The following is a 55,297-nucleotide window of genomic DNA, read 5'->3' on the forward strand; positions in this document are numbered from 1 at the left end:
AGGATGTCGCCGACGGCTCCGGCGGGGACGACCAGGAGGAAGACGGGCAGGGTGGTGGCCGTCTGCACCAGCGCGATCTGAAGCGGTCCGCCGCCCAGGTCGCCGATGAGCCACTGTGCGCCGACGGTCTGCATCCAGGTGCCGACGTTGGCGACGAGCTGGGCGAGCCAGAGTGCGGTGAACATGCCGCGACGCAGGGGTGCCCACACGGAGGAGCCGGTCTCGGCGGTGCCGGGCGAAGCGGTCACGGGGCGCACTCCTGGCGGTGCGGGAGGACGGACGGGCCGCCTCGCGAGGGGCGGACGGGGTCAGGAAGGTCTTCCCGTCGCGGCGCTGCCCGGCGACGGGCCCCCGGCCGGTCCACCCGGTCGGCGCAGCGTGGGTGAGACGCCCGGCCGGCGGTGTCAGACTGCGGTGGTGGCAGCGAGGCGCAGCGCGGGACTGATGGTGTACCGGCGGCCGGCAGGCGGTGTGGAGGTGCTTCTCGGGCACATGGGCGGGCCGTTCTGGGCTCGTAGGGAGGCCGGGGCGTGGACGGTCCCCAAGGGTGAGTACGAGGCGCCGGAGGAGGCCTGGGAGGCGGCACGCCGGGAGTTCCGTGAGGAGTTGGGGCTGGAGCCGCCGGGGGGCGCGCCGGTGCCGCTGGGCTCGGTGCGGCAGCGCGGCGGCAAGGTGGTGGAGGCCTGGGCGGTCGAAGGGGAGGTGGACCTGGCCGCCTTCGCCCCGGGGACCTTCGAGATGGAGTGGCCCAGGGGGTCGGGCGTGCTGCGCGCCTTCCCCGAGCTGGACCGGGTGTCCTGGCACGGGTGGGATTCGGCGCGTGCGCTGCTGGTGTCCGGTCAGCACGCCTTCCTCGACCGCCTGGCGGAGCACCTGGCGCAGTCGGGGTGAGGTGAGGTGAGGGGCAGGGCCTGCCCGGTGGGCGGACAGTGCCGGCGGGGTGGGCGCTCACCTCATCGGCCCCCCAGCGCAGGACGTCGCACCCGGCCATCGGTTACCTGGAGGGGTATCGTCCGATTTGTGGGCCTTCGCGCCGCTACGTCTGAGGAGACTCGCCATGGACACACCCGCTGCCACCTCGGTGGGGCCGGCGGAGGGCTCCGGGCCTCCCGCCGAGGACGAGGCCCCCATCCACATCCTCTGGATCAACGCGGGGCTGAGCTGTGACGGGGACTCGGTCTCCCTGACCGCGGCGACCCTGCCGAGCATCGAGGAGATCGCGCTCCAGGCGCTCCCCGGGCTTCCGAAGATCGCGATCCACTGGCCGCTGATCGACTTCGAGTCCGGTCCGGTACAGGGGGCCGACACCTTCATCGAGTGGTTCTTCAAGGGTGAGCGCGGCGAGATCGACCCGTTCGTGCTGGTGATCGAGGGTTCGATTCCGAACGAGTCCATCAAGCGGGAGGGCTACTGGTGCGGTTTCGGCGACGACCCCGAGACCGGCCAGCCGATCACGACCAGTGAGTGGATCGACCGCCTGGCGCCCAAGGCCCTGGCCGTGGTGGCGATCGGCACCTGCGCCACCTACGGCGGCATCCACGCCATGGCGGGCAACCCCACCGGTGCGATGGGGGTTCCCGACTACCTCGGCTGGGACTGGAAGTCCAAGGCGGGCATCCCCATCGTGAACGTGCCCGGCTGCCCCATCCAGCCCGACAACTTCGCGGAGACCCTGACCTACCTCCTGCACCAGGCCGCCGGCAACGCGCCGATGATCCCGCTGGACGACAAGCTCCGTCCGACCTGGCTGTTCGGGGCGACCGTCCACGAGGGCTGCGACCGGGCCGGCTACTACGAGCAGGGCCAGTTCGCCGAGACCTATGACTCCCCCAAGTGCCTGGTGAAGATCGGCTGCTGGGGTCCGGTCGTCAAGTGCAACGTCCCCAAGCGCGGCTGGATGGACGGCATCGGCGGCTGCCCGAACGTCGGTGGCATCTGCATCGCCTGCACCATGCCCGGCTTCCCCGACAAGTTCATGCCCTTCATGGACGAGCCCCCCGGCGGCCACGTCTCCACCACGGCGAGCTCCGCCTACGGAGGCGTCATCCGCAGGCTCCGCTCCCTCACGGCCAAAACGGTGGACAAGGAACCCAAGTGGCGCCACACCGGGCGTCAGCTGACCACCGGCTACGCGCCCCCCTGGTGACACCGCCCCCCAGTGCGCCGGACCGGCCCGCCCGGTCCGGCGCTCGCACGCCCGCTCCCGGCCCGCACGCCCGCCGCGGGCCGGACCGCCCCTCCCCCCGCTCGCGAAAGGCATGACGAACACGATGGCGACTTCGACGAAACCCGCAGCCGACGGCAGCGGCCTGGTGGAGATGGCCTGGGACCCGATCACCCGGATCGTGGGCAGCCTCGGCATCCACACCAAGATCGACTTCAAGCAGAAGCGGGTCGCCGAGTGCTACAGCACCTCGTCCGTCTTCCGCGGCTACAGCGTCTTCATGCGGGGCAAGGACCCCCGCGACTCGCACTTCATCACCAGCCGCATCTGCGGCATCTGCGGTGACAACCACGCCACCTGCTCGGTCTACGCCCAGAACATGGCCTACGGCGTCAAGCCCCCGCACCTCGGCGAGTGGATCATCAACCTCGGCGAGGCCGCGGAGTACATGTTCGACCACAACATCTACCAGGAGAACCTGGTGGGCGTGGACTACTGCGAGAAGATGGTCCGCGAGACCAACCCCGGCGTGCTGGAGCTGGCGGAGCGCACCGAGGCACCCCACGCCGGCGACCACGGCTACCGCACCATCGCCGACATCATGCGCTCGCTCAACCCGCTGGAGGGCGAGTTCTACCGCGAGGCGCTGCAGGTCTCGCGGTACACGCGCGAGATGTTCTGCCTGATGGAGGGGCGGCACGTGCACCCCTCCACGCTCTACCCGGGCGGCACCGGCACGATCGCCTCGGTGCAGCTCTTCACCGACTACCTCACCCGGCTGACGCGCTACGTGGAGTTCATGAAACGGGTGGTCCCGCTCCACGACGACCTCTTCGACTTCTTCTACGAGGCGCTGCCGGGTTACGAGGAGGTGGGGCGGCGCCGGGTGCTGCTGGGCTGCTGGGGCGCGCTCAACGACCCGGAGCACTGCGACTTCACCTACGCCAACATGACGGACTGGGGCCGGCGGATGTTCGTCTCCCCCGGCGTCATCGTCGACGGCAAGCTGGTCACCAACGATCTCACCGAGATCAACCTCGGCATCCGCATCCTGCTGGGCAGCTCGTACTACGAGGACTGGGAGGGGCGCGAGCAGTTCGTCACCCACGACCCGCTCGGCAACCCCGTCGACCCCCGCCACCCCTGGAACCAGCACACCATCCCGGCGCCGCAGAAGCGGGACTTCGGCGACAAGTACAGCTGGGTGATGTCCCCGCGCTGGTACGACGGCAAGGACTACCTGCCGCTGGACACCGGCGGCGGGCCCATCGCCCGCCTGTGGTCGACCGCCCTCAACGGCCTGGTGGACGTGGGCTACGTCAAGGCCACCGGTCACAGCGTCGTCATCAACCTGCCCCGGACGCTCACCAAGCCCGAGACGCGCTTCGAGTGGAAGATCCCGAAGTGGTCCAACGCGCTGGAGCGCAACCGGGCCCGCACCTACTTCCAGGCGTACATGGCGGCCATGGCACTGCACTTCGCGGAGCAGGGCCTGGCCGAGGTGCGGGCGGGACGCACCCAGACCTGGGAGAAGTTCGAGGTGCCCGACGAGGCGATCGGCTGCGGCTTCACCGAGGCGGTGCGCGGCGTGCTCAGCCACCACATGGTCATCCGGGACGGGAAGATCGCCAACTACCACCCGTATCCGCCGACCCCGTGGAACGCCAGCACGCGCGACACCTACGGCACCCCCGGGCCGTACGAGGACGCCGTGCAGAACACACCCATCTTCGAGGAGAACCCGCCCGAGAACTTCAAGGGCATCGACATCATGCGGGCGGTGCGCAGCTTCGACCCGTGCCTGCCGTGCGGCGTGCACATGTACGTCGGCGGCGGGAAGACCGTGCAGAAGATGCACGTGCCGACCGGGCTGAGCGGGATGGGCGGATGAGCGCGACGACCGAGGCAGGACACCGCCCGGCCACCGCGGCCGACCCCGAGGCCACGGCCCGCCGGGTCGAGGAGATCCTGGACCGGCTGGCCTCCGGCACCGATCCCGGTGCCGGAGCGGTCGCCGAGGAACTGGTGCGGGTGCTCATGCAGTTCTACGGCGCGGGGCTGGCGCGGCTCGCCGCCGTGCTCGCCTCGCGGGCCGGCGGGGACGGCGCGGGCCTTCGCGAGGCCGTCCTCGCCGACGAGCTGATCACCTCCCTCCTGGTCCTCCACGACCTGCACCCCGAGGACACCGCGACACGGGTGCGCCGGGCTCTGGCCGGCCTCGACCGCGTCGAACTGGTCGCCCTGGACGCCGCGGCGGGCACCCTGCGGCTGCGGGAACGCTCCGGCGGCGGCTGCGGCTGCGGCTCGGGCGGCGACGTCCGGCAGGCGGTCGCGGCGGCCCTGGCCTGCCACGCACCGGAGGTCACCGAGATCGTCCTCGAACCCGCCCAAGCCGAACTGCCGTTGCTCCAGATCGGCAGGCGGCCCGGCAAACCGGCGCCCGCCGGGCCGGTGTCGTGAGCGGCCGGACGGCGACCCGCGGCGGCCAGGGCCTGCGCGGGCTGCGGCGGTTCGTGACCGCGGTGCCGCCCGCGGCCGAGGAGCGGTGCGAGATGTGCGGGGTGGACCTGGCGACCGCCGGCCACCGCCACCTGGTGGACATCCGGCAGCGGTCCCTGGCCTGCGCCTGCACGCCCTGCGCCCTGCTCTTCGAGCAGCCCGGTGCCGCCGGGGGACGCTTCCGGGTGGTGCCCGACCGGGTGCTGCGCGGTGGGCCGCCCGCAGAGGGGGTGTGGGAGCGGTTGCGCATCCCCGTCGGTGTGGCCTTCCTCTTCCGCAACTCCGACCAGGACCGCACGGTGGCGCTCTATCCCAGCCCGGCGGGCGCCACCGAGAGCGACCTCGATCCGGCTACCTGGGAGTCGGCGCTCGTCGGCACGGGCCTCGCGACCGCCGTGCAGCCGGACGTGGAGGCGCTGCTGCTGCGCCGGGCGGGCGAGCGCACCGACTGCTACCTGGTGCCCGTCGACGCCGCCTACGAACTGGTCGGCCGGATGCGGCTGCACTGGCGGGGTTTCGACGGCGGTTCCCGGGCCCACGCCGAACTCGACGCGTACTTCGCCGGCATCGAGCGGCGCGCCCGCGACCTGCGTCCCGGGGGGCGGTCGTGACCGGTCTCTCCCCGCTCTCCTCCGCCCTGACCTTCACCTGCCTGGACGTGCGGGCCGACCCCCGAGCCGCGGGCCCCACCCTGGTGTTCCGGTTGCGGGTCTCGGCCGGGGACGACCGCCGTGTCCACGCGGTGGCACTGCGCTGCCAGTTCCGGGTGGAGCCGGGCCTGCGCGAGTACACCGACGAGGAGGCGGACGGTCTGCGCGACGTCTTCGGCGAGCGCCGGCGGTGGGGGACGACCCTCCAGCCGATGCAGTTCGCCCAGGTCTGCGTGATGGTGCCCGGGTTCTCCGGGGCCACCGAGGTCGACGTCCCGGTGCCCTGCACCTACGACATGGAAGTGGCCTCGGCGCGTTACCTGGAGGCGCTGCGGGGCGGCGAGGTGCCGTTGCTGCTGCTGTTCTCCGGCTCCGCCTTCGTCGGGCCCCGGGGCTTCCAGGTGGAGCCGGTGCCCTGGGACCGGGAGGCGACCTGCCGGCTGCCGGTCGCGGTCTGGCGGGAGATGGTGGAGCAGCACTTCCCCGGCTGCGGGTGGCTGCGGCTGCCGAGGCCGACGATGGACGCGCTGCTCGCCTTCCGTTCCCGCCACGCCCTCCCCACCTGGGAGGCCACCGTCGAGGCACTGCTGGCGCGGTCCGCCGACGGCCACCCCGGGACCGCCCGGGCCCAGGAGGTCCGGCCGCGCCCGGGCCTGGCCCGGCTGCTGCAGGACGAGAGGAGCGCACCGTGACGACGACGACCGGCACGCCCCCCGTCGGGGCCCGTTTCGAGGCCGCGCGGCAGGTCGCCGACGCGGTGCTGCTGGAGGGCTACGTCCTCTACCCCTACCGGGCCTCGGCATCCAAGAACCGGCTGCGCTGGCAGTTCGGCGTACTGGTGCCTCCCGGCTGGGCCACCGGGGGTGAACACAGCCATCAGCGCACCGAGTTGCTGCTGGAGCCACGCGGTGACGCCCAGGTCGAGGCCGAGCTGCGGTTCCTGCGGGCGCGCCGCCGCGGCGTCCAACGCCTGTGTCCCGGCGGCGGCTTCGAGGACTGCGAGCGGATCGAGCTGCCGGACCGGGTGGTGACCGCCTGGGACGAGGGCGTCGTGGAGACCCTCACCTTCACCGTGCCCTCGGCGCACCTGACGCAGGGGCCGGTCGACTTCCCGTTCCACTGCGAGGCGCGGGAGGAGACCGAGGAGGTCGCGGACGCGGCCGGCACGGTGCTGGGGCGGCTGGTCCGCCGCAGCTCACCGGTGACCGGACGGCTGCGTCTGGAGGCCGCCGAACTGCCGGGCCCCTACCGCACGCTGCGCCTGTGCGCACTGGTCGAGAACCTCAGCGACTGGACACCGCGCACGGCCGGGGAGGACCGGGCCGCGGCGCTGCCGCACTCCCTGATCGCCACCCACCTCCTGCTCGGCGTGGACCGGGGCGCCTTCCTGTCGGTGACCGATCCGCCTCAGTGGGCGTCAGGGGCGGTCGCCGAGTGCCGCAACGAGAACACCTGGCCGGTGCTGGCGGGGGCGGACGGCGGCGGCGACGTGGTGCTCTCCTCCCCCATCATCCTCGGCGACCATCCGGCCGTTGCCCCCGAGAGCGCGGGGGAGTTCCACGACGCCACGGAGATCGACGAGATGCTCGCGCTGCGCACCCTGACCCTCACCGACGAGGAGAAACGCGAGGTGCGGGGGACCGACGAGCGCGCCGCGGCCGTGGTGGACCTGGCCGACACCCTGCCGCCGGAGGTGATGGAGCGCCTGCACGGGGCCGTCCGTTCGCTGCGTGAGGTCACCCGGGAGGCGCCCGGGGAGTCCGGCGAGGGGTCCTGGGAGGACGCGCTGCGAGGGGTGGTGCGCCCGGACGCCCCCTGGTGGGACCCGGCCGCCGACCGCTCGGTGGACCCCACGCGCGACCGGGTGGCGGTCGAGGGCGGCCAGGTGGGCGCCGGTGACCGGGTGCGGCTGCGGCCCGGGGCCCGCCGCACCGACGCCCAGGACCTCTTCCTCCACGGCCGCACCGCCACCGTGGAGGCCGTGCTGCACGACGTGGACGGCGGCGTGCACGTGGCCGTCACCGTCGACGGCGACCCCGGCGCCGACCTGCGGCGCCTCCAGGGCCGCTTCCTGTACTTCCAGCCCGACGAGGTGAGCCGCGAGGTGGAGCGGTGACCGGGACGGGCGGGCAGGCGGGGCTGCGCACCCTGGTGGCCGGGGTCGGCAACGTCTTCCTCGGCGACGACGGCTTCGGCGTGGAAGTGGCGCGCCGGCTGCGCGAGGTCCCGCTGCCCGGGCACGTGGAGGTCGTGGACGTCGGGGTGCGCGGCGTCCACCTGGCCTACCAGCTCCTGGACGGCTACGACACGCTCGTCCTGGTGGACGCCACCTGCCGGGGCAGCGCCCCGGGCACCCTCCACCTCCTCGACGTCGACGACGCGGAGGAGGGCCGGCCGGTGGCCGCGGTGCTGGACGGGCACCGGATGACGCCGGACGCGGTCCTGGCCCTGCTCGCCACCCTGTGCAGCGGCACCGGGGCGGCCAGGCCGCGCCGGGTGTGGGTGGTGGGCTGCGAACCCGCGACGGTCGAGGAGGGCATCGGCCTGTCGGCGCCGGTCGCCGCGGCCGTGGAGGGGGCCGTCCGCATGGTCGTCGAGGTGGTGACCGAGACGTCGCCGGCCCCGTCGGGTCCGGCGCACACCGAACGAGAGGAGCACACCCCATGCTGAAGTACGTCCTGTGCGGCGCGGCGGCTGCGGGCGTCGCCGCGGCCGTCGTCCAGATGCTGCCGGACATCAGGCGGTACCTGCGCATCCGCGCCATGTGAGCCGCGGGGCGGCCGGCCCGCTCCGGCCGCCCCCGCCACTGCACCGAACGGCGGACGCCCCGGCCCGCGGCGGCGCGCCGGGCCGTGCGCCGGGGGCCGCTCCCCTGTAATGGGCCGGGCGGCTCAGCCGTTCCGTGAAGACGCGACCGGCCTCAGCCCGGCCGCCGGGTCTCGATCAGCAGAAGGGTGCGGCGGTGCACGAGATGTCGATCGCCGTGGCCGTGGTGGAGCAGGTGGAGGAGGCGGCGGTCGCCGCCGGCGCGGACTCGGTGGCCTCGGTGGCCCTGCGGGTCGGCGAGTTGGCGGGCGTGGTGGCCGACTCGCTCCACTTCTGCTTCGAACTCGCCTGCGCCGGCACCCGGCTGGCGGGTGCGGAACTCACCGTGGAGACGGTGCCCGGGCGGGCGCGCTGCGGACGGGGGCACGAGTGGGCGGTGGGGATGCCGCCGACGCTCGTCTGCCCGCGGTGCGGCGGGTCGGACGTCGAGCTGCTGGCCGGACGCGAGTTGCAGATCGACCGCGTGTGCTGGCGTGAGCCGGTGTTCGCGGACCAGGGCCCGACTTCCTCCGAGGAGAGTTGAGACGATGTGCCGTGCCGTCGACCTCCAGAGCGCCGTACTCGCCAAGAACGACGCCGCCGCCCACCGGTTGCGGGCGGACATGACACGCCGCGGGACCACCGTGGTCAACCTCCTCTCCAGCCCCGGTAGCGGCAAGACAGCCCTTCTGGAGGGGGAGTTGACGCTGGCCCGGGAGCGGGGTGTCGCGGTAGCCGCGCTCACGGCCGACCTGGCGACCGAGAACGACGCGAGGCGGCTGGCCCGCTCCGGGGTGCCGGTCCGGCAGGTGCTGACGGACGGTCTGTGCCACCTGGAGTCGGCCATGCTGCGGGAGCACGTCGAGGGCTGGTTGCCCGCCGGCACCCGGCTGCTGTTCGTCGAGAACGTCGGGAACCTGGTCTGTCCCGCCTCCTACGACCTCGGCGAGTCACTGCGGGTGGCGCTGGCCTCGGTCACCGAGGGCGAGGACAAGCCGTTGAAGTACCCCACCGCGTTCGGGCTGGCGCACCTGGTGGTGGTGACCAAGACCGACCTGGCAGCGGCGGTGGACTTCGACGAGGCCACCTTCCGCGCCAACGTCGAGCGGATCAACCCGGGGGTGGAGGTGCTCATGACCTCGGTCCGGGCCGGGACGGGCGTCGGCGGCATCCTGGACCGGGCGCTGGCCGCGGCCGACGGCGGCCAGGTGCACTCGCCCGTCATGGCGCGGCTGCCCGGCGACCTGGGCCACACCCACCCGCACGAGTCCCACGCACACCACCACCCGCACCCGCCGGCCTCACACACCGCCGCGTCCGACGCCTTCCCGCACCCGGCGGCCCGCGCACCGCACGACCACCACTCCCCCCTCGCGCCGCCGCCCGGTGAGGGCCCCGGTCAGGCGCTGGCGGGCGGAGCCGCCCCCTCCGCGTCGTGACGGAGACGACCACGACCGCCACGACCGACCCGGTCCGGCGGCGCGTCACCGTCCGCGGCGTCGTCCAGGGCGTGGGGTTCCGGCCGTTCGTCCACACCCTGGCGACCTCGCTGGGGCTGGCCGGCCAGGTGGCCAACACCGGCGAGGGCGTGGTGGCCGAGGTCGAGGGCGCCCAGCGGGCCGTCGAGGAGTTCTGCGTCCGCGTGGTCCGCCAGGCGCCCGGCCTCGCCCGCGTGGAGCAGGTGGAGCACTCCCCGTTGCCGCTGGGCGGGGAGCGGGGGTTCACCATCGTCGCCTCGCGGGCCGCGGGCGGCGGGACGCTGGTGCCGCCGGACACCGCCACCTGCGAGGCGTGCCTGCGCGAGCTGCGCGACCCGCATGACCGCCGGTACCGCCACCCCTTCGTCACCTGTACGCACTGCGGGCCGCGGTTCACCATTGTCACGGCGCTGCCCTACGACCGGCCCGCCACCACCATGGCCGCCTTCGCGATGTGCCCGGCCTGCGCCCGCGAGTACGCCGACCCCGCCGACCGGCGCTTCCACGCCCAGCCCGTCTCCTGCCACGACTGCGGGCCCCGGCTGTGGCTGGAGACGACGCCGGCCGCGGGCGCGGGGGATCTCCCCGCGGACCCGGTGGCGGCGGCGCGCACGCTGCTGGGGCGCGGCGCCGTCCTGGCCGTGAAGGGGCTGGGTGGCTACCACCTGGCCTGTGACGCCCTGGACGAGGCCGCGGTACGGCGGCTGCGGCAGCGCAAGGGGCGGGGGGACAAGCCGTTCGCGGTGATGGCCGCGGACCTCGCGGCGGTGGAGCCGTGGCTGGAGGTGGGCGCGGCCGAGCGGTCGCTGCTGACCGGGCCGGTGCGGCCGATCGTGCTGCTGCGCCGCCGCAGGCCGTTCCGGCAGCCGGCCCCCTGGTGCGAGGCGGTGGCGCCGGGGAGCCCCGACCTCGGCGTCATGCTGCCCTACACCCCCCTGCACCACCTGCTGTTCGGCCTGCCGGGCGACGCTCCGGGGCCGCGGGTCCTGGTGATGACCAGTGGCAACCTCTCCGGCGAACCGCTGGTCAGTCAGGACGCGGAGGCGCGGGCCCGGTTGGCGCCGCTGGCCGAGGCCCTGCTCGGCCACGACCGGCCCGTCCACGTGCCGTGCGACGACTCGGTGGTGCGCATCTGGGACGAGGAGCCGCTGGTCCTGCGGCGCGGCCGCGGCTACGCGCCGCTCCCGGTGCGGCTCCCCGTGCCCGTCCGGCCCTCGCTGGCGGTCGGCGGGGACCTGAAGAACGCGTTCGCGCTGGGCGACGGGGAGCGTGCCTGGCTCTCGGCGCACGTCGGCGACATGGACGACCTCGCCACGCAGCGGGCCCTCACCAGGGCCGAGGCGGCCCTGGAGGTGGTCAGCGGGGTCCGCCCGGGGCTGCTGGTGGCCGACCGCCACCCCGGGTACCGGTCGGTGGGCTGGGCGGAGCGGGTGGCTGCGGGGCGGCCGGTGGCCAGGGTGCAGCACCACCATGCGCACATCGCCTCGGTGATGGCCGAGAACGGCCTGGACGGCGGGGCCCCGGTGATCGGGGTGGCGTTCGACGGGACGGGCTACGGCGACGACGGGGCGGTGTGGGGCGGCGAGGTGCTGCTCGCGGACTACGCGGGGTACCGCAGGTTCGCGCACCTGGCCTACGTGCCGCTGGCGGGCGGTGACGTCTCGGTGCGCCGTCCCTACCGGATGGCGCTTGCGCACCTGTGGGCCGCCGGCCTTCCGTGGGACCCGGACCTGCCGTGCGTGGCGGCCTGCCCACCGGACGAACTGGCTGTATTGCGGACCCAGTTGGAGCGCGGGCTGAACGCCGTGCCGACGTCCAGCATGGGGCGGCTGTTCGACGCGGTGGCCTCCTTGGCCGGGGTGCGGCAGGTCGTCGACCACGAGGCGCAGGCCGCCGTCGCGCTGGAGTCGCTCGCCCGGCACCAGGACGGGAGCGGGGCGGGGTACCGGTTCGCCCTGCGGCCGGGCCCGGTGGGCGGCGCGGAACTGGTCGCCGATCCCTCGCCGGTGCTCGCCGCCGTGGTGGCCGACGTCCGGGCCGGGGCACCGCCTCAGGTGGTGGCGGGGCGCTTCCACGCCGGGGTGGCGGCCCTGGTGGGCGAGCTGGCCGGCCGGGCCCGGGACACACACGGCCTGGGCGTGGCGGCGCTGAGCGGCGGGGTCTTCGCCAACGCCGTGCTGGCGCAGGGCTGTGCGCGCCTGCTGCGCGGTGACGGCTTCCACGTGCTCCGCCACCGGCTGGTGCCGCCGAACGACGGCGGTCTGGCCCTGGGCCAGCTGGCGGTGGCAGCCCGCGCCGCCGCGCCGGCCGCCGCCACCTGAGGACCGCGGCGACCGCCGCTCCTTCCACCCGACGTCGAGAAGCGAGGAGTAGGACCATGTGCCTGGCCGTACCGGGCAGAGTCGTGGAGATCGAGGACCGGGACGGGACCCGGATGGCCACCGTCGACTTCGGCGGCGTGGTGAAGGAGGTGTGCCTGGAGTACCTGCCCGACCTCCAGGTCGGCGAGTACGCCATCGTCCACGTCGGTTTCGCCCTCCAGCGTCTGGACGAGGAGTCGGCCCGCCGCACCCTCGCCCTCTTCGAGGAACTCGGCCTGCTCCAGGAGGAGTTCGGCGATCCATGGGAGGCGGCCGCCGCGGAGGCCGGTGCCGCCGTGCCCGCCCCCACCGCACCGGGTGCAGCCCCCGCCACCGCATCGGAGGTCGAGCGATGAAGTACGTCGAGGAGTTCCAGGACCCGCAGCTCGCCGAACGCCTGCTGGCGGACATCCGGGCCACCGTCACCCGCCCCTGGGCGCTGATGGAGGTGTGCGGGGGCCAGACCCACTCCATCATCCGGCACGGCCTGGACCAGTTGCTGCCCGAGGGCCTGGAGCTCATCCACGGCCCGGGCTGCCCGGTGTGCGTGACGCCTCTGGAGGTCATCGACAAGGCCCTGGAGATCGCCGCGCGTCCGGAGGTGATCTTCTGCTCCTTCGGCGACATGCTGCGGGTGCCCGGGAGCCGCAGCGACCTGTTCCGGGTACGCAGCGAGGGCGGGGACGTGCGGGTGGTCTACTCGCCGCTGGACGCGTTGCGCGTGGCGCGGGAGAACCCCGACCGGGAGGTGGTGTTCTTCGGGATCGGGTTCGAGACCACCGCCCCGCCGAACGCCATGACGGTGTACCAGGCGCGCCGGCTGGGCGTGCGCAACTTCAGCCTGCTGGTCTCGCACGTCCGGGTTCCCCCCGCCATCGACGCCATCCAGAACTCGCCCGACTGCCGGGTCCAGGCCTACCTGGCCGCCGGCCACGTGTGCAGTGTGATGGGCACCGAGGAGTACCCGGAGCTGGCCCGCCGCCACCGGGTGCCGATCGTGGTGACGGGTTTCGAGCCGCTGGACATCCTGGAGGGGGTGCGGCGGGCGGTGCGCCAGCTGGAACGGGGCGAGCACACGGTCGACAACGCCTACCCGCGCGCGGTGCGTGCGGAGGGGAACCCGGCGGCCCGCGAGATGCTGCGGGACGTCTTCGAGGTGACCGACCGGGCGTGGCGCGGCATCGGCGTGATCCCGGTCAGCGGCTGGCGGCTCTCCGAGCGCTACCGGGAGTACGACGCGGAGCACCGGTTCTCGGTGACGGGGATCGAGACGCTGGAGCCGGCGGCCTGCCGCAGCGGCGAGGTGCTGCAGGGGCTGCTCAAGCCGCACGAGTGCGAGGCGTTCGGGACCACCTGTACGCCTCGCAACCCGCTGGGCGCCACCATGGTCTCCAGCGAGGGCGCCTGCGCCGCGTACTACCTCTACCGCCGGCTCGCGACGCCGGCCGCAGCCAGGGAGGCGACCCCCGTTGTCTGACGTCACCACCTCACCCGGTGGACTCGCACCACAGCCCCGCGAGGCGCCGGACTTCTCCGGCTGGACCTGCCCGGCGCCGCTGCGTGACCACCCGCGGGTGGTCATGGGCCACGGCGGCGGGGGCGCGCTCTCGGCGGAGCTGGTGCGCCACCTCTTCCTGCCGGCGTTCGGCACCGAGGGCGACCGGCTCTCGGACTCCGCCCGCTTCACCCTGGGCGGCGCCCGGCTGGCCTTCTCCACCGACTCCTTCGTGGTGCGCCCGCTGTTCTTCCCCGGCGGCAGCATCGGGGACCTGGCGGTCAACGGGACCGTCAACGACCTGGCGATGAGCGGGGCGTCCCCGGCCTACCTCAGCTGCGCGGCGGTGCTGGAGGAGGGGGTGGAGATGTCCGTGGTGGCGCGGATCGCCGAGGCGATGGGCGAGGCGGCGCGCCGGGCGGGCGTGTCGGTGGTCACCGGCGACACCAAGGTGGTGGAGGCGGGACACGGCGACGGCGTCTACCTCAACACCGCCGGGGTGGGACTGGTCCCCGACGGTGTCGACCTGCGTCCGGAGCGGGTGGTGCCCGGTGACGTGGTGCTGGTCAGCGGGGCGATCGGGCTCCACGGGGTGGCCATCATGAGTGTCCGCGAGGGCCTGGAGTTCGGTGTGGAGGTGGCCAGCGACTGCGCTCCGCTGGCGGGGCTGGTCCAGGCGATGCTCGCCGTCACCGGCGACCTGCACGTGCTGCGCGACCCCACCCGGGGTGGCGTGGCGGCGGCCCTGAACGAGATCGCGGCGTCCTCGGGCACCGGGGTGGTCCTCCACGAGCGGGCGCTGCCGGTGCCGGACCCGGTCGCCAACGCCTGCGCCGTGCTGGGGCTGGACCCCCTCTACGTCGCGAACGAGGGGAAGCTGGTGGCCTTCGTGCCGCGGCAGCACGCGGAGGCGGTGCTGGCGGCGATGCGTGCCCATCCCCTGGGCGCGGAGGCGGCGGTGGTGGGTGAAGTCGTCGCCGACCATCCGGGCATGGTGGTGGCGCGCACCGGTTTCGGCGGTACCCGCGTCGTCGACCTGCCCCTGGGGGAACAGCTCCCTCGCATCTGCTGAGCGGGGAGCTCAAGGGCTGTGGTGGGCGGGCCCGGTTCGCCGGGCCCGCCCCTGCTGCCGTCAGCCGGCCCGGCGCCCGGTGTCGGAACCGCGCGGGTCGACACCGGTGTAGGACTCCGCGTCCTTGTGGCCGCTGGGGCGCTGGGAGCGGCCGTGGGCGCCCTTGCCGCGGCGGCCTTCCTCCTTGTTGCGCGCGGCCCGTTCCTCACCGCGCCGGGAGTCGCTCCTGACCTCCTCCCCGGGCACGCCGCTGCGCTCCTCCCGTGCGGGTGTGCGCCCGCTGCCGGGCTCGGGGGCGTGCTCGTCGGGGGCGAAGGAGCGTTCGGCGCTCGGGTTGTCCTGCTTCCTGGTGGTGTCGACGTCGGGGGACCAGCCGTGCTGACCGGTGCCCTTGTGCGGGGTCGCGCCCTCGCCGTGCTGGGGGTGGGACCGTGAGCGGTCGTCTTTCGCCATCGGCTTCCCTGCCTGTCGGGGCTCCGCCCGGCCTGCGGCGCCGCGGCACCAGGACGGGCCTGTTCCTCCTCCGAGGGTAGCCAGCCAAACCGCATATCACACAAAAAGGCCATACAGGGATGAGCGTCCCGCCCCGGAGGCCGTCACGGTGCCGCGACCTCGCGTACGCACCATCGTGACGGGGCACCTGGAAGGCGTTCGGCGGTGCCTGCCGTGACCGGTCGGGCCCGCCCGCAGTCCTGCCATCAGGGAAGCCGCGAGTCACGGGAGTGGCGTGTGAACAGCGCACAGTTGCTGAAGGACGGGTTCGAACGCATCAGTGAGGTGGTGCACGACGCGGTGGAGGGGTTGTCGCCGGAGGAGCTCGGCACCCGCCTGGAGGGCCGGTCGAACTCCGTGGCGTGGCTGGTGTGGCACCTGAGCCGGGTCCAGGACGACCACGTCGCCGACGCGGCCGGCACCGAGCAGGTGTGGACCGCCGAGGGCTGGGCGGACCGCTTCGCCCTGCCATTGCCGGAGGGCTCCACCGGCTACGGTCACTCCTCGCAGGACGTGGCGGCCGTACAGGTCGACTCCGCGCAGACCCTCCTCGGTTACTTCGACGCCGTGCACGCCGCGACGCTCGCCTTCGTCGAGGGCCTGGACGACGCGGACCTGGACCGGGTGGTGGACGAGGGCTGGGACCCGCCGGTCACCCTGGGTGTGCGACTGGTCAGCGTGGTCTGCGACGACCTCCAGCACGCGGGTCAGGCGGCGTTCCTGCGCGGGCTGCTGGCCGGGGGCTGACCCTGATCCGGCGGCCTGGCCGGCCGCCGGATTCCCGGCTGCGCGGGGGCAGGCACCGGTGGCATGCTGTGCGGCGTGAGCGACCAGTGGATCCCCTGTGACATCGACCCCGCACTGCACCCCCTGGTGAGCGCGCGGTTGCGGCGGGGCCCGGTAAGGCTCACCGTCGACGGCACCTCCACACTGGGACACCTGGTGGAGTCGGTGGGCGTGCCGCTCACCGAGGTCGGCGTCCTGCTGGCGGACGGCGCCCCGGTCCCCGCCTCCCACCTGCCCTCACCGGCGGAGCACGTGGCGGTGCGTGCGGTGAGCCGCCCGCAGCAGGTCCCGGGGGCGCCGCTGCGCTTCCTGCTCGACGTCCACCTGGGCACGCTCGCACGGCGGTTGCGGCTGCTGGGCGTCGACGCGGCCTACGACAGCGTGGACGCGGGCGACCCGGCGCTGGCGGCGCGTTCGGCGGCCGAACGCCGGGTGCTGCTCTCGCGCGACCGCGGGCTGCTCCAGCGGCGGGAGCCGTGGGCCGGCGCGTACGTCTACAGCCACCGCCCGGAGGAGCAGGTACGCGACGTGCTGGGCCGCTTCCGTCCGCAGCTCCGCCCCTGGACACGGTGCACGGCCTGCAACGGCACCCTGCGGGAGGCCGGCGCCGACGAGGTGCACGAGGCGCTGGAGGGCGGCACCCGGCGCAGCTACGAGGTGTTCGCCCGGTGCACCGCGTGCGGCAAGGTGTACTGGCGCGGGGCCCACTTCGCGCGGCTGGACGCGATGGTGCGGGAGGCCGTCGCCGAGTTCGGGGCCGTCCCGCCGGGGTGAGCGCAGCGCCCACGGCCCGGCCGGGGCGCCGCGTCAGGAGGTGGTGATCGGGCGGGCGCTGACCGGGGTGCGCACGTCCTGGTGGCCGCCGCTGGCGACCATGCGGACCTCGCCCTGGTCGCTGATCTCCGCCCGTACGATGCCGGTCTCGTCCTCGTAGATGGGGTTGCCACTCGCGCCCGCCGCCTCGGTGCGGTGGACCGTCATGACCTCCTCCCCCACTGCGGGGGACCGGAAGACGAGTTCGTAGTGGTCGGGGTGTGCCATGGGGGCCTCCCAGAAGCGCTCAGCCCTCGAAAGGGGCCGGGGCACGACGTCGGGCACCGGCGGGCACGGTCGCGGCGCGACCGAACACTCCTCCGAGTCTGACCCGGCGCCGAGCCGGACGCACCTCGGGCCGCCCCTCCCCCGCCGCTGCCCGCCCCGCAGCGCGGGCAGCGGCCGGGAGAACGGCGCTCACCAGGCCAGTGGCAGCTCCAGCGGGTAGCGCCAGATCGACTCGGTGTTCCACCGCACCTCCTGCGCGGGGACCGCCAGGCGCAGCCCCGGGAAGCGCGACAGCAGCGTCCCGATCGCGGCCTGCAGCTCCATGACGGCCAGCGGCGAGCCGATGCAGTGGTGGGAGCCCCAGCCGAAGGTCATGTGGCCGGTGGCGGAGCGGCCGACGTCCAGGGTGTCGGCCCCGTCGAACTTCGCGGGGTCGCGGTTGGCGGCTAGGTAGGACACGTGGACCACGTCACCGGCGCGGATGAGCACACCGCCGACCTCGACGTCCTCCGTGGCCACCCGCGGGATGCCCACCCCCTTGCGGAAGGGGATGTAGCGCAGCAGCTCCTCCAGGGCGTCCGGCCACCGCTCGGGTTCGGCCCGGACCTTGGCCAGTTCCGCGGGGTGGGTCAGGAGGGTGTAGACGATGTTGCCGAGCTGGTAGGTGCTGGTGTCGTGACCGGTCATCAGCAGCACCATGGCCATGACGGTCAGCTCGTGGGCGTCCAGCCGCTCCCCGTCGTCGTCCCGCGCGGTGGCGAGCACGCTCACCAGGTCCTCGCCGGGGCGGCGTCGGCGCTCCGCCGTCAGGTCGGCGAAGTAGGCCCGCAGCTCCGCCTTGGCGCGGACGGCGTCCTCCTGCCGCGCCCGGTCGGTGGAGGCCATCGTGACCACCCTGCGGCGCAGTTCCGCCCGGTCGGCCTCCGGGACGTCGAGGACCTCGCAGATGGTCGTCAGGGGCAGCTTCGAGGAGACGTGGTGCACGAAGTCCGCAGGTGCGCCGGCCGCGGTCATGTCGTCGAGCAGGCCGTCCACGATGCGCTGGGTGGCGGGGCGCATCGCGTCGACCCGGCTCTTGGTGAAGGCCTGGGAGACCACGCTGCGCACCCGGCTGCTGGCCGGCGGGTCCATGAGGTTCAGGGACTCGGACTGGACGATGGGCTCGGGCGTCATGCGGGGGAAGTCCCGGCCCGCGACGGCGGACCGGCTGAAGCGGCGGTCCGTGGTGACCACCCGGACGTCCTCGTACCGGGTGACCAGCCAGGCCTCGCCCTCCCCGTAGGACATGCGGATACGGCTGACCGGTGTGTCGGTCATCAGCCGCCGCAGCACGGGGTCGAAGTCGAGCCCCTCGCTGAAGTCGAAGGGGCAGGTCTCGGGTGCGCCGAGGGTGTCCACACCGGTCTCCGTCTCCCGGCACCGCCGACCGGTGCCGTAAGTGAGCGATCGCACACCCACGGTAGTCGCGCCGGGCCGCTGACGTCCGGGGGACGTGGGCCGTAAGGGGGTTCACGCCCCGGGCGCCCGGACCCTCTCCACCGGCGACGCGGGCTCCGGGTACACCGGACGGCGGAGCCCGGCCGGCACGCACACCGGGGCGAACCGGCCCCCGGCCCCGGCGGCTTGGCCCGCGGCGCGGCCGCGGACGCCCCGGCGCGGCGTGCGGCGCCCCGGCCCTCTCGCCACACTGACCGACAGGTACCCGGCGCCCCGGCGGGGCACCGGCCGGGGGCGCCGACCGGACCGGGCGCCGCCGCCCGGCCTGCGGGTGCGGCGTGTTCCGCCCGCCGCCCGCGCACACCGACTGCGAAGGGAGTCCTGCGACATGGTCGCCGACACGAGACGACGGTCGTCCATAACCACCCCGTCCCCAGCGGTCACTGTCCGACCCGGCGAGGGGGCGGGCGCCGGCCGGTGTGCGGCGGGAGGCGTCCGGTGAGCGGGGCGGCGCAGGTGCTGGTGGTGGGGGCGGGCCCCACCGGCCTCACCCTCGCCTGCGACCTGCTGCGGCGCGGGGTGGGTGTGCTGCTGGTGGAGCGGGCCGCCGCGCTCTTCCCGGGCTCCCGCGGCAAGGGGCTGCAGCCGCGCACCCAGGAGGTCTTCGACGACCTGGGAGTGATGGCGGCGCTCACCGCGGCGGGCGGCCCGTTCCCCCCGATGGTGGCGTGGGAGGACGGGGTCCGGGGCGAGGAGTGGGAACTGCTCGGGGAGGCCGCCGGGGCGCCGGAGTCGGCCTACCCCCGGGCCTGGATGGTCCCGCAGTGGCGCACCCAGGCCGTCCTCGGCGACCGGCTGCGGGAGCTGGGGGGCGAGGTGGCGTTCGGCACCGAACTGGTCGGCCTCTGCGAGCCGGACGGGGACACCGCTCCCCTCACCGCCCGGCTGCGCGGACCGGACGGCCGCACCCGCACCGTCACCGCCCGGTACGTGGTGGGGGCGGACGGCGGGCACAGCACCGTGCGGCGGCTGGCGGGCGTGGAGATGACCGGCGCACCGGTGGACGCCACCACGACGCTCATCGCCGACCTGGAGGTGCCGCGGCTGGACCGGGCCAACTGGCACGTCTGGCCCAAGGCGCCCGGTGGCTCGCTGCTGCTGTGCCCCCTGCCCGGCACCCGCGAGTTCCAGCTCTCCGCCCACTTCCGCGAGGGGGCGCCGCAGGCCGGTGACGAGGCGGTGCGGCGGCTGGTGGCCGAACGCACCCACCTGCCGGCGGACGCGGTCACCAGGGTGCGCTGCGCCTCGCACTACCGGCCCCGGGTCGCACTGGCCGAGCGGTACCGGGTGGGCCGGGTGCTCCTCGCGGGCGACGCCGCGCACATCCACCCGCCGGGTGGTGGCCAGGGTCTGAACACCGGCGTGCAGGACGCCTACAACCTGGGGTGGAAGCTGGGACAGGTACTGCGCCACGGAGCGCCGGAGGACCTCCTGGACAGCTACGAGGAGGAGCGGATGCCGGTGGCCGCCGAGGTCCTGGACCTCAGCACCCGGCTGTACCGGGCCGGGCGGGTCCCGCAGACCGGCAACGAGGACGAGGCCGGCCGGCGCAGGCGGACGGTGCACCAGCTCTCCCTGCACTACCGGGGCCGGCGGCTCTCGGTGGACGCCCGCGCGGAGCGCGGCCCGGGACTCCGCGCCGGGGACCGGGCCGCGGACGGGGCGTGCGGGACCGGCCGGCTCCACGAGCTGCTGCGCGGACCGCAGTTCACCCTGCTGACGGTGGGCGGCGCACCGGGCCGGGTGCCGCCGGGGGTGGCGGCCCACGAGGTGACCTCGGCGGCGCTGCGGGAGACCTACGGCGAGGGGCTGTTCCTGGTCCGCCCGGACGGGTACGTCGGTCTCGCCACCGACGACCACGCCGACGTCCTCGGCTACCTGGCAGGGATGGGCGTCGCATGACGGGGCGCTGCGGGCAGCGGGTCCCGCACCCGGCAGCCGGGCCGGACGGCACCGGCCCGCGCTGCCGGGCGGCGGCATGAGCCCGGAGGAGGCGGCCGAGGAGCTCTACGGCCTCCCGCCGGAGGACTTCACCGCCGCACGTGAGGAGCGGGCCCGCGCCGCGCGCTCGGCGGGTGACCGCTCGGCGGCGCGCGCGATCCGGGCCCTGCGGCGTCCCACCTACTCGGCCTGGGCCGCCAACCTGCTGACGCGCGAGGAGCCGGACCGGACGAGAGGACTGCTGGAACTCGGCGCGGAGTTGCGGGACGCACAGCGACGTCTGGACGGCCCGAGGTTGCGGGAGCTGATGCGTGCGCAGCGGGAACTGACCGAGGAGCTGACCCGCAGCGCGGCGCGGATCGCCCGGCAGGCGGGCCACCCGCTCGGGGAGGGCGCGCTGCGGGAGGTGGAGCAGACCCTCCGGGCGGCGCTGGCCGACCCGGATGCGGCGCGGCGCTGGCGCGCCGGGTGCCTCCCCCGACCGCTCACCGCCCCCTCCGACCTGGACGCCACCGCGGTCGCCGGGACCGAGCCGGGCCCCCGCCCGCCGGGGAGGTCCGGCGGCGGACAGGTGGTGGACCTGGCCACCGCCCGCGCCCGGCGCCGCGGGCACCGGTCCGCGCCGTCGGGGTCCGGGGCGCAGGAGGGTGCCCAGGACACGGCGGGGGCGCGGGAGGAGGAGAACACGGCGGACGGGCGCCCGGCCCGCGCGCGAGCGGAGCGGGGCCGCGGCGAGGACGGCGAGCGGCCGGAACCCGGGCAGGACCGCCGGCGCAGGGCACCGGAGTCGGCCGGGGCCGCCCGCACCAGGCGGCGGGCGCGGGAGCTGCGCGAGCAGGCCCGGCAGGCCGGGGACGAGGCGGCGCGGGCGGACCGGGAGGCGGCGCGCGCCGAAGCCGCGCGCGAGGAGGCGGAGCGGGCGGTCGAGGCAGCGGAGCAGACCCTGCGGGCGGCCCGGGCCCGCAGGGACGCGGCGCGGGCCGGGGAACGGGGTGCCCGGCGCACCGCCCGGTCGGCGCAGCGCGACGCGCGGGAGGCCGCTCAGGCAGCGGAGGCCGCCGCACACGAGGCCGGGACGCGGCCGGAGGGCTGAGCCGGACCGGGCGGCGGCGCGCGTGCGGTCAGGGCCGGAGCGGGTGCCGCTACCGCGGGAGGCGCCGGGCGGGTCACCGGGGCTGCCCGGCTCCGCTTGCGGACGGTCCGGCGACCCGCAGACTGGCGGTAGGGCCGGGAGGCGGGGCGGCGGAACCGTTCCCGCACGCCGGCCGTGCCGCAGGCCGTCCACCGGTCGTCGGGTGAGGAGAGGGCAGGCGAGGACACGTGCCACGCGCGATCTGGAGCGGTGTGCTCACCTTCGGACTGGTCACCGTCCCCGTGCAGCTCTTCACCGCCACTTCCGGGCACACGGTCCACTTCCACCAGCTCCAACGGGGCACCGGCGACCGGGTGCGCAACCAGCGGGTGAACGAGCGCACCGGCGAGGAGGTGCCGTACGACGACATCGTCAAGGGCTACGACCTGGGCGGCGAGGAGTTCGTCGTGGTGGAGCCGGGGGAGCTGGACGAGGTCGCGCCGGGCCGGTCGAAGGCGATCGAGATCAGCGGATTCGTCGACGCGGGCGAACTCGCCCCCGTCTACTTCGACCGTGCCTACTACCTCTCCCCCAAGGGCGATCAGTACGGCAAGGTCTACGCCCTGCTGCGGGCGGCGCTGGAGCGGACGGGCAAGGTGGGGGTGGCGACCTTCGTGATGCGTGCGAAGGAGTACCTGGTCGCCCTGCGGGCGCAGGAGGAGGTGCTGGTGCTGCACACCCTGCACTGGGCCGACGAGGTGCGCGACCCCCGTGAGGAACTGCCGCAGCTCCCCGGCCGGGCGGACCTGAGCGACTCCGAACTGCGCACCGCCGAACAGCTGGTGGAGGCGCTGGGGATGGAGTGGCGCCCGGAGGACTTCCACGACACCTACGTGGAGCGGGTCCAGGAGCTGGTGGCGGCGAAGGCCGAGGGGCGGGAGGTGACTGCCGCGCAGGCACCCCCGGAGGCCACCGAGGTCGTGGACCTCATGGACGCCCTCCGGCGCAGCGTCGACGCCCGCGGCACACAGCGGGGCGGGCAGCGCAAGGGCGCCCGGCAGGAGCGGGCTTCCTCCTCGAAGAAGCGGGGAAGCGGGTCAGGGCGCTCCGGCGGGACCGGTGGGCGGCGCGGGGCCTCGTCCCGGGCCGGCAGCAGCGGCAAGGGTAGCGGCAGCGGCAAGGGCGGGGGCCGGGCGGGCGGCGACACCGGGCTCGCGAAGCTGACGAAGGGGGAGCTCTACGAGCGGGCGGCGCGCGAGGACATGCCGGGCCGTTCCTCGATGACGCGTCAGGAGCTGCTGGACGCGCTCTCCGGGAGCCGGCCGAAGGCCGCCTCCTGAACCAGCGCCCGGTCGCCTGCCACCACTCCGGGAGGGCAACGGGACGGACGTGGACGAGCCCCCGGCCGGTGGCCGGGGGCTCCGGGTGCCGACGTGGGGGACGCGGTACCTGTCAGTGTCGTCCGGTACAACGCGGCCGGTGCAGGAACGTTACGGCAGTGGCGGGAACCGTTCCGTTCCCACGTCCCCGGCGCTCGGGGGCGCGGCGACCGCTGCCGGACCGCGGGCTGCCTCACATCGTCGGGAGCACCGGCCGGTAGCCGGCGTCCAGGAGACGGGGCAGGTAGGCGGCCAGCGCGCTGATGCTCTGGACCCGGTTGCCGCCCCCGTCGTGGGAGAGGATCACCGACCCGGGCCGGACCTCGGCCATGACGGTCCGCACGATCCGGGCCACCCCCGGCATCTCCCAGTCGTCGGTGTCGACCGACCAGCCCAGCGGGCTCATGCCCAGTTCGGCGCAGATCCGCAGTGTGGCGTCGTTCCAGTCGCCGTAGGGGGCGCGGGCGATCACCGGCGGGGCACCGAGGGTGCGTTCTATGACGTCGCTGGTGCGGCTCAGCTCCTCGCGGGCCTCCTGCTCGGGCAGCCCCGTCAACTGGGCGTGGCTCCAGGAGTGGTTGGCTATCAGGTGTCCGGCGTCGGTGACGGCCCGCAGCAGGTCGGGGTGTTCCACGGCGTTCCGGCCGATGACGCAGAAGGTCGCGCGGACACCGTTGCGGCGGAGCACCTCGAGTATGCCCGGGGTGTACTCGGCGCTGGGCCCGTCGTCGAAGGAGAGGGCGATCTCACGGCGGTCCGGCGGGAGGGTGTACGTGACGGTCCTCGGCGCGCGGTGCCGGCTGCCTGCGGCGCCGGGCGAAGGTGACGCGGACGCGGAGGCCGGTGGCCGGGGACGTGCCGCGAGGTGCGGGCTCGCCGATCCGGCCGCCGGCAGGGGTATGCGACCGCCGGCGGGGAGCGGGTCGGAGGCGGTCAGGACTCGGTTCAGCGCGCACAGGCCGAGCACGAACGCGCCGCCCAGGAGCGCTCTGCGCGGGTGGAGGTGATTGTCGGTCTCCATGGTTTCGTCCATGCCACACCAAAGGCCCCGAAGAACCCCCAAGCCTCCGACACGCCGCCAGAACCACCCGTTCACAGCAGGAAACCGTGAAAGGCGACTGTCTGGTAGGAAGGTGGACGCACCGGTCGGACCTCCGGGCCGGGGAAGCCCGCGGCGCGGAGAAGGTCACGGTTTGTGCACAACGGGGATGACCCCGCGGCGGCCGGGCAGGCTGCCTCACGGGGTGGCGGCACCTGGGGAGGTCGGCCGCCCTGTCCCCTTTCGGCGCTACGCGTTGCGGAGGTACGGCATGCTGAGGGCGCACCCGGCGGTGTTGCGGAGACTGCTCCGCCGCTACGAGACCCTGTTGGCACGCACCACGGACGCAGCGGGGGGTGAAGGTGTCCTGCGCGCCCGGCGGGACCTCCAGGACACCGCCTACACCCTCTGCGTCATCACGGGCACGCGCTCCATCGAGGAGGCTCTGGGCGCCGCCCGGCGGCAGCTGGAGGAGGGGCCGCGCGAAGCGGCCTGACGGGCCTTCCGCGGAGGCCGTCCGGCGCGACCGCTAGCCGCCCCCGGACGGGCCGGACGTGGGACCGCCGCGAGAAGCCGGGTGCAGGGCCGCAGCCCCCGCCCCGCGACCACGGCCCCGCACTGGACTGCGGGGGCCGTGGTCGGGTGCGTGTCCCCGGCCCTACGAAGGCGTTGCGCCGCTCTGCGCGCCGCCCCCGCCCGGCGGGTCGCCCTCAGCCGCCCCCGCCCCCCGGCGCCCGGCTTCGGCCTCGCGGCGCCGCAGCCTCTCGCGCTGGGGGACGACGGTGTAGCGCGGGTCCGCGATGGAGGCCATACCGGCGTGGAAGACGCCGAAGCGGGTGCAGGCGGAGGCCGCCAGCAGGGCGGTGCCGCTGAGGGCTGCGAGCATCCGGTCGCCGCGCCGGTTCAGCGCCGCGCCCGCCGCGCCGGCGAGGGTGAGGCCCTCGGCCACGCGCATCAGCCGTCCGGCCGGGCCCGTGCGGTAGACCTCCGCCACCATGCCCAGGCGCCGCTCCATCGCCTTGACCGCCGCGGTCTCCAGGGCCGCTCCGAACACCGCCGTGGCCCGCGCGGGCCCCGCCTCCGTCGCCGGTGCCGCGATCAGGGCCATGCCCGCCGCCGCTGCCGTGGCCGAACCGGTGAAGACGTAGGGCAGTTCGCGGTAGCCCTCGTGCCAGCCCGGGACCGCGGTGTCGGCGGCGAGGACGGCGGTGTAGGAGGCGACGGCGGGGCCGAGCAGCGCCGCGGAGACCGTGGCGGCCCGGCCCAGGCGCGGGAGCCGGCGCAGGACGTCCAGTGCGGCGGCGGCGCCGGCCGCGGGCCCGTAGGCGGCGAGGATCCACGAGCCGACGCTCATGGGCGAGGTCGGTTTGAGGACCCGCAGCATGTTCGCGAACCGCGAGGGACGCCCCAGGTCGTGGACGAGGGCGGCGGTCGAGCCGGTGACGGCCGCGAGGGAGGAGATCTTCATCGCCCGGGCCGTGCGGGGACGGCCGGTGAGCTCCGCTCCGGCGGCGAGCACCGAGCCGGCCCCGGCGAGCCCGCCCAGGAAGAAGTAGCCCGCGATGTTGGAGGCCTTCCAGCCGGGCCGGTTGAGGATGGGGCGGCCGTAGTAGGACCGGAACTCGGCTTTGGGGACGAGGAGTTGTTCGCCCCTGCGCCTGCGTCGCCGGCCGCCCTGCTCCGGCCGCTGCCCGCCCGGGGCCTGACGCCCCGGGCGCGCCCCGCGGCTGCCGTCCCTGGTGACCTCCGACTCGTTCACCGGTTCCTCCCCTCGCCTGTCGCGTACGCGGTGAAGACGGCCGCCACCCCGCCCAGCAGGGTCAGCGCCGCGGCCCCCGCGTGCCGCCACATCGCGGGCAGGTCGCGGGTGGTGACCTGCGGGTCCGGGGGCAGGCCGTAGACCTCCGGTTCGTCCAGGAGGAGGAAGAAGGCGCCGTCGCCGCCGACCCCGTCCCCGGGGTCCTCACCGTAGAGCCGGGCCTCGGGGACGCCGGCGGCGTGGAGTTGCCCGACCCGGGCGGCGGCCCGCTCCCGCAGTTCCTCCAGCGGGCCGAACTGGATGGAGTCGGTCGGGCAGGCCTTGGCGCAGGCGGGCTCCTGGCCGGCGCCCAGGCGGTCGTAGCACAGGGTGCACTTGAACGCACGTCCGTCGCCCGGGCGTTGCTCGATGACGCCGTAGGGGCAGGCGGGCACGCAGTACCCGCAGCCGTTGCAGATGTCCTCCTGCACCACGACCGTCCCGAACTCGGTCCGGAAGAGGGAGCCGGTGGGGCAGACGTCCAGGCAGGCGGCGTGGGTGCAGTGCTTGCAGACGTCGGAGGACATCAGCCAGCGCAGCTCGGTGCGGCCGTCGGGACCGGGCGGTCCGGCGGGCGTCCCGGCCTCCTCCCGCACCCGGGCCACCGGCGGGGTGTCCTGACCGGCTCCGGCGGCCAGCGCCAGCACGTCCACCCCGTCGTGGGTGGTGGGCGGGGGCGGCAGCGCGCCGCCGACCACGGGCTGCTCGACGAAGGCGACGTGGCGCCAGGTGGAGGCGCCCAGTCCCTCGCTGTTGTCGAAGCTCATGCCCGTCAGGCGCAGTCCGTCCTCGGGGACCGCGTTCCACTCCTTGCAGGCCACCTCGCAGGCCTTGCAGCCGATGCAGACGGAGGTGTCGGTGAAGAAGCCGACGCGGGGCGGCGGGTCCGGGTGGCCGGCCTCGGCCGCGACCCCGGGTTCGGTTCCGGCCGGCAGCCGGCCGGCGGGCTGGGTGTCGGTCACGGCCTCAGACCTCCGTTCCGGTGCGCTCGTCGATGCCGGCCCGGCGCCGGTACTCGGCGACCAGTTGCGGCAGCGCGGGGCCCCGGGGGCGGCGGCCCGGCCTGATGTCGGCGGTCCACGCCTTGTCCTCCTGGATCTGTGCGTTGGGGTCCAGGGCGATGTGCCCGAGTTCGTTGGCCGCGTCGCCGGTGGTGTAGCCGTTGGGTCCCCAGTGGTAGGGCAGGCCGATGGTGTGCAGGGTGCGGCCGTCCAGACGGAGGGGGGCCATGCGGGAGGTGACCATGACGCGGGCCTCGACGGCGCCGCGGGCGGTGATGATCGTGGCCCAGCCCATGTGCTCCAGGCCCCGTTCCCGGGCCAGCTGCGGCGAGACCTCGCAGAAGAACTCCGGTTGCAGTTCGGCCAGGTAGGGCGTCCAGCGGGTCATGCCGCCGGCGGTGAAGTGCTCGGTGAGCCGGTAGGTCGTCACCACGTACGGGTAGACCTCGGCGCCGGGTTCGCCCGGGGTGGGGTGGTACAGGTTGAGCGCGTGGCGCTGGAGACCACGGACGGGGTTGCGCGGGTGGTGCGGGTAGAGGGCGTTGGCGACGGGTGAGTCCTGCGGTTCGTAGTGGGTGGGCAGGGGGCCGTCCACCAGTCCCGCCGGGGCGTAGAGCCAGCCCTTGCCGTCGCCCTGCATGATGAAGGGGTCGTCACCGCGCAGCGCGTCGGGGCCCTGCGCGCCTTCGGGGGGCACGTGGTCGGGGGCGAGGTCGGGGATGAAGTCGGGGGTGTCGTGCCCGGTCCACCTGGACCGCTCGGCGTCCCACCAGACGTAGGCCTTCCGTTCGCTCCAGGGCGTGCCGTCGGGCGCGGCGGAGGCGCGGTTGTAGAGGATGCGGCGGTTGTCCGGCCAGGCCCAGGCCCACTCCTGGGCCGTCCAGCTCTGTTCGGTGTGGGGTTTGCGGCGGGCCGCCTGGTTGACGCCGTCGGCGAAGACGCCGCAGTAGATCCAGCAGCCGCACGAGGTGGAACCGTCGTCCTTGAGCTGGGTGTACATCGACAGGGGTGCGCCGTCGGGGCCGTGGCCGTTGATCTCGGCCAGGACGGCGGCGGCCACCGGCTCCTCGGTCGGGCCCTCGGTGGGGTAGTCCCAGGTGAGGTCGAGGAGGGCGCGGTCCGCGGGATCGGTGGAGCCGGCGAGGCGGTCCTTGATGCGGCGGCCCAGGTGGTACATGAACCACAGGTCGCTGCGGGCGTCGCCGCGGGGTTCGACGGCTGCGTGGTGCCACTGCAGCCATCGGTTGGTGTTGGTGAAGGAGCCGGCCTTCTCGGTGTGGGAGGCGGCGGGGAAGAAGAAGACCTCGGTGCCGATGTCCTCGGTCGCCATCTCGCCGGTCTCGATCTCCGGCCCGTCCTTCCACCAGGTGGCCGACTCGATGAGGGAGAAGTCGCGGACCACCAGCCACTCCAGGTTGGCCATGCCCATCCGCTGCATCTTGGTGTTGGCCGAGCCCACGGCGGGGTTCTCGCCCATCAGGAAGTAGCCCTTGCACACGCCGTCGAGCTGGGCGCGGACCGTCTCGTAGGTGCCGTGGGAGCCGGTGAGCCGGGGCAGGTGCCCGAAGCAGAAGTCGTTCTCGGCGGTGGCCGCGTCGCCGTAGTAGGCCTTGAGGAGGCTGACGGTGTAGGCGCGGGCGTTGCCCCAGAAGCCCTTGTCGGTCTTGATGATGTCCGTGAAGGTGTCGAGGTCGGCGTGGGTGTGGGCGTGCGGCATCGGGATGTAGCCGGGCAGCAGGTTGAAGAGGGTGGGGATGTCGCTGGAGCCCTGGATGGAGGCGTGGCCGCGCAGCGCCTGGATGCCTCCGCCGGGCCGGCCGATGTTGCCCAGCAGGAGCTGGAGGATGCTGGCGGCCCGGATGTACTGCGAGCCGACGGTGTGCTGGGTCCAGCCCACGGCGTAGCAGAAGGCGCTGGTGCGGTCCGGACCGGAGTTGTCGGTCAGCAGGTCGCAGAGGCGGCGGAAGGTGTCCTGCGGGACGCCGCAGACGCGCTCGACCATCTCGGGCGTGTAGCGGGCGTAGTGCCGTTTGAGGATCTGGTAGACGCAGCGCGGGTGCTGGAGCGTCTCGTCGCGCTCGGGGGCGGCGTGGACCGCGTGGCCCCCGGACCCGGCGGCCTCGGACCCGGCGGCCTCGTGGACGGCCCGTCCGCCGCGCCGGGGATCGCCGTGGCCCGCCTCCCCGTCCCCGCCCGCGTCCGGGTCGTCGGACTCCCGGGCCCCGGAGGCCGCCTGGACGGTCACCCCCTCGTAGGCCCAGCTCGTCAGGTCGTAGGAACGCCCTTCGGGGTCGAGGCCGGAGAAGACGCCGTCGAGGTCCTCGGTGTCGCGGAAGTCCCCGCTGACGAGGGTGGCGGCGTTGGTGTAGGCCAGGACGTACTCGCGGAAGTCCTTACCCGTCGTCAGGACGTGGCGGATGATGCCGCCGAGGAGGGCGATGTCGGTGCCGGCGCGCAGGGGCACGTACAGGTCGGCGAGCGCGCTGGTGCGGCTGTAGCGCGGGTCGACGTGGACGACGGTGGCACCGCGGGCCTTGGCCTCCATCACCCACTGGAAGCCGACGGGGTGCGCCTCGGCGAAGTTGGAGCCCTCGATCACGATGCAGTCGGCGTGCTGGAGGTCCTGCATGAAGGTGGTGGCGCCGCCGCGGCCGAAGGAGGTGCCCAGGCCCGCGACGGTGGCGCTGTGGCAGACCCGGGCCTGGTTCTCCACCTGGACCACGCCGAGGCCGGTGAAGAGCTTCTTGATGAGGTAGTTCTCCTCGTTGTCCAGCGTCGCGCCGCCCAGGCTGGCGATGCCCAGGGTGCGGTTGACGCGCAGGCCGTCCGCCTCCTGCTGCCAGGTCTCGCGCCGGGTGCGGATGACCCGTTCGGCCACCATGTCCATGGCGGTGTCCAGGTCCAGGGGCTCCCAGTCGCTGCCGTGGGGGCGCCGGTAGAGGACCTGGTGGCGGCGGGAGGAACCGGTGGTGAGCTGGAGGGTGGCCGAGCCCTTGGGGCAGAGGCGGCCGCGGCTGACGGGCGAGTCGGGGTCGCCCTCGATCTGCACGACCTGCTCGTCCTTGACGTAGACCTGCTGGCCGCACCCGACGGCGCAGTAGGGGCAGACGGACTTCACCACCCGGTCGGCGGTGGCCGTGCGGGGGCGCAGGGACTCGGTGACGGACGAGCGTACGGCGGCTCCCCTGCCCGACGGATCACCGCCGGTGAGCTGTCGGTAGGCGGGCCATCGCTGGATCCAGGTACGCACACCCATCGGCGAGTCCTCGGTTCGGGGCGGATCGGCCCCTCCCGCGTTCCCGGGGTCGCGTGTTCTACGCGGGCGGGGAAGGGGATTCACCCGCTCCCCACGGGAGGCGGTCGTCCCGGACCGGGGCCGCCGGTGGAGTGGCCGTCCTCTCACCGTTGCCCGGCAGCCGGCTTGGGTCCCCCGCAGCGGGGCACAGTGCGTCCCATGAGCAGGAATCATGACGAGCGCCGTGACGACCGGGGCACGCAGCACCACGGGGGTGGCCGCCGCTACCTCGCGGCGGCGCTGGTGTTCGCCGTGGGCATGGCGGGGACGACGCTGCCGACGCCGCTGTACGGGCTCTACCGGCAGGAGCTGGGCTTCTCGGAGCTGATGGTGACGGTGGTGTTCGCCGTCTACGCAGTCGGTGTCATCACCGCGCTGCTGGTCGCCGGGAACTTCTCCGACGTGCTGGGGCGCCGTCCGGTGCTGCTGACGGCGCTCGGGCTGTCCGCGCTCAGCGCGGTGTGCTTCCTCGCGGAGGGCGGGCTGCCGCTGCTCTTCCTCGGCAGGCTGCTCTCCGGGTTCTCGGCGGGGCTGTTCAGCGGGGCGGCCACCGCGGCGGTGCTGGAGCTGGCGCCCGAGGGGGGCCGGGCGCGGGCCGGGTTCGCCGCGACGGCGGCCAACATGGGCGGCCTGGGCTGCGGCCCGCTGCTGGCCGGTGTCCTGGCGCAGTACGCCCCGTGGCCGCTGCACCTGCCGTACCTGGTGCACCTGGGGCTGCTGGTGGTGGCCGCCGCGGTGGCGTGGGCGCTGCCGGAGACGGTGCAGCGGCCCGAGCCGCGGCCGCGGCTGCGCCCGCAGGGCATGGTGGTGCCGCGGGAGATCCGCGGGGTGTTCGTCCCCGCGGCCGTCGCGGCCTTCGCCGGCTTCTCCCTGCTGGGGCTCTTCACCGCCGTGGCCCCGAGCTTCGTCGGCCAGACCCTGAAGGTGACGAACCTTGCGGTCTCGGGCGCGGTGGTCTTCTCGGTGTTCTGCGCGTCGACCGCGGGCCAGTGGCTGATGGGCCGGGTGGGGCCGGCGCGGTCCCTGCCGCTGGGCTGCGGGGTGCTGGTGGTGGGGTTGCTGCTGGTCGGATCGTCGCTGCTGGTGAAGTCGCTGCTGCTGCTGGTGGTGGGCGCGGTGGTCGGCGGCCTGGGCCAGGGCCTGGGGTTCCGTGGGGCGTTGACGTCGGTGGGCGCGGCGGCGCCGGCCGAGCACCGGGGGCGGACCATCTCCGCGTTCTTCGTGGTCGCCTACTGCGGCATCTCCTTGCCGGTGGTGGGGGTGGGCGCCCTCACCGTGGGGCTGGGGCTCCGCGGGGCGGGGGAGGTCTTCTCGGCGTGCGTGGTGGTGCTGGCCGGGGTGGTCGGCGCCTACCTGGCACGGCGCTCCCCCGGTGCCGGGGCTCCCACCGCCGAGTAGCCCCGGCCGGTACCAGGCGCAGCCCGCTGCGCTCTCCTCCCGCCGGAGCGCCGCGGGCCGGCCCCGTGGTTCGGGGGCCGGCCCACGGCGGGACGGGGCGGGAGGTGCCTCAGCCGGTGGTGGTGCGGGCTGCTTCGGCGCGCTCCAGGTCCGCCGCCTCGCGGTCGAGGTCGTCCTCGGCGGCACCTTGCACGGACCAGCGGCCCAGCGACATCTCCGCGGTGATGCCGGGGCCGAAGCCCGCCACCATGCCCCGGGCGCCCTGGGCGGCGCCGCCCTCGTCGAAGAGCCTGCGCAGGGCGTCCAGCACCACCGCGCTGGCGATGTTGCCGTACTCGGTGAGCGTCGCCCGGCTGAAGCGGAACGCCTCGGCGGGGACCTCCAGGAACCGGCTGAGGTCGTCGAGGATGCGTGGTCCGCCGGCGTGGATGATGTAGAAGTCCAGCCCGGAGGCGTCCCAGCCGTGGGCGCCGGCGAGTTCGTGCAGCGCCGGGGCGAGGGGTTCCATCGTGGTGGGCACCCGCTTGTCCAGCAGGAAGTGGAATCCGGTCGAGCTGACCCGGTAGGCGATCCAGTCCTCGGTGTCGGGCACCAGGTAGGAGCCGTTGCGTTCCAGCCGGACGCCCGTTCCGCCCTGGCCCCGCATCACGGCCGCCGCCACGCCGTCGCCGAACAGGCCGTTGGAGAGCAGCGAGCCGACGCCCAGGTCGGTGGGCTGGTAGCACAGGGAGCAGAACTCGCAGGCCACGATGAGGACGTTGGACTCGGGGTAGGCCGTCAGGAAGTCGTGGGCCCGGTTGATGGCCGCGCCGCCGGCCGCGCAGCCGAGCTGGGCGATGGGCAGCTGACGGGTGTGGCTGGGAAAGCCCATCGTGTTGATCAGCCAGGCGGTGAGCGAGGGCATCATGAAGCCGGTGCACGAGACGTAGACGATGGCGCCGATGTCCGCGGCGCTCAACTCCGCGTCGGCGAGGGCCCGCTCCACCACCGCGGGGACGTGTCGCTTGGCCTCCGCCTCGTAGCACCGGTTGCGTGCCTCGAAGCCGGGGTGGCGCAGCGTGGCCTCGATGGGTTGGACCAGGTGGCGTTTGCGCACCCCGGTGTTCTCGATGAGCCGGAGCGCCAGGGGCAGGTTGGGGTGGTCGGCGTGGAGACGCCGGGCAAGGTCAAGTGTCTCCTCCTGGGTGATCACATGTTCCGGAACGTATACGGCCGGTCTGCACAGAGTCGCCACGGCACCGCGCCCTTCTAGCGCTTGTGGGGTCGTTGACCCCACCATCACCTCACCCCCGCCCTCCTCCCACTCGGGGTACTCCGCGCAGGTGACGGGGACGCCTCCGGTCGTGTGCCCGCTGAGCGTGCCCGGGGCATTTTCCACCGCTCGTGGCCTGTCCTCCCGCGAGGCGCCGAGGCAGTCCGCTCCACAGTGGGCCCCGGGCGCGCGGGGGTGTCACGTCCCGCTCCACGGGCACCTGGGAGGTCTAGGCACGCAGTCGAGTTGAGCGCGGCCCTCCTGGAGGGTGCGCGGGATGGACTTTTATGAGCAGCGGGTACCTGGGCCCCGGCAACCACGGTCGTGACCCGTTCGGCGACTTCCTCGCACGGTTCATGGGGGCGTCCACGGGAGGCCGACGCTCCGAGCCCGGCTACTTCGACTTCCTGCGGCTGATGAGCGAGCCGGCCCGTCAACTGGTCTCCGACGCCGCCTCGTACGCGGCGCGGCACGGCAGGGCCGACCTGGACTCCGAGCACCTGCTGCGGGCGGCCCTCGACGGGGAACCGACCCGCGGCATGATCTCCCGGGCCGGGGCGGACCCGACCGCGCTCGCTGAGGACATCGACCGCCGCAACGGCGAGGAGGGACCGGCGCGCACCTCGATCTCGGTGAGCCCGGCCGTCAAGCGCGCACTGCTGGACGCGCACGACGTGGCGCGCTCCAGCGGCTCCTCCTACATCGGCAGTGAGCACATCCTGGTCGCGCTGGCGGCCAACCCCGACTCGACCGCCGGGCAGATACTCAACGCCGCCCGCTTCGACCCGAGCGCGGCGACGGGCGGCGGACCGGGCGGCCCCCAGGGGCCGGGCGAACCGCAGGCCGGACGGGGTGCCCACCCCCAGACGGCCAGGCGCAACACCCCCAATCTCGACAAGTTCGGCCGCGACCTGACCCTGTTGGCGAAGGAGGGGCGGGTCGACCCGGTCATCGGCCGGGACGAGGAGATCGAGCAGACCGTGGAGATCCTGGCCCGCCGCGGCAAGAACAACCCGGTCCTCATCGGCGAGGCGGGGGTCGGCAAGACCGCGGTGGTGGAGGGGCTGGCCCAGCGGATCGTCGACGGTGACGTGCCGGACAACCTGCTGGGACGCAGCGTCGTCCAGGTGGACTTCGGCGCGATGGTGGCCGGGACGAAGTACCGCGGCGACTTCGAGGAGCGGCTGAGCGGCCTGATCGACGAGGTGCGGGCCCACTCCGAGGAGTTGATCGTCTTCATCGACGAGGTGCACACCGTGGTGGGTGCCGGCGGCGGTGGTTCCGACGGCGGCTCGATGGACGCCAGCAACATGCTCAAGCCCGCGCTGGCCCGGGGTGAACTGCACGTCATCGGGGCCACGACGCTGGAGGAGCACCGCCGCTACATCGAGAAGGACGCGGCGCTGGCCCGCCGGTTCCAGCCGGTGCTGGTGCCCGAGCCGTCCACGGCCGACGCGGTGGAGATCCTGCGCGGCCTGCGGGACCGCTACGAGGCGCACCACCAGGTGCGGTACACCGACGAGGCACTGGTCGCGGCGGTGGAGCTCTCCGACCGGTATCTGACCGGGCGGTTCCTGCCGGACAAGGCCATCGACCTGATCGACCAGGCGGGTGCGCGGGTCCGGTTGCGCAGCTCCACCCGCGGCACGGACGTGCGGGCGCTGGAGCGGGAGGCCGAGCAGGTCCGGCGGGACAAGGACCAGGCGGTCGCCGCGGAGGACTACGAGCGCGCCTCGGCGCTGCGGGACCGTCTGACGGAGCTGGAGAGCCGGCTCGGGCAGAAGACCGGCAGCCGGCAGCAGGACGAGGTCGGGCGGATCTCCGAAGTCACCGTCGAGGACATCGCCGACATCGTGTCGCGGCAGACGGGCATCCCGGTCAGCAACCTGACCAAGGAGGAGCGGGAACGCCTGCTGGGCCTGGAGGAGCACCTGCGGCAGCGGGTCATCGGCCAGGACGAGGCCGTCTCGGCGGTCGCCGACGCGGTGCTGCGCTCCCGGGCCGGGCTCTCCAGCGAGGACCGGCCGATCGGCAGCTTCCTCTTCCTCGGCCCGACCGGGGTCGGCAAGACGGAGCTGGCCCGGGCCCTGGCCGAGGCGCTGTTCGGAACCGACGACCGCATGGTGCGCCTGGACATGAGCGAGTACCAGGAGCGGCACACCGTCAGCCGCCTGGTCGGTGCCCCGCCCGGGTACGTGGGGCACGAGGACGCCGGGCAGCTGACGGAGACGGTCCGGCGCAACCCCTACTCGCTCCTGCTGCTGGACGAGGTGGAGAAGGCGCACCCGGACGTCTTCAACATCCTGCTCCAGGTGCTGGACGACGGCCGGCTCACCGATTCCCAGGGCCGGACGGTCGACTTCACCAACACGGTGATCGTGATGACCAGCAACCTCGGTTCGGAGGCCATCACCGGCCGCGGCGCGGTGCTGGGGTTCGGTGCCGGTGGCGAGGAGGCCGACGAGGAGGGGCGCCGGGAGCGGGTGCTGCGTCCGCTGCGGGAGCACTTCCGGCCCGAGTTCCTGAACCGGATCGACGAGATCGTCATCTTCCGTCAGCTCACCGACGCCCAGTTGCGGCAGATCACCGGCATGCTGCTGGAGGAGACCCGGCGCCGCATGCACGCCCAGGACCTCACGATCGACTTCAGCGACGCCGCCGTCGACTGGCTGGCCCGGCGCGGGTACGCCCCCGAGTACGGCGCCCGGCCGCTGCGGCGCACCATCCAGCGTGAGGTGGACAACCGGCTCTCGCGGATGCTGCTGGGCGGCGAGCTGGCCCCGCACAGCCGCATCCTGTGCGACGTGGCGGAGGACCGGCTCACCTTCCGGACCGAGCCCGCGCCGGTCCAGGTGCGGGAGTGAACCGGCGGCCGGAGCCGGCCCGTGGTCCGGTCCGCCGTCCGCCGCGTAGGCCCGCGGCGGACCGGGCACCCGGCACGGTGGACGGCCGGCCACGGACAAGCGGGCACCGCCCGTCCCCCCGCCGGGTGGGCCGGCGGCAGCACGGAAGGAGCGGCAGATGAGTGACACGACCCCGTCCCAGGCCGAGGGCGAGCGCGACGACGTCACCGAGGCCGTCCGCGGGCACTACGACGAGAGCGGGAAGGCCGCCGAGCAGACTCCGCGGACCACACCCTCGCAGGCCGAGGGTGACCGCGACGACGAGAGCGGGAGCTGAGGGCTGTCCCGTGGTTCTCCCACTGCCCGAGGAGTGACGATGACCGAGTTCGAGCGTTCCCGTACCCTGCCGGCCCTGCCGGAGCTGGTCTTCGAGCAGGCGGCGAATCTGGACCGTATCGACTCCTGGCTGCCGCACGAGCTGCATGTGCGGGAGGCCGACCCGCCGGCCGTCACCGTGCACGACGACGAGACCGGGCGCGACGAGGCGGCGCTGCTGCGGGCCCGGCGCGAGCAGATGCGGATGGAGTGGGGCACCCGGGAGGACGGCCGCTACACCGGGTGGCTCCAGGTCGCCGGTGCCGGCAGCGGAGCGAGTGAGGTCACCGTCCACCTGTCGTTCCTGCAGGGTGGCCACGTGCCGCCGCGGGAGGCGGTGGAGCGCGCGCTGGACGAGAGCCTGGCGCGGCTGGCCGAGGAGGTCAGGCTCCGCGTCGACGACGCCGGCTGAAGGCTTCCGCCGGGCGGTGCGCCCTCGGCCGGTCAGTACCTCCCGGATGAGGGTGTGCTGCCGGGGGGCGCGCCCGGGTCCGCCCAGCTGGCCCACACGGTCTTGCCGTGCTCGTGGACCAGGTAGCGCAGTTCGCTGGTGAGCCGCTCGGCGATGTGCCAGCCCAGGCCGCCCGTGCCCGTGGTGTTGTCCGGTGCGCGGGGCCGGGGCGGTTCCGTACTGTGGTCCTCCACCTCGGCGGTGAGGACGCCGTAGTCCGCCCGCAGGCTCAACCGCCACCAGCCGGTGGCGTGCCGTGCCGCGTTGGTGACGAGTTCGGTGACGACCAGCAGCACGGCTCCGCGGTCCGCCCCGGGACAGGCCTGGTCGAGGTACTCCCCCACGATCCGTCGCATCCCCGCGAGGCTGGTGACACCGGCCTCCAGTACGACGGCGGGCGCGGCCTGCGGGGGGTGGGGCCGGTGCGGGGTCATCGGGCGGCAGCCTCCGCGACGGACGGGAACAGGTGCAGGACGGCATTCATCCCCGTCACGTCGATGAGACGCCGCACCTCGGGCGCCAGCGGCCCGGCGAGCCGCAGATCGCAGCGCAGGTGCGCGGCCAGGACGAGCTGCAGGGCGGTGGAGTCCGCGAACGTGACCCGGGAGAGGTCGAGCACCACGTGGCCGCATCCGGCGGCCACGGCCGCGTCCAGGCTCTCCCGCAGTTCCACCTCCGCGTCCGCGTCGAGTTCGCCGGTCGGCGCCAGGACGTACGCGCTCGCGGTGGAATGGGAGCCGATCGCGGCGTCCTCGTCGCCCGACGGGCGGGCTTGGGGGGATTTGTCGACCGTCACGATCGTCGAGCATGCCATGTCCTCGGCGCGCGCACACGTCCGGGGCCCTCGGGCCCGCCCCCAACCGGGTCCCCCGGCGGTTCCGGGCCCGCGCCGCGCCCTCCCTGTCATCACGGTGCGCCCCGGTGCCGGGTGGCGGCAGCCGGACGCGGGGCCGAGGGGGCGCTCCGTTTCGCGGGCCACCGCCGGTGACCTGCCCGGAGGCGCTCTGGCGCGGTACGCGGACGGTACCTCATGCTGTCCCCATGGTCGACTACGAGGGCCGCCGGCCCGTGTGCTGCGAGTGTGGCCGCGCCGACCCGACGGCACGCGACCTGGGCCTGGCGGGCGGCCGGGCCCCGGTCTGCGACGCCTGCTTCGCGGACCTCGTCGCGATGCGGACGCTCTCCGCGCGCCTTCCGCTCCACCGGGTGGCGGAGGCGGAGCCGGGCTCAGAAGGCGGGGCGGCCGAGGCCGGGGCGTCTGCCTGAGCCGGCCCGCGGGCGGGGACGGCCGGCGGGGAGTACCCCGTGGTCGTCGAGCGGACCGACGGTGAGGCCGGCCGAGCGGCACTGCTCCACCAGCGCCGGCAGCGCGGCGAGCGTCGCCCGCCAGCAGCCGGGGGCCGCGGTGTGGTCGGAGTCGTGCAGCAGCACCGTGCCGCCGCCCGCCAGGTCCCGGCCCACCGTCCGCAGCACCGACTCCGGGGTGACCTCCTGCGTCCAGTCCCGGCCCCAGGCCGACCACAGCACGGGGCGCAGCCCCACGCGCCGGGCCGCCAGCAGCCGGCCTGCCGTGAGGATGCCGTAGGGCGGGCGGTACCACCGGGGGGCGCGGCCGGAGACCGTCCGCACCGCCGCCACCGCCCGGGCCAGCTCGGCGGTGTCCCGGCCGGGGGCGGGCAGCCAGGGGCGGCTGTGGGTCCACCCGTGCACGGCCAGCTCGTGGCCGTGCGCGACGATCTCCCGTCCCAGCGCGGGGCGGTCCAGCAGCCTCTCCCCCAGGACGAAGAAGGTGGCCCGCGCCTGGAGGCGGTCCAGGGCCGCGAGGAAGTGCGGTGTGGCGCGGTCGTCCGGTCCGTCGTCGAAGGTCAGTGCCACGTGGTCGGGACGGCCGACGCCGGCCAGCGCGGGGAAGAAGGCGCGGCGGGGGGTGGCGAGCCAGGTGCCGGCGGGCAGGACATGGAGCGCCAGAGCCGTGGAGGAGGCCAGCCCGAGGGTGGCCGCGGTGGCGCGCAGCGCCCGGGCCGCGGGCGGCCGGAGGGGCCCGGCACGGCCCGTCATCCGCGTCCCTCGGTCCCGCCGGGGTCATCGGCCCGGTGTGCGCCGCCGTCTGCCGCCGGTCGCCGCCCGGCACCGGACGGGTCCTCGCCGGCAGCTCCGACCGCCGGGCCGGTGTCCCAGCCACCACCGGCCACGGCGGGTGACCGGGACAGTCCCACCGCCCCCAAAGCGATCAGCAGGAGCCCGGCCACCTCAGGCAGGACCCGCAGGCCGAGCGAGATCCGCTCGCCGAACAGCACGTAACCGAGGGCGACGCTGACCATGGCGTCCACCAGGGTGAGCGCCGGTTGGGAGGCCGCGAGGGTCCCGGCGGCCAGCGCGCTCTGGAGCAGGACCATGCTGAGCAGGCCCGCGGCGCAGGCCGCGTACAGGTGCCAGGTGCCGAAGACCTCGGCGAGCCCCTGCGGCACCAGCTGGGTGACCTCCTTGACGAGCGCCGCAGTGCAGGCGAAGGCCACCGCGGTGGCGGCACCGAGCAGGGTGGCTGCGGCCGGGCCGCCGAAGGCGCGGGCGGCGAGCACCAGCACCACGACGAGCAGCAGGGCGCAGACTCCCGCCGCCAGCCAGCGCCGCCCGGAGGCGGTCTCCGCGTCGCCCCCCGAGGGCGCAGCGGCGCCGAGGAAGAGGGCGAGTCCGGCGGCGAGCATCAGGAACGACGCCCAGGTGCGGCCGTCGGGCCGGTGGTGGAAGACGAGGCTGCCCACCACCAGGGTGAAGAGAAGTTCGCTGGCGAGCAGCGGTTGGACGAGGGAAAGGCGGCCGAAGGCGAGGGCGGCGGCCTGGAAACCGGCCGAGGCAGCGAGTGCGGCGCCGCCCAGGAGCCAGTGGGGGCTGCGCAGCAGCCGGGCCAGGCGGCGGGCGTCCCGCAGCGTCTCGCGCACTCGGCGCCGGAAGCGGGTCGCCGCGGTGCCGCCCTCGTCGGGCCCGGCGGGGGCCGGCCGCCCCGGCCGTTCCATCACGGCGCGCCGCTGCAGGACGGAGGCCGCGCCGTTGGACAGCGCACCGAACAGGGCGAGGACGACCGCGGCGGCGTTCACACGCTCATCCGAACCGGTGCGCCAACCGGTGGTAGAGCGAGGGCGCGACCCCGCGGACCCGTCCGGGCAGGCGCAGCCACGCCGGCACGTACACCTCGGTCCGGCCGCGGCGCAGGGCGCCCGCCACGGCGTCGGCGACCCGGTCGGCGGAGACCGGGCGGGGCAGCGCGCGGGTGTAGGGGACCCCGCGGCGTTCAAAGAACGGCGTGTCGACCACTCCGGGGACGACGTGCAGCACCTGCACGCCGCCCTCCCGCACCTCGTAGCGCAGCGCGTCCGCGAAGGTGCCGATCGCGGCCTTGGCGGCCGAGTAGACCGCCTCGTCCCGCACGCCGACGGTGCCGGCAACCGAGCCCACCAGGACGATCTGGCCGCGGCCGGCGGCCAGCATGTGCGGCAGCACCAGCCTGACCAGGTGGATGGTGGCGGCCAGGTCGAGCTGGAGCACCTGGTCGATGTCGGCGGGCGGCATCGTCGAGAAGCGGCCGGCCCATCCCACGCCCGCCCCCGCCACCAGCAGGTCCAGCCGACCGGCCGCGACGAGCGCGTCGGTGACCAGGCGGTCCCGTTCGTCGGGCGCGGTGAGGTCGGCGGCGAAGGCCGTGGCGGCCGTCGCCCGCGCCACCGCCGCCAGCCGCTCCCGGTCGCGGCCGGTGACGAGCAGACGCCAGTCGCCGCCGCGGGCCAGGCGGTGCGCGACGGCGGTGCCGATGCCGGAGGAGGCCCCCGTCACCAGCGCCACCGGCGTGGTGGGTGTCTGCGGCCTCCCGCTGCCGGCGTCCTGCCGCCCGGCTGTGTCGGGAAGGGCACGTGCCATGGCGTCTCCCTGGAGTCCTTGGGCCTGGCGGTGTGAGGACGGGTTCTCGGGCCCGGCGTGACGGTCGCCGCGGCGCGCGGGTCGCCGGCGGCGGCACCGCGCGGTCCCTCGGCGAAACCGCCGCAGGGGGCTTCTCCCGCCGCGCCGAGAGACTGCGTGTAGGTAACCGATGCACCGTCCGATAAACCCTGTTCCCGCACGTCACCGGTTCGGTCGGCGGCCGTGCGGGTACGAGTGCGGACCTTTCGTCGCCCGGTCTTTGTCAGGAGATGTCCACTGGTCTTGCCTGGGTCTGACCGCTCCACCCGCCGCTTCGCGCCCCTGAGGTGACCATGCGTCTGCTCCTCGTCCATCCCAGCGCCCTGATGTACTCGGAGATCTTCCTGCGGCTGGAGCCCCTCGGGCTGGAGCGGGTGGCCGCCGCCGCGCGGCTGGCGGGCCACGAGGTGCGGGTGGTCGACCTGCAGGTGCTCTCCCGGGCGCAGCTCACCCGGGAGGTCGCGGCGTTCCGGCCGGAGGCGCTGGGGGTCTCCCTCAACTACCTGGCCAACATCCCGGAGGCCATCGAGATCGCGGAGTCGGCGAAGGCGGCCTCGCCCGGGTGCTTCGTCTTCCTGGGCGGACACAGCGTCTCCTTCGTCGCCGAGGAGGTGCTGGAGCAGGCGGCGGGCGCGGTGGACGCGGTGGTGCGCGGTGAGGGCGAACCGGCGATGGCGCCGCTGCTGGCGGCCGTCGCCGACGGCGGCGGCGTCGAGGGGGTGCCCGGCGTGGTGACACCGGCCGGACGCGGGCCGGCACCGGTGATGCTGCACAGCATCGACGAGCCGGTACCGGCCCGCGACCTCATGCGTCACCGGCGCCGCTACTTCATCGGCGAGCTGGACCCGTGCGCCTCCATCGAGTTCACCCGGGGCTGCCCCTGGGACTGCTCGTTCTGCTCCGCCTGGACCTTCTACGGCCGCAGCTACCGCAAGGTGAGCGCGGAGGCGGCGGGCGCGGAGATGGCGGGCATCCGGGAGCCGAACGTCTTCATCGTCGACGACGTCGCGTTCATCCGTCCCGAGCACGGCCACGCCATCGCCACCGAGCTGGAACGCCTGGGGGTGCGCAAGCGCTACTACCTGGAGACCCGTAGCGACGTCCTGCTGCGCAACCCCGACGTCTTCGAGCGCTGGGCCGGGCTGGGGCTGAAGTACATGTTCCTGGGGATGGAGGCGATCGACGCGGCGGGGCTGGAGCTGTACCGCAAGCGGGTCAGCCCCGACGAGAACTTCCAGGCGCTGGCCGAGGCGCGGCGGATGGGCATCACGGTGGCCATCAACCTGATCGTGGACCCGGCGTGGGACGAGGAGCAGTTCCGGGTGGTCCGCGAGTTCGCCCTCTCGGTGCCGGAGATCGTGCACCTGACGGTGATGACGCCCTACCCGGGGACGGAGATCTGGCACACCGAGTCGCGGCGCCTGACCACCCGGGACTACCGGCTCTTCGACATCCAGCACGCGGTGGTCCCCACCACGCTGCCGCTGGCCGACTTCTACCGCGAGCTGGTCCGCACCCAGGCCGTCATCAACCGCAAGCACCTGGGGCTGCGGACGGCGCTGGGGGCGATGCGCGTGCTCGGCGGCAACCTCTCCCGGGGGCAGACCAACTTCGCCCGGATGCTCTGGAAGTTCAACCGGGTCTACAACCCGCAGCGGCAGCTCGCCGACCACCGGCGTCCGGTCCGCTACGAGCTGCCGCTGCCCCGGCGGCTGGACGTGGGCGACCGCCGGCAGCTGTACGTCCACAGCAAGCCGGTCGCGCGGGGCCGGGCCGCCGGTCCGTCCGCGGAGCCGGAGAAGGCGTGAGCGCACGGCGCGGCACCTCGCTCTCGCCCGCGCGGTTCCTCGTCCTGAGCGCCAGCATGGGTTCGGGGCACGACGCGGTCGCCTCGGAGCTGGGCCGCCGGCTGCGGGCGGCGGGGCACCGGGTCGACCAGGCGGACGTGCTGGACCTGCTGCCGCCGGGGGTGGGCGCGGGCCTGCGGGGGTTCTACCAGGTGGCCGTCCGCCACCTGCCGGCCCTCTACGGCGGGCTGTACGCCGTCTTCTTCCGGGCCGGCGCCGGGCCCCGGCCGGGCAGCACCCCGCTCGCCGCGCTGGCGCAGGAGCGGTTGCTCGCCGTGGTGGCGAGGGAACGACCCGACGTGGTGGTGTCCACCTTCCACCTCGCCGCGCAGCTCACCGGGCGGTTGCGGGCGCTGTCGCGGCTCGCGGTGCCCAGCGCGGTGGTGGTCACCGACTTCGCGGTGCACCGCCAGTGGCTGCACCGGGGCAACGACCTCCACCTGTTCCTGACTTCCCGGTTGGCGGCGCAGGTCGCGGCCGGGGGGCTGGGGCGTCCGGTGGCCGCGTCGGGTCCGCTGGTGGCCGGCCGGTTCCGCGCGCCGGCGCCGGGCGGTGAGGACTGGCGCCGGCGCCTTGCGGACCGGGCCGGGGACCGGCCCGCGGTGCTGCTCTCGGCGGGCGCCTGGGGGGCCGGATCACGGCTGCTGGAGACGGCCAGGCTGCTGGCGGCGGCCGGCTACCTGCCGGTGGTGCTGTGCGGGCACAACGAGCGGTTGCGGCGCTCGCTGGCGGGCCGGTCCTCGGTGCTGGCGCTGGGCTGGGTCGACGACATGCCCGGGCTGCTCGCGGCGGGGCACGCCCTGGTGGACAACGCCGCCGGGCAGACGGCCCTGGAGGCGCTGGCTGCGGGTGTGCCGGTGGTGGGCTACCGGCCGATCCCGGGGCACGGCGCGGAAGGGGTGCGGTGCATGGCGGCACTGGGCCTGACCTCGTACGCGGCGGACTCCTGGGGTCTGCTGAGGGCGCTCGACGACCTGACCTGGCCGACACCTCAGGCCACGGCGGCCCGTTCCGCACGGGTCGCCGAGCTCTTCTCGCACGACGCGCTGCCCCCGCTGGAGGACCTGCTCGTGCGGCCACGGCAGGCGGCGTCCCCGGCCTGAGAGGCGCACGCCGCGAGCCGGCAGGGCGTCGCGGCACGGAAGAGCCCCGACCGGTCGGGGGGAACCGGCCGGGGCGGCCAGAGGTGCGGACGCCGGTGGCGGTCGCCTCGCGGCGAAAGGCTCAGCAGGGCTTCAGCCGAACGATCGTCCCTGCTGGCTATAGGTGAGGCCCGGGGACACTGTCCCACCGGCATCCGCACCCGGTACAGCAAACGGGCGGCCCGCATCATTCCGGACGCCTGATGTGAGCCGGCCCACCTGCCGGGTCCCGGGTGGTGGCCGGGCGCGGGGGCGGCGCCGGGGTCACTGGGCGACGCGGACCACGTACCTGCAGGCGTTGCACCAGTACAGGTAGCCGTTGGCGTCGACGTCGGTACTGGCGCAGGCCAGGCAGGTGGCGGTGGCGAAGTTGGCGGGGACGAAGCCGCCGGCTCCCGCGGCCCGGCGGCTCTCTGCCTGCCGTTCGCCGGCGTAGCAGGCTATGCACAGGCCGCCGAGGTCTCCCGGCAGCTTCATCGGGGCCCGGCCGCACGCCTCGCACGGCACCCGCCCGACGAACCGGGCCTCCAGTCTGCGCCGCCCGGAACCGGCCGCTGCCACATCGTCCTCCCTGGGGCAGGCCGGGTGCGGTCTCCCGCCACCGCTGCGCTGCGTCACGTCTGAGGCCGCCGTCCCTGCGGACGGGCGCCGACACCGCCGGTGCGCGGGCGGGGGCCGGGTCCGGAGGGCCGCCCTCGTCCGGGCGCTGCGGCGCTGCCAGTGTGGCCCGGCCGGGTGGCTCGCTCAGCCATTAGGTACACGGTGTCCGAAAACCGCCGTCCGGTGGCCGAGAGGTCAGGGCAGCGCCTGCGGGCCGGGCACCCGGTGACGGCCGGCGCCTCCCTTCCCCCTACCAGCCCATCAGCAGGCGCGGCACCCGCCGAATCCCGTGAGACTGACGGGGTGTGACACCCGCGCACCGTCCCACCTCGGAGAAGCCCCCATGAACGACAACACCAAGCTGTCGCTGGCCGCGGCTCTCGCCGGCGGGTACGTCCTGGGCCGGTCGAAGAAGACCAGGACGGCGATGCTCCTCGCCTCCTACCTGGCAGGGCGCCGGCTGGCCACCTCCCCGCGCCAGCTCCTCGGCCGGGAGCTGCGCCGGCTCTCGGACTCGCCGCAGTTCGCCCGGGTCTCCGACCAGCTGCGGGAGGAGCTGGTCGGCGCGGGCCGGTCGGCCCTGTCCTCGCTGGCGGCCCGCCGGGTCAACTCCCTGGCCGATCTCCTGCACGACCGCAGCGAGCTGCTGCGCAACCCGGCGGGGGACGGCCAGGACTCCGGCGAGGACCGTGACCGCGAGGAGGCGGCCGGCGAACCGCCGGAGGAGGAGCGGGAGGGCTCGGGCCGCCGGCGCGGCAGCCCCGAGCGGGAACAGCCGCAGGACCGGGACAAGACGCCCCGGCGGCGGTCGAGGCCCACCCAGGACGCGCGGGACCGCTCGACGGACGGCTCCGCTTCGGCGGGGCGGGCCGTCCGGCAGCGCCCCAGAGCAGAGAGGTAGGACGCCGTGCCCGAGGACAAGTCCGACGGCGGGACCTTCGAGGCCCTGGGCCTGGACCGGTTGCGCGACGAACTGCTCGGCCTCCTGGAGGCCGGCGCCGAACACCTGGCGGACGCCGCCGGCAAGCGCATCAGCGAGCTGGCCGGACAACTCACCGACGTGGCCGACGGCGGATCACTCGCGGGGGTGGGGTCCAAGCTGCTCAAGGGCGAGTCCCCGCTCAAGGCGTTGGTCTCGCAGAAGGCCAAGGACGCGAAGGACAAGGTCGTGGGAAGTGTGAAGAAGCCGTTCGGTGGAGGCGGGGACGGCGGCGGTGACGGGGGCGGCGGCAGGCCCGGTGACATCAAGGCCACGAACATCATCGAGTCCGTGGACATCGGTGTGCCGCTGCGTACCGTCTACGACCAGTGGACGCAGTACGAGGACTTCAGCACTTTCACCAAGGGTGTGCAGAGCGTCAAGGGCTCCGACGACGTCGAGTCCAAGTGGACGATCAAGGTCTGCTTCTCCTCGCGGAGCTGGGACGCCACCATCCAGGAGCAGGTGCCCGACGAGCGCATCATGTGGACCTCGGAGGGCAGCCAGGGAAGCACCAGCGGTGTGGTCAGCTTCCACGAGATCACCCCGACCCTGACCCGGGTGGTCGTCGTCGTGGAGTACTACCCGTCGGGTTTCGTGGAGAAGACGGCCAACCTGTGGCGGGCGGCGGGCCGCCGGCTGCGGCTGGACCTCAAGCATTTCCAGCGCAACGTGACGCTCGCCGCCGACGAGGACCTGGAGGGGTGGCGCGGCGAGATCCGGGACGGCGAGGTCGTACGCAGCCACGAGGACGCCAAACGCGAGGAGGAGGAGCAGCGCGGGAACGGGGAGGGGGGCGAGGCGGACCGCGACGAGGGGGAGACCGACGACGATTACGACGAGGACGACGGGTACGAGGAGGGGGATGACGAGGGGTACGACGAGGAAGACGACGAGGAACCGGATGACGGGGACGACGAGGAAGACCAGGAGCCCGAGCAGGACCGCGGACGCGGCGAGGGCCGGCGCCGCCGCTGAGGCAGGGGCGCCGGCGGCCGCAGGCGGACCGGGCGACCCGCGGGGAGGCGAGTGAGGATGGACGAGCCGAAGGCCGCACTGTTCGATGTCGACGGCACCCTGGTCGACACCAACTACCTGCACGTCACTGCCTGGTGGGAGGCGTTCCGGCAGGCCGGGTACCGGGTGGGGATGCGCGCGGTGCACCACGCCGTCGGGCTCGGCTCGCAGGACCTGGTGACCCACCTGCTGGGCGAGGACGTGTCCGAGGAGGACCGCTCGTTCGTCAGCTCGGCCCACAAGGCGCTCTACGGCTGCTACTTCGACCGCCTGCCGGCGTTCGACGAGGCCGGCAGGCTGCTGCGGAAGCTGGCCGGGAGCGGTTGGCGGGTGGTGCTCGCCACCTCGGCGGGCGGGCACGAACTGTCCGCGCTGAAGCGGGCGATCGACGCCGACGACGCGATCCGTGCGACGGCGAGCGCGGACGACGTCTCGCACGGCAAGCCCGCTCCCGACCCCGTCGAGCACGCCCTGGAGCTGGCCGGTGTGCCCGCCTCGCGTGCGGTGTTCGTCGGGGACTCGGTGTGGGACATGAAGGCTGCATCGGCGGCCGGGGTGGTGCCGGTGGCCCTGCTCTCCGGGGGCATCCCCCGCCATGACCTGGAGCTGGCCGGGGCCACGGCCGTCTACCAGGACCCGGCCCACCTCCTGAACCAGTTGGACGGCAGCCCCCTGGGCGGGTGAGCGAGGGCGGAGGGCGTCACCGGGTGGCCCGGGCCGGCTGCGGCCCGGGCCACCTGGGCGCACCCGTTCGGTTCCGGAGGCGGGCGGCGCGGTTCAGCCGCCGCCGCGCTCCACCGGTTCCTCCCGCACCACCTCACGCGGGTCCTTGTCGTCGCGCAGGCCCAGGAAGCGCGGGTGGCGCAGCATGCCGTCGCGGGTCCACTCGGTGAAGGCGATCTGGGCGACGAGTTCCGGGGCGGCCCAGTGGGCACTGCGCTCGCGTACCGGGTCGTCGAAGGGCGCCCGGTCGGCGTGGAGTTCGTCGAGTCTGCCGCGGATGCCGGCGAGTGTCCGCTCGTCGTAGCCGGTGCCGACCTTGCCGGCGTAGCGCAGCCGGTCGCCTTCGTAGTAGCCGATGAGCAGCGCCCCGAAGCCCTTGCGGGTGCCGGCCGGCTCGGTGAAGCCGCCGACGACGAACTCCTGGCCCAGGGAGCACTTGAGCTTCAGCCAGTTGGGCGAACGCCGGGGCTGGTAGCGGGAGTCCGCCTGTTTGGCGATGAGTCCCTCCCAGCCGCGGGCGCAGGCGTCGTCCAGGAGGTCCTGACCGCCTTCGTTGCGGTGGGTGGTCAGACGCAGCGGGTCGCGGAAGGTCAGGGCGCGGCGCAGCAGCGACTTGCGGGTGCGCAGGCGCAGGGCGCGCACGTCCCGGCCGTCCAGGCGGAGCAGGTCGAAGAGGTGGTACGTGACGGCGACGCCGCTGGCACGGATGGCGAGCCGGTTGGTCAGTCCCATGCGCTGCTGGAGGCGGCCGAAGTCGGTGCGGCCGTGGGAGTAGGCGACCATCTCGCCGTCCACGGTGAAGTCCCGGCACTCCTGTGCGGCGAGCGCCTCGACGATCTCGGGGTAGGTGGCGTTGAGGCGCCTGCCGGAGCGGGACAGCAGGAGCACGCTGTCCCCCTTGCGCACCGCGAGCACCCGGATGCCGTCCAGCTTGCGCTCGAAGATCCAGTCCTGGTCGAACTCGCGCCGGTCGCTGAGGGTGGCGAGCATGGGCCGGGTGGCGAGTTCCTCGCCGGGCGGGGCGTCGCGCAGCCGCCCGCGGTCCTCCTCACCCAGGCCGTCCAGCAGGCCCGTCATCCGCGCGCCTGCCGACCGCGGGTGGCGGGGTGGCGTTGCTCCTCGGCCTTCGGGGCCTCCTCCTGCGCGACCTGCCCCAGCGTCCGTCCGCTGAGGGCCGAGCGTGCCCGGCGGGGGTCCGGTGTCCCGGAGCCGACGCCGTCCTTGTCGGCCTTGACCAGGAGCCAGGACTGGTCCCCGTCGCCGCCGCGGAACCTGGTGAGGGCGAACTCGCCGTGCAGCTTCTCGCCGTGCAGACGGAAGGTGGCGTGGCCGTGCTCCAGGGACTCGGCGAAGGGCACCGGGCGGCCCCTGCGGTCGTGGCTGAGGGGCTGGTAGGTGCCCTCGTCCCAGACGATGACGGTGCCGCCGCCGTACTCCCCGGCGGGGATGACCCCTTCGAACTCCCGGTACTCCATGGGGTGGTCCTCGGTGGGGACCGCCAGGCGCCGGTCGTGCGGGTCGGTGGAGGGGCCCTTCGGCACCGACCACGACTTCAGCACTCCGTCGACCTCCAGCCGGAAGTCGAAGTGCATGGTGCTGGCGTCGTGGATCTGCACGACGAACCGCGGCTCCTCGCCCGCGGCGGCGTCCTCGCCGCGGGGTTCGTCCGTGACGTCGAAACTGCGCTTGCTGCGGTACGTGTGCAGCGCGTCCTTCTCACTCACTCCTGGTCTCCCGGTCCTCCGGCGTTCTCAGTCCCCTGCGTGCAGCAGCGCGGTGGTCTCCTCGGCGGGCAGTGCCGCCCCGTAGACCTTGCTGCCCGGCTGGTGCCGGCGGCCGCCACCGCCGAGCATCCCGGCGAGCACCGGGTCGAACCCGATGTCGCGGACGGTCCCGGCCACCACGGCCACGGCCTCCTCGTCGTCCCCCGACACCGGGACGGCCAGGCGGCCCGGCTCGCCGCGGGGCAGACCGCGGTCGCGGAGGTCGGTCCAGAGGATGGCGTTGAACGCCTTGACCACGTTGCCGCCGGTGTGGCGCTGGATCTTCTCGCTGGAGGTGGTGGCGTCGGAGTCCAGGTCGGGGTCGTTGCCGTCCCGCTCGGGGTAGTAGTTGCAGGTGTCGACGACGACCTTGTCCTTGAGCCGGTCGGCGGGCAGTTCGGGGTAGCGGCCGTAGGGGATGCTCACCACCACGAGTTCGCCGAAGTCGGCGGCCTCCGCCGCTGTGACCGTCCGCACCTGTCCGGCCATGCCGGCCGCCACGTCGCGGAGGGTCTCGGGGTCGCGCGAGTTGCTGAGCGCGACCTCGTGGCCGATGCGGCTGAAGTGGTCGGCGAGCGTGGCTCCGATGCGGCCGGCACCGATGATCCCTATCCGCATGCTCCGTCCTTTCCTCGCACTCCGCCGCCGTGGCGCGCCGCTCTTCGGGGCCCGCGCCGGCGGTCGGGGTCACACGCCCGCGGGTGCCCGGGCTCGGGACGGCGAAACGGGCACCCCTCCCCCACCGCCGCGGGCCCGGCCCGCGGCGGGGAAGTCTCAGCGTGCCGCGGTGAGCTCCGCCAGCAGTTCGCGGCCGCTCCAGCGGCGGCGGGCCCCCGGGGCGTCCTCCGCCTCGTGGACCAGTTCGACCAGGCGGGTGTTGGCGGGGGCGGCCACGCCGTGGCGGGCCGCGAGCTGGACCACCTGGCCCTGCAGGTCCTCGATCTCGGTGCGGCGCCCGGCGGCCAGGTCGTCGTCCATCGAAGACCTGGCCTGCGCGTCGACCCTGAGGGTGCCGGCGGCCACCCGGCGGAAGAGTCCGTCGGGCAGCCGGAGCACCCAGGGGGTCCAGGCGGGCGGCAGGGGCGTCAGCCGGGCGGGCCGCAGGCCGGCGGCGCGGAAGGCCGCGAGGGCCTCGGTCTGGCAGCGGGCCAGGCATCTGCGGTAGGCGCGGTCGCCGAGCTGCTCGCGGAGCGGCAGCCCGGACAGGGCGTTCACGGCGTTGTTGAGGTTCATCAGCAGCTTGGCGTGCTGGACGGCGGCCATGTCGGGGTGGGTCCGGGCGGCCAGCCCCGCGGCCCGGAGGACCTCGGTGAGGCGGCGGGTCGCCGGGGCGTCCGCCACCAGCAGCGTCCCCGCGGTGCCGCGGTGGCGGCCGGCCGGGGCCGTGGTGACGACGTTGTAGGGGACCATGCCCGCCACGACGGTGTGCCCCGGCAGGGCCCGCCGCAGGGTGTCGACGTTGCGCAGGCCGTTCTGCAGGCTGACGACGAGCGCTCCCGGCGTCAGGTGGGGGGCCAGCTCACCGGCGGCGCCGGCCGTCGCGGCGGACTTGACGGTCACCAGGACCACGTCGGCACCGGCGACCGCGTCCGCCGTGGACGCCAGGTGCAGCCGCTCGGCCGGTATGTGGCGGGCGGGCGTTCCGGTGGCGGTGAGGGTGAGGCCGTGGGTGCGGAGCGCGGCCAGTGGTGCGGAGCGCCCGACGAGGGTGACGTGGGCGGTGTCGGCGAGCATTCCGCCCAGGTAGGCCCCGATGTTGCCGGCTCCGAACACGGCGATCCGCAGCCGCCGGTCCGTCGTCTCCCGGGCCTGCCCGCCGTCGTCGGTGGCCGGTGTGTCCGCGGTGTCCATCGCCCGTTCTCCTCCCCCGGCGGACCGCCCGCCGCCCCCGCAAGCTACCTCCTGGACCGGTGCGGCGGACCGGGGCGGGCGGTGCCCGGCCGGTCCGGGCGGTGCGGGGGCGGGCGGGCCCTGGAGGGGGCCGGCCGGTCACCTGGAGCGCAGGCTCAGTTGCACCTCGCGCTCCTGGTCCCCGGCGACGACGCCCTCCTCCTCGACGGTGAAGGCGCGCCGGAGCGCGTCCTCCAGCAGGTGGACGGCCTGGATGCCGCCCTGGACCTCCGCGTTCACCGCGCCCTGCAACTCGGCGGGGGCGGGGTCGCCGACCGTCTGGGAGACGTCGAAGACGGAGGACCAGACGGTCGGGTGGGTGCCGGGGGTGGTGTGCGGGTGCTGGTCCGGCGCGCGGTCGGAGGCGAAAGCCGAGCCGAGCGCCGTGAACACGGCGTCCGCGTCGCTCTCCCCGCAGTCGCTGAGCTGGACCGTGACCTGGGTGGCTCCGGTGTCCGTGCTGATCGCCATGGTGGCCTCCTCGCGGTGTTGACGGCGTGCTGCGCCGTTCCTGGGTGGGCGACGTCCGCTCGGGCCGCCCTGGGGGCTGCGCCGGTGGGAGCCGTCCACCGCTGTCCACGGAACGCCTGCTCACGCCGGTCGCCACTCATGCATGCCGTGCGCCTCTTCAGTGCGTGGCGTGCGCCGGCGGCGGAGCGGCGTGTGTGTCCCGCAGGTCCGGGGTACCCGCGCGGCGGCGCTCCTACCGCGGTCCGGCGGATCGCGGGTGAGGCGCCGGGCCGCAGGTGGCGGCCGTGTCAGCAGGTTGGCAGCGAGCTGTGGAGAGGCACCGTGCCGGGCACCGCACTGATCGTGATCGACATGATCAACACCTACGAGCACCAGGACGCGCATCTGCTGCTCCCGTCGGTGCGGGAGGCGGTGGGTCCGATGTCCGCCCTGATCGCGCGGGCTCGGCGAGAAGGGGTCGACGTCATCTACGTCAACGACAACTTCGGGCGGTGGCGCTCGCACCACGACGAGCTGCTGGAGACGGCGCTCGCAGGGCCGCACGCCGACCTGGTCGAGCCGGTCCGCCCGGACGACGACTCGCTGTTCGTCGTCAAGGCCCGCCACTCGATCTTCTACCAGACCCCGCTGGAGTACCTGCTGCGCTCCCAGCAGACCGACCACATCGTCCTGTGCGGGCAGGTGACCGAGCAGTGCGTGCTCTACTCGGCGCTGGACGCGCACATCCGCCACGTCGGGGTGACCGTCGTCCGGGACGCCGTGGCGCACATCCACGCCGACCTCGCCGACGCGGCCCTGCGCATGATGAAGCGGAACATGGGAGCCGCCCTGGTGGACTCCGAGGACGCCGGGGTGTTCGAGGCGGGCGGGGCCTGAGGGGCACCGGGCGGGTGGCAGGGCGGGCCCGGGCGCGCGGGTGGGAGTCCGGGCCCGGCGCCCTCAGGCAGCGGTGTCAGCCCTCCTGGGGCCCCTCGCCCCTGCGGCTCTGCCCGTTGAGCACCTCGTCGACCTCGTGGCGGATCTGCTCGGCCACCCGGCGCGTCTCGTTCAGAACGTCCCCGTGCTCCTGGACCAGGCTGTCGTAGATGGGGGGATGGGACGGGGCGTCACTGTTCGACACTGCTGTGGTTCCTCTTCCGGTTCGTGCGTGGGGGGAGCCGGGGCGGCTGGGGCGGCCCGGCCGGTCGCGCCGCGACGCGACCGGTCGGCCACTCTAACCAGCGAGGTGAACCGGCATCTACCGGGGGGACCGCGGCGACCGGCCCCGCCCGCCGCGGGTGCGGGGGCGGGGCCGGGTGCCGCGCGGGACGTGAGTGCCGCGAGCTGTCAGGAGAGCTTGAGCGTGGGCTCGTACATCTCCAGCCACAGGGCGAGGTCGAGGGTGCGCTCCAGACCGTGCCGGGAGGCCTGGGTGATCTGCGGGGTGTCGCGTTCGACCGCCCGCTTGAGCCAGTCCCGGTTGACGAGTTCGAAGACCTGGTGGGACGGACGGGAGAGCAGCTCCTTGCCGTGCTGCTGGAGTGCGACGGCGTACTTGGGGTCCTGGGTGGAGGGGTAGGGGCTCTTGACGCGGTCGTAGACCGACTTGGGCAGCACGTCCGCGGTGGCCTCGCGCAGCAGGCTCTTCTCGCGGCCGTCGAAGGACTTCAGCGCCCACGGCGTGTTGTAGACGTACTCCACCAGGCGGTGGTCGCAGAACGGGACGCGCACCTCCAGGCCGACCGCCATGCTCGCCCGGTCCTTGCGGTCGAGCAGGACCCGGACGAACCGGGTGAGGTGCAGGTGGCAGATGCGGCGCATCCGGTACTCGAAGTCGCTCTCGCCGTCGAGCCGTTCGATGCCGGCGACGGCTGTGCGGTAGCTGTCCTGGACGTAGCCCGACAGGTCCAGGCGGCGCAGCAGGTCGGGGTCGAGGGCGCTCTCGTCGTTACCGAAGTGCCGGGCGAAGTTGACCAGCCAGGGGAAGGTCTCGGCGGTGCGTGCCTCCTCGTCGAAGAACTGCTTGTAGCCGCCGAAGACCTCGTCCGCCGACTCGCCGGAGAGCGCCACCGTGGAGTGTTCGCGGATCGCCTTGAACAGCAGGTACAGGGAGGCGTCCATGTCGCCGAAGCCGGCGGGTATGTCGCGGGCCCGGATGACCTTCTTGCGCACCTCGGGGTCGGCCAGGGCGTCGGAGTCCAGGACGATGTCCTGGTGGTCGGTGCCGGACTCGCGCGCCACGTCGTGCACGAAGGGGCCGTCGGGGGTGGCGCGCAGGTCGTCGGCGACGAAGTTCTCGGTCTGGCCGACGAAGTCGACGGCGAAGCTGCGCACCGTCTCCCCCACCTCACCGAGTTGGCGGGCGGCCAGAGCGGTCATCGCGGAGGAGTCCAGGCCGCCGGAGAGCAGCGTGCAGCGGGGCACGTCGGCGACGAGCTGACGCCGGACGATGTCGTCCAGCAGCTCGCGGACGTGTGCGACGGAGGCGTCGCGGTCGTCGGTGTGGGGCTGCGTCCGCAGCTGCCAGTAGACGTGCCGGCGCAGACCGCTCCGGTCGACGGTGACGACGGTACCGGGCTCGACCTCGTGCATGCCCTCCCACACCGCGTGGCCCGGGGTCTTGACGAAGGCGAACAGCTCACGCATGCCGTCGAGGGTGACCTCGCGGGCCGCCAGCGGGTTGGCCAGGATCGCCTTGGGCTCGGAGCCGAAGAGGACGCCGTCGGAGGTGGGGTAGTAGTAGAACGGCTTGATGCCCATGCGGTCGCGGATCATCACCAGGCGCTGCCGGGGCTCGTCCCAGACCGCGAAGGCGTACATGCCGTTGAGCCGTTCGGCGACGGCCTCTCCCCACTCGACGTAGCCGCGCAGGACCACCTCGGTGTCGGAGTCGGTGGTGAAGCGGTGGCCGCGGGAGGCCAGTTCCTTGCGGAGTTCGGTGAAGTTGTACGCCTCGCCGGAGTAGACGATGGCGTAGGTCCCCCGTTCGTTCTCGACCGTCATCGGCTGCCGTCCGCCGGGCAGGTCGATGATGGCCAGCCGGCGGTGGCCGAGGGCGGCCGGTCCGCTGACGTAGGTCCCGCGGTCATCGGGGCCCCGGCAGGACATGGTCTCGGTCATGGCGTCCACGGTTTCCTGCTCCGCACGCAGATTCCGGTCGAAGGAAACCCATCCGGCGATGCCACACACGTCGTTCCTCCAGCTCCGGCCGAGGGGCGGAACACGGCGGCCCCCGCCGCGCCCCTGCGGGCACGGCGCCGCACACCGACCCGCGGTCAGTTGTATCGAGCACCTATGTAACGACGATGTATCACCGACCGAGGGCGCGTCAACAGGCCCGTAACACCGGGCTTACCGGTCCGTAGGTTTCCGGCCGCCGGCCACCCCGAGTCGCGTCGGGCGCCGCCTTCCGGCCACCCGCGCGCCGCTGCCGTCACCCCGCGGCACCGCCCGCCCCGCCCCGGCCACCCGCCCCAGCCGGGCGCCCACCACGTCCAGGGGACCGGGCCCGCTCTGCGGCGGCATGGCCGGTTCTCGACGGTCCGGACGGCGGAGAGCGGCCGGACCCGCGAGGACGTACGGTCGACCCCGACACGCGGCGGCAGCGCCCGGCTTCCACGCCCCCGTCAGCCCAAAGGGGGAGAATGCCTGTTCGCGGACGCGTCTGACCAGCGCGGACCTGGGTAGAGGGAGCGAGCGGCCGTCCGGACGCACTCGGACGGCGCAGACAGCAGTGAGCTGAAAACGTGTACGCGTGCCGCTTTGCCTGGCCGGATTCCGGGCAGTGGCACATGGTTTCCAAGCAGTCAACGAGGCGCAGGTGGAGCCAGATGAACGTCAACAGGCGACGGTCTCCGACGAACCGCAGCGGCGGGAAGACGTCCGGTTTCGGTTCCGGCAGCGCCCGGACCGAGCGGATGACCCGTACCCTCCTGCGGCGGCGGAAGGACGCACTCGCCGCCGAGGACGTGAAGGTGGTCGACAAACCCCAGGTCCGGCGAGCCGTCTCGGCCGCCGCCCTGGGGAACACGATGGAGTGGTTCGACTTCGGGGTGTACGCCTACGTGGCCGCCACCCTGGGCAAGGTCTTCTTCCCCTCCAGCTCACCGGGCGCCCAGGTCATCTCCACCTTCGCCACCTTCGCCGCCGCCTTCGTGGTCCGGCCGCTGGGCGGTCTGGTCTTCGGGCCCCTCGGTGACCGGGTCGGACGCCAGAAGGTACTGGCCGTCACCATGATCATGATGGCGATCAGCACCTTCGCCGTCGGCTTCCTGCCCACCTACGGGGCCATCGGCCTGGCGGCGCCGCTGCTGCTCCTGCTCTGCCGGCTGGTGCAGGGCTTCTCCACCGGCGGCGAGTACGCGGGCGCGACCACGTACATCGCCGAGTACTCGCCCGACCGCACCCGCGGCTTCCTCGGCAGCTGGCTCGACTTCGGCACCTTCGTCGGCTACTCGCTCGGCTCCGGACTGGTCACCGTGCTCACCGCCGTGCTCTCCGACGGCCAGATGCTGAGCTGGGGATGGCGCATCCCCTTCTTCGTCGCCGGGCCGCTCGGACTGATCGGCCTGTACATGCGGCTGAAGCTGGAGGAGACACCCGCCTTCCAGGAGGTCGAGGCCAAGCACCGCGAGTCCCTGGCGGCGGGCACCGCCACCTCCGACGAGGACACCGACCGCGTGGAGCAGGCCCGTATGTCGGGCAAGGGCCGGCTGAAGGAGCTCTTCACCCACCACTGGCACGCCATGCTGA

The 55,297-nt window shown here is 74.2% G+C and carries 54 protein-coding genes and 1 pseudogene (2 of these 55 running past the window's edge); 33 read left to right on the plus strand and 22 right to left on the minus strand.

Features of this window, described 5'->3' with window-relative positions; genetic code table 11:
* A protein-coding gene (locus ACFV3R_RS08720) for an MFS transporter (protein ID WP_385577759.1) crosses the window boundary here: on the minus strand, nt 1–248 show its 5' portion. 1,426 nt of this gene lie to the left of the window's left edge; only the first 248 of its 1,674 coding nucleotides appear in the window; its start codon is at nt 246–248; its stop codon lies off the left edge, out of view.
* A 169-nt stretch (nt 249–417) separates the two neighbouring features.
* Here ACFV3R_RS08720 and ACFV3R_RS08725 point away from each other — a divergent pair, with 169 nt between their 5' ends.
* From ACFV3R_RS08725 to hypE, 15 genes are all read left to right on the plus strand, one after another.
* On the plus strand, nt 418–891 hold the full coding sequence (locus ACFV3R_RS08725) for an NUDIX domain-containing protein (RefSeq protein ID WP_385577762.1): 474 nt from the start codon (nt 418–420) through the stop codon (nt 889–891).
* A gap of 166 nt (nt 892–1,057) precedes the next feature.
* A complete protein-coding gene (locus tag ACFV3R_RS08730) occupies nt 1,058–2,146 on the plus strand; it encodes a hydrogenase expression protein HypE (RefSeq protein ID WP_385577765.1) in 1,089 nt (362 codons plus the stop codon).
* 124 nt (nt 2,147–2,270) lie between these two features.
* Nucleotides 2,271–4,055, plus strand: coding sequence for a nickel-dependent hydrogenase large subunit (locus ACFV3R_RS08735; protein ID WP_385577768.1), 1,785 nt, complete (start codon nt 2,271–2,273; stop codon nt 4,053–4,055).
* Nucleotides 4,052–4,624 (plus strand): hypothetical protein, encoded by a 573-nt coding sequence (locus ACFV3R_RS08740; RefSeq protein ID WP_385577771.1) that lies wholly within the window; start codon nt 4,052–4,054, stop codon nt 4,622–4,624. Before ACFV3R_RS08735 ends, ACFV3R_RS08740 begins: the two co-directional genes overlap by 4 nt.
* On the plus strand, nt 4,621–5,274 hold the full coding sequence (locus tag ACFV3R_RS08745; RefSeq protein ID WP_385577774.1) for a DUF5947 family protein: 654 nt from the start codon (nt 4,621–4,623) through the stop codon (nt 5,272–5,274). Before ACFV3R_RS08740 ends, ACFV3R_RS08745 begins: the two co-directional genes overlap by 4 nt.
* Nucleotides 5,271–6,005, plus strand: a complete 735-nt coding sequence (locus tag ACFV3R_RS08750; RefSeq protein WP_385577777.1) for a DUF6084 family protein — start codon at nt 5,271–5,273, stop codon at nt 6,003–6,005. The genes ACFV3R_RS08745 and ACFV3R_RS08750 overlap by 4 nt, the downstream gene beginning before the upstream one ends.
* Nucleotides 6,002–7,429, plus strand: a complete 1,428-nt coding sequence (locus ACFV3R_RS08755; RefSeq protein ID WP_385577780.1) for a hypothetical protein — start codon at nt 6,002–6,004, stop codon at nt 7,427–7,429. Before ACFV3R_RS08750 ends, ACFV3R_RS08755 begins: the two co-directional genes overlap by 4 nt.
* The gene (locus ACFV3R_RS08760) at nt 7,426–7,983 is read left to right on the plus strand and encodes a hydrogenase maturation protease (RefSeq protein WP_385577783.1); all 558 of its coding nucleotides are present in this window, start codon (nt 7,426–7,428) and stop codon (nt 7,981–7,983) included. Before ACFV3R_RS08755 ends, ACFV3R_RS08760 begins: the two co-directional genes overlap by 4 nt.
* Nucleotides 7,977–8,081 (plus strand): DUF6893 family small protein, encoded by a 105-nt coding sequence (locus ACFV3R_RS08765; RefSeq protein WP_385577785.1) that lies wholly within the window; start codon nt 7,977–7,979, stop codon nt 8,079–8,081. Before ACFV3R_RS08760 ends, ACFV3R_RS08765 begins: the two co-directional genes overlap by 7 nt.
* Before the next feature lie 194 nt (nt 8,082–8,275).
* Nucleotides 8,276–8,662: a hydrogenase maturation nickel metallochaperone HypA gene (locus tag ACFV3R_RS08770; protein ID WP_385577788.1), complete on the plus strand. Its 387-nt coding sequence runs from the start codon at nt 8,276–8,278 to the stop codon at nt 8,660–8,662.
* 4 nt (nt 8,663–8,666) lie between these two features.
* The gene (gene hypB / locus ACFV3R_RS08775) at nt 8,667–9,557 is read left to right on the plus strand and encodes a hydrogenase nickel incorporation protein HypB (RefSeq protein ID WP_385577791.1); all 891 of its coding nucleotides are present in this window, start codon (nt 8,667–8,669) and stop codon (nt 9,555–9,557) included.
* On the plus strand, nt 9,554–11,917 hold the full coding sequence (gene hypF / locus ACFV3R_RS08780; RefSeq protein ID WP_385577794.1) for a carbamoyltransferase HypF: 2,364 nt from the start codon (nt 9,554–9,556) through the stop codon (nt 11,915–11,917). Before hypB ends, hypF begins: the two co-directional genes overlap by 4 nt.
* A 56-nt stretch (nt 11,918–11,973) precedes the next feature.
* Nucleotides 11,974–12,312: a HypC/HybG/HupF family hydrogenase formation chaperone gene (locus ACFV3R_RS08785; RefSeq protein ID WP_385577797.1), complete on the plus strand. Its 339-nt coding sequence runs from the start codon at nt 11,974–11,976 to the stop codon at nt 12,310–12,312.
* Nucleotides 12,309–13,433: a hydrogenase formation protein HypD gene (gene hypD / locus ACFV3R_RS08790; RefSeq protein WP_385577800.1), complete on the plus strand. Its 1,125-nt coding sequence runs from the start codon at nt 12,309–12,311 to the stop codon at nt 13,431–13,433. The genes ACFV3R_RS08785 and hypD overlap by 4 nt, the downstream gene beginning before the upstream one ends.
* A 103-nt stretch (nt 13,434–13,536) precedes the next feature.
* Nucleotides 13,537–14,523, plus strand: a complete 987-nt coding sequence (gene hypE, locus ACFV3R_RS08795; protein WP_385578269.1) for a hydrogenase expression/formation protein HypE — start codon at nt 13,537–13,539, stop codon at nt 14,521–14,523.
* Between the two features lie 60 nt (nt 14,524–14,583).
* On the opposite strand, the gene ACFV3R_RS08800 is transcribed toward hypE, so the two are convergent.
* Nucleotides 14,584–14,976 (minus strand): hypothetical protein, encoded by a 393-nt coding sequence (locus tag ACFV3R_RS08800; RefSeq protein WP_385577803.1) that lies wholly within the window; start codon nt 14,974–14,976, stop codon nt 14,584–14,586.
* Nucleotides 14,977–15,252: 276 nt separating this feature from the next.
* Between ACFV3R_RS08800 and ACFV3R_RS08805 the strand changes: the two genes are divergently transcribed.
* Nucleotides 15,253–15,762, plus strand: a complete 510-nt coding sequence (locus ACFV3R_RS08805; protein ID WP_385577806.1) for a DUF664 domain-containing protein — start codon at nt 15,253–15,255, stop codon at nt 15,760–15,762.
* A gap of 63 nt (nt 15,763–15,825) precedes the next feature.
* Nucleotides 15,826–16,575: a Mut7-C RNAse domain-containing protein gene (locus ACFV3R_RS08810; protein WP_385577809.1), complete on the plus strand. Its 750-nt coding sequence runs from the start codon at nt 15,826–15,828 to the stop codon at nt 16,573–16,575.
* Nucleotides 16,576–16,608: 33 nt separating this feature from the next.
* Here ACFV3R_RS08810 and ACFV3R_RS08815 read toward each other — a convergent pair whose 3' ends face one another.
* Nucleotides 16,609–16,842, minus strand: coding sequence for a DUF6296 family protein (locus ACFV3R_RS08815; RefSeq protein ID WP_385577812.1), 234 nt, complete (start codon nt 16,840–16,842; stop codon nt 16,609–16,611).
* Nucleotides 16,843–17,031: 189 nt separating this feature from the next.
* Complete coding sequence (locus tag ACFV3R_RS08820; protein ID WP_385577814.1) at nt 17,032–18,240, minus strand: cytochrome P450; 1,209 nt, start codon at nt 18,238–18,240, stop codon at nt 17,032–17,034.
* 537 nt (nt 18,241–18,777) lie between these two features.
* Between ACFV3R_RS08820 and ACFV3R_RS08825 the strand changes: the two genes are divergently transcribed.
* The 3 genes from ACFV3R_RS08825 to ACFV3R_RS08835 all read left to right on the plus strand — a co-directional run bounded on the left by ACFV3R_RS08825 (nt 18,778) and on the right by ACFV3R_RS08835 (nt 22,692).
* Entirely contained in the window at nt 18,778–20,241 is a 1,464-nt protein-coding gene (locus ACFV3R_RS08825; protein ID WP_385577817.1) for an FAD-dependent monooxygenase, read from the plus strand.
* Nucleotides 20,242–20,317: 76 nt separating this feature from the next.
* On the plus strand, nt 20,318–21,373 hold the full coding sequence (locus tag ACFV3R_RS08830) for a hypothetical protein (RefSeq protein WP_385577820.1): 1,056 nt from the start codon (nt 20,318–20,320) through the stop codon (nt 21,371–21,373).
* Nucleotides 21,374–21,600: 227 nt separating this feature from the next.
* Nucleotides 21,601–22,692: a Ku protein gene (locus ACFV3R_RS08835; RefSeq protein ID WP_385577823.1), complete on the plus strand. Its 1,092-nt coding sequence runs from the start codon at nt 21,601–21,603 to the stop codon at nt 22,690–22,692.
* Nucleotides 22,693–22,924: 232 nt separating this feature from the next.
* Here the strand turns inward: ACFV3R_RS08835 and ACFV3R_RS08840 are convergent, their stop codons facing one another.
* Nucleotides 22,925–23,752: a polysaccharide deacetylase family protein gene (locus ACFV3R_RS08840; RefSeq protein ID WP_385577825.1), complete on the minus strand. Its 828-nt coding sequence runs from the start codon at nt 23,750–23,752 to the stop codon at nt 22,925–22,927.
* 289 nt (nt 23,753–24,041) lie between these two features.
* Here ACFV3R_RS08840 and ACFV3R_RS08845 point away from each other — a divergent pair, with 289 nt between their 5' ends.
* The gene (locus ACFV3R_RS08845; RefSeq protein WP_385577828.1) at nt 24,042–24,266 is read left to right on the plus strand and encodes a DUF5133 domain-containing protein; all 225 of its coding nucleotides are present in this window, start codon (nt 24,042–24,044) and stop codon (nt 24,264–24,266) included.
* A 162-nt stretch (nt 24,267–24,428) separates the two neighbouring features.
* On the opposite strand, the gene nrfD is transcribed toward ACFV3R_RS08845, so the two are convergent.
* Genes nrfD through fdh form a run of 3 tightly spaced genes read right to left on the minus strand, consistent with a single transcriptional unit; the run spans nt 24,429 to nt 29,825 of the window.
* Nucleotides 24,429–25,529: an NrfD/PsrC family molybdoenzyme membrane anchor subunit gene (gene nrfD, locus ACFV3R_RS08850; protein ID WP_385577831.1), complete on the minus strand. Its 1,101-nt coding sequence runs from the start codon at nt 25,527–25,529 to the stop codon at nt 24,429–24,431.
* Nucleotides 25,526–26,530: a 4Fe-4S dicluster domain-containing protein gene (locus ACFV3R_RS08855; protein ID WP_385577834.1), complete on the minus strand. Its 1,005-nt coding sequence runs from the start codon at nt 26,528–26,530 to the stop codon at nt 25,526–25,528. Before ACFV3R_RS08855 ends, nrfD begins: the two co-directional genes overlap by 4 nt.
* A gap of 4 nt (nt 26,531–26,534) precedes the next feature.
* The gene (gene fdh / locus ACFV3R_RS08860) at nt 26,535–29,825 is read right to left on the minus strand and encodes a formate dehydrogenase (RefSeq protein ID WP_385577837.1); all 3,291 of its coding nucleotides are present in this window, start codon (nt 29,823–29,825) and stop codon (nt 26,535–26,537) included.
* A 198-nt stretch (nt 29,826–30,023) separates the two neighbouring features.
* Here fdh and ACFV3R_RS08865 point away from each other — a divergent pair, with 198 nt between their 5' ends.
* Entirely contained in the window at nt 30,024–31,262 is a 1,239-nt protein-coding gene (locus ACFV3R_RS08865) for an MFS transporter (protein ID WP_385577840.1), read from the plus strand.
* A gap of 109 nt (nt 31,263–31,371) precedes the next feature.
* Here ACFV3R_RS08865 and ACFV3R_RS08870 read toward each other — a convergent pair whose 3' ends face one another.
* The gene (locus tag ACFV3R_RS08870; protein ID WP_385577843.1) at nt 31,372–32,496 is read right to left on the minus strand and encodes a type III polyketide synthase; all 1,125 of its coding nucleotides are present in this window, start codon (nt 32,494–32,496) and stop codon (nt 31,372–31,374) included.
* Nucleotides 32,497–32,801: 305 nt separating this feature from the next.
* Here ACFV3R_RS08870 and ACFV3R_RS08875 point away from each other — a divergent pair, with 305 nt between their 5' ends.
* The 3 genes from ACFV3R_RS08875 to ACFV3R_RS08885 all read left to right on the plus strand — a co-directional run bounded on the left by ACFV3R_RS08875 (nt 32,802) and on the right by ACFV3R_RS08885 (nt 36,144).
* The gene (locus ACFV3R_RS08875; protein WP_385577846.1) at nt 32,802–35,378 is read left to right on the plus strand and encodes an ATP-dependent Clp protease ATP-binding subunit; all 2,577 of its coding nucleotides are present in this window, start codon (nt 32,802–32,804) and stop codon (nt 35,376–35,378) included.
* A 157-nt stretch (nt 35,379–35,535) separates the two neighbouring features.
* Nucleotides 35,536–35,694, plus strand: coding sequence for a hypothetical protein (locus tag ACFV3R_RS08880; RefSeq protein ID WP_385577849.1), 159 nt, complete (start codon nt 35,536–35,538; stop codon nt 35,692–35,694).
* A 39-nt stretch (nt 35,695–35,733) separates the two neighbouring features.
* Nucleotides 35,734–36,144 carry an SRPBCC family protein gene (locus ACFV3R_RS08885; protein ID WP_385577852.1) on the plus strand — a complete coding sequence of 137 codons (411 nt, stop codon included), beginning with the start codon at nt 35,734–35,736 and terminating at the stop codon, nt 36,142–36,144.
* A 32-nt stretch (nt 36,145–36,176) separates the two neighbouring features.
* On the opposite strand, the gene ACFV3R_RS08890 is transcribed toward ACFV3R_RS08885, so the two are convergent.
* Together ACFV3R_RS08890 and ACFV3R_RS08895 are read right to left on the minus strand one after the other, a co-directional pair.
* Entirely contained in the window at nt 36,177–36,617 is a 441-nt protein-coding gene (locus ACFV3R_RS08890) for an ATP-binding protein (protein WP_385577854.1), read from the minus strand.
* The gene (locus ACFV3R_RS08895; protein ID WP_385577857.1) at nt 36,614–36,979 is read right to left on the minus strand and encodes an STAS domain-containing protein; all 366 of its coding nucleotides are present in this window, start codon (nt 36,977–36,979) and stop codon (nt 36,614–36,616) included. Before ACFV3R_RS08895 ends, ACFV3R_RS08890 begins: the two co-directional genes overlap by 4 nt.
* 245 nt (nt 36,980–37,224) lie before the next feature.
* Here ACFV3R_RS08895 and ACFV3R_RS08900 point away from each other — a divergent pair, with 245 nt between their 5' ends.
* A complete protein-coding gene (locus ACFV3R_RS08900) occupies nt 37,225–37,449 on the plus strand; it encodes a hypothetical protein (RefSeq protein ID WP_385577860.1) in 225 nt (74 codons plus the stop codon).
* Here ACFV3R_RS08900 and ACFV3R_RS08905 read toward each other — a convergent pair.
* From ACFV3R_RS08905 to ACFV3R_RS08915, 3 genes are read right to left on the minus strand one after another with little or no spacing between them, the layout of a single operon-like run.
* Entirely contained in the window at nt 37,411–38,241 is an 831-nt protein-coding gene (locus tag ACFV3R_RS08905; RefSeq protein WP_385577863.1) for a polysaccharide deacetylase family protein, read from the minus strand. The genes ACFV3R_RS08900 and ACFV3R_RS08905 overlap by 39 nt on opposite strands.
* A complete protein-coding gene (locus ACFV3R_RS08910) occupies nt 38,238–39,278 on the minus strand; it encodes a DMT family transporter (RefSeq protein ID WP_385577866.1) in 1,041 nt (346 codons plus the stop codon). Before ACFV3R_RS08910 ends, ACFV3R_RS08905 begins: the two co-directional genes overlap by 4 nt.
* A 4-nt stretch (nt 39,279–39,282) precedes the next feature.
* Nucleotides 39,283–40,095: an SDR family NAD(P)-dependent oxidoreductase gene (locus ACFV3R_RS08915; protein ID WP_385577869.1), complete on the minus strand. Its 813-nt coding sequence runs from the start codon at nt 40,093–40,095 to the stop codon at nt 39,283–39,285.
* A gap of 332 nt (nt 40,096–40,427) precedes the next feature.
* Here ACFV3R_RS08915 and hpnR point away from each other — a divergent pair, with 332 nt between their 5' ends.
* A complete protein-coding gene (gene hpnR, locus ACFV3R_RS08920; RefSeq protein WP_385577872.1) occupies nt 40,428–41,942 on the plus strand; it encodes a hopanoid C-3 methylase HpnR in 1,515 nt (504 codons plus the stop codon).
* Nucleotides 41,943–41,998: 56 nt separating this feature from the next.
* A complete protein-coding gene (locus ACFV3R_RS08925; RefSeq protein WP_385578272.1) occupies nt 41,999–43,084 on the plus strand; it encodes a galactosyldiacylglycerol synthase in 1,086 nt (361 codons plus the stop codon).
* Nucleotides 43,085–43,387: 303 nt separating this feature from the next.
* On the opposite strand, the gene ACFV3R_RS08930 is transcribed toward ACFV3R_RS08925, so the two are convergent.
* On the minus strand, nt 43,388–43,684 hold the full coding sequence (locus ACFV3R_RS08930) for a hypothetical protein (protein WP_385577875.1): 297 nt from the start codon (nt 43,682–43,684) through the stop codon (nt 43,388–43,390).
* A 382-nt stretch (nt 43,685–44,066) separates the two neighbouring features.
* Between ACFV3R_RS08930 and ACFV3R_RS08935 the strand changes: the two genes are divergently transcribed.
* From ACFV3R_RS08935 to ACFV3R_RS08945, 3 genes are read left to right on the plus strand one after another with little or no spacing between them, the layout of a single operon-like run.
* A complete protein-coding gene (locus ACFV3R_RS08935; RefSeq protein ID WP_385577878.1) occupies nt 44,067–44,624 on the plus strand; it encodes a hypothetical protein in 558 nt (185 codons plus the stop codon).
* Nucleotides 44,625–44,630: 6 nt separating this feature from the next.
* Nucleotides 44,631–45,680 (plus strand): SRPBCC family protein, encoded by a 1,050-nt coding sequence (locus tag ACFV3R_RS08940; RefSeq protein ID WP_385577880.1) that lies wholly within the window; start codon nt 44,631–44,633, stop codon nt 45,678–45,680.
* Between the two features lie 57 nt (nt 45,681–45,737).
* Entirely contained in the window at nt 45,738–46,403 is a 666-nt protein-coding gene (locus tag ACFV3R_RS08945) for an HAD family hydrolase (protein ID WP_385577882.1), read from the plus strand.
* A 93-nt stretch (nt 46,404–46,496) separates the two neighbouring features.
* On the opposite strand, the gene ligD is transcribed toward ACFV3R_RS08945, so the two are convergent.
* From ligD to ACFV3R_RS08970, 5 genes and pseudogenes are all read right to left on the minus strand, one after another.
* Nucleotides 46,497–47,519 (minus strand): non-homologous end-joining DNA ligase, encoded by a 1,023-nt coding sequence (gene ligD / locus ACFV3R_RS08950; RefSeq protein ID WP_385577885.1) that lies wholly within the window; start codon nt 47,517–47,519, stop codon nt 46,497–46,499.
* A complete protein-coding gene (locus tag ACFV3R_RS08955; RefSeq protein ID WP_385577889.1) occupies nt 47,516–48,166 on the minus strand; it encodes a DNA polymerase ligase N-terminal domain-containing protein in 651 nt (216 codons plus the stop codon). Before ACFV3R_RS08955 ends, ligD begins: the two co-directional genes overlap by 4 nt.
* A 27-nt stretch (nt 48,167–48,193) precedes the next feature.
* Nucleotides 48,194–48,832 (minus strand): annotated as a pseudogene (locus ACFV3R_RS08960) (NADPH-dependent F420 reductase); the annotation flags it as partial.
* Nucleotides 48,833–48,979: 147 nt separating this feature from the next.
* Complete coding sequence (locus ACFV3R_RS08965) at nt 48,980–50,056, minus strand: 2-dehydropantoate 2-reductase (RefSeq protein ID WP_385577892.1); 1,077 nt, start codon at nt 50,054–50,056, stop codon at nt 48,980–48,982.
* 138 nt (nt 50,057–50,194) lie between these two features.
* Nucleotides 50,195–50,566, minus strand: a complete 372-nt coding sequence (locus ACFV3R_RS08970; RefSeq protein WP_385577895.1) for a hypothetical protein — start codon at nt 50,564–50,566, stop codon at nt 50,195–50,197.
* Nucleotides 50,567–50,887: 321 nt separating this feature from the next.
* Here ACFV3R_RS08970 and ACFV3R_RS08975 point away from each other — a divergent pair, with 321 nt between their 5' ends.
* Nucleotides 50,888–51,442, plus strand: coding sequence for an isochorismatase family cysteine hydrolase (locus ACFV3R_RS08975; protein ID WP_385577898.1), 555 nt, complete (start codon nt 50,888–50,890; stop codon nt 51,440–51,442).
* A 76-nt stretch (nt 51,443–51,518) separates the two neighbouring features.
* Here ACFV3R_RS08975 and ACFV3R_RS08980 read toward each other — a convergent pair whose 3' ends face one another.
* On the minus strand, nt 51,519–51,686 hold the full coding sequence (locus tag ACFV3R_RS08980; RefSeq protein WP_385577901.1) for a hypothetical protein: 168 nt from the start codon (nt 51,684–51,686) through the stop codon (nt 51,519–51,521).
* Nucleotides 51,687–51,892: 206 nt separating this feature from the next.
* Nucleotides 51,893–53,734, minus strand: coding sequence for an asparagine synthase (glutamine-hydrolyzing) (asnB, locus tag ACFV3R_RS08985; protein WP_385577904.1), 1,842 nt, complete (start codon nt 53,732–53,734; stop codon nt 51,893–51,895).
* Nucleotides 53,735–54,462: 728 nt separating this feature from the next.
* On the opposite strand from asnB, the gene proP reads away from it, so the two are divergent.
* A protein-coding gene (gene proP, locus ACFV3R_RS08990; protein WP_385577907.1) for a glycine betaine/L-proline transporter ProP crosses the window boundary here: on the plus strand, nt 54,463–55,297 show its 5' portion. It continues 701 nt past the right edge of the window; 835 of the gene's 1,536 nt are visible here — the first part of the coding sequence; it begins with the start codon at nt 54,463–54,465; its stop codon lies beyond the right edge, outside the window.

It is taken from the genome of Streptomyces sp. NPDC059740 (assembly GCF_042733155.1).
GTDB lineage: Bacteria > Actinomycetota > Actinomycetes > Streptomycetales > Streptomycetaceae > Streptomyces.

What these genes read in the sequence shown, in the direction of transcription:
- ACFV3R_RS08925 (WP_385578272.1), top strand. Translation starts at nt 41,999, where the DNA reads ATGGGTTCGGGGCACGACGCGGTCGCCTCGGAGCTGGGCCGCCGGCTG.
- hpnR (WP_385577872.1), top strand. Translation starts at nt 40,428, where the DNA reads ATGCGTCTGCTCCTCGTCCATCCCAGCGCCCTGATGTACTCGGAGATC.
- ACFV3R_RS08970 (WP_385577895.1), bottom strand. Translation starts at nt 50,566, where the DNA reads ATGGCGATCAGCACGGACACCGGAGCCACCCAGGTCACGGTCCAGCTC.
- ACFV3R_RS08845 (WP_385577828.1), top strand. Translation starts at nt 24,042, where the DNA reads ATGCTGAGGGCGCACCCGGCGGTGTTGCGGAGACTGCTCCGCCGCTAC.
- hypD (WP_385577800.1), top strand. Translation starts at nt 12,309, where the DNA reads ATGAAGTACGTCGAGGAGTTCCAGGACCCGCAGCTCGCCGAACGCCTG.
- ACFV3R_RS08740 (WP_385577771.1), top strand. Translation starts at nt 4,052, where the DNA reads ATGAGCGCGACGACCGAGGCAGGACACCGCCCGGCCACCGCGGCCGAC.
- ACFV3R_RS08730 (WP_385577765.1), top strand. Translation starts at nt 1,058, where the DNA reads ATGGACACACCCGCTGCCACCTCGGTGGGGCCGGCGGAGGGCTCCGGG.
- ACFV3R_RS08965 (WP_385577892.1), bottom strand. Translation starts at nt 50,056, where the DNA reads ATGGACACCGCGGACACACCGGCCACCGACGACGGCGGGCAGGCCCGG.
- ACFV3R_RS08830 (WP_385577820.1), top strand. Translation starts at nt 20,318, where the DNA reads ATGAGCCCGGAGGAGGCGGCCGAGGAGCTCTACGGCCTCCCGCCGGAG.
- ACFV3R_RS08810 (WP_385577809.1), top strand. Translation starts at nt 15,826, where the DNA reads ATGCTGTGCGGCGTGAGCGACCAGTGGATCCCCTGTGACATCGACCCC.
- ACFV3R_RS08875 (WP_385577846.1), top strand. Translation starts at nt 32,802, where the DNA reads ATGAGCAGCGGGTACCTGGGCCCCGGCAACCACGGTCGTGACCCGTTC.
- ACFV3R_RS08840 (WP_385577825.1), bottom strand. Translation starts at nt 23,752, where the DNA reads ATGGAGACCGACAATCACCTCCACCCGCGCAGAGCGCTCCTGGGCGGC.
- ACFV3R_RS08735 (WP_385577768.1), top strand. Translation starts at nt 2,271, where the DNA reads ATGGCGACTTCGACGAAACCCGCAGCCGACGGCAGCGGCCTGGTGGAG.
- ACFV3R_RS08905 (WP_385577863.1), bottom strand. Translation starts at nt 38,241, where the DNA reads ATGACGGGCCGTGCCGGGCCCCTCCGGCCGCCCGCGGCCCGGGCGCTG.
- ACFV3R_RS08915 (WP_385577869.1), bottom strand. Translation starts at nt 40,095, where the DNA reads ATGGCACGTGCCCTTCCCGACACAGCCGGGCGGCAGGACGCCGGCAGC.
- ACFV3R_RS08880 (WP_385577849.1), top strand. Translation starts at nt 35,536, where the DNA reads ATGAGTGACACGACCCCGTCCCAGGCCGAGGGCGAGCGCGACGACGTC.
- hypE (WP_385578269.1), top strand. Translation starts at nt 13,537, where the DNA reads ATGGGCCACGGCGGCGGGGGCGCGCTCTCGGCGGAGCTGGTGCGCCAC.
- fdh (WP_385577837.1), bottom strand. Translation starts at nt 29,825, where the DNA reads ATGGGTGTGCGTACCTGGATCCAGCGATGGCCCGCCTACCGACAGCTC.
- ACFV3R_RS08945 (WP_385577882.1), top strand. Translation starts at nt 45,738, where the DNA reads ATGGACGAGCCGAAGGCCGCACTGTTCGATGTCGACGGCACCCTGGTC.
- hypB (WP_385577791.1), top strand. Translation starts at nt 8,667, where the DNA reads ATGTGCCGTGCCGTCGACCTCCAGAGCGCCGTACTCGCCAAGAACGAC.
- ACFV3R_RS08890 (WP_385577854.1), bottom strand. Translation starts at nt 36,617, where the DNA reads ATGACCCCGCACCGGCCCCACCCCCCGCAGGCCGCGCCCGCCGTCGTA.
- ACFV3R_RS08935 (WP_385577878.1), top strand. Translation starts at nt 44,067, where the DNA reads ATGAACGACAACACCAAGCTGTCGCTGGCCGCGGCTCTCGCCGGCGGG.
- ACFV3R_RS08765 (WP_385577785.1), top strand. Translation starts at nt 7,977, where the DNA reads ATGCTGAAGTACGTCCTGTGCGGCGCGGCGGCTGCGGGCGTCGCCGCG.
- ACFV3R_RS08900 (WP_385577860.1), top strand. Translation starts at nt 37,225, where the DNA reads ATGGTCGACTACGAGGGCCGCCGGCCCGTGTGCTGCGAGTGTGGCCGC.
- ACFV3R_RS08885 (WP_385577852.1), top strand. Translation starts at nt 35,734, where the DNA reads ATGACCGAGTTCGAGCGTTCCCGTACCCTGCCGGCCCTGCCGGAGCTG.
- ligD (WP_385577885.1), bottom strand. Translation starts at nt 47,519, where the DNA reads ATGACGGGCCTGCTGGACGGCCTGGGTGAGGAGGACCGCGGGCGGCTG.
- ACFV3R_RS08785 (WP_385577797.1), top strand. Translation starts at nt 11,974, where the DNA reads ATGTGCCTGGCCGTACCGGGCAGAGTCGTGGAGATCGAGGACCGGGAC.
- ACFV3R_RS08815 (WP_385577812.1), bottom strand. Translation starts at nt 16,842, where the DNA reads ATGGCACACCCCGACCACTACGAACTCGTCTTCCGGTCCCCCGCAGTG.
- ACFV3R_RS08865 (WP_385577840.1), top strand. Translation starts at nt 30,024, where the DNA reads ATGAGCAGGAATCATGACGAGCGCCGTGACGACCGGGGCACGCAGCAC.
- ACFV3R_RS08800 (WP_385577803.1), bottom strand. Translation starts at nt 14,976, where the DNA reads ATGGCGAAAGACGACCGCTCACGGTCCCACCCCCAGCACGGCGAGGGC.